At 50.1% G+C, this 57,671-nt stretch carries 56 protein-coding genes and 2 tRNA genes (1 of these 58 only partly in view); 29 read left to right on the top strand and 29 right to left on the bottom strand.

Translation table 11 applies throughout. The features are described 5' to 3' along the window. The 9 genes from ttrS to ydhT all read left to right on the top strand — a co-directional run. Positions 1–760, top strand: the end of a protein-coding gene (gene ttrS / locus OGY08_RS17100) for a tetrathionate respiration histidine kinase TtrS (RefSeq protein ID WP_125363194.1). Its footprint begins 974 nt before the window's first position; the window shows 760 of its 1,734 coding nt (coding positions 975–1,734); its start codon lies off the left edge, out of view; its stop codon occupies positions 758–760. Beyond that, a complete protein-coding gene (gene ttrR / locus OGY08_RS17095; protein WP_008784617.1) occupies positions 735–1,319 on the top strand; it encodes a tetrathionate respiration response regulator TtrR in 585 nt (194 codons plus the stop codon). Before ttrS ends, ttrR begins: the two co-directional genes overlap by 26 nt. A gap of 92 nt (positions 1,320–1,411) precedes the next feature. Beyond that, positions 1,412–1,621, top strand: a complete 210-nt coding sequence (gene fumD / locus OGY08_RS17090; RefSeq protein ID WP_003029345.1) for a fumarate hydratase FumD — start codon at positions 1,412–1,414, stop codon at positions 1,619–1,621. Positions 1,622–2,115: 494 nt separating this feature from the next. After that, the gene (locus tag OGY08_RS17085) at positions 2,116–2,742 is read left to right on the top strand and encodes a ferredoxin-like protein (protein ID WP_125363173.1); all 627 of its coding nucleotides are present in this window, start codon (positions 2,116–2,118) and stop codon (positions 2,740–2,742) included. A 119-nt stretch (positions 2,743–2,861) separates the two neighbouring features. Next, on the top strand, positions 2,862–4,964 hold the full coding sequence (locus tag OGY08_RS17080) for an aldehyde ferredoxin oxidoreductase (RefSeq protein WP_125363195.1): 2,103 nt from the start codon (positions 2,862–2,864) through the stop codon (positions 4,962–4,964). Positions 4,965–4,974: 10 nt separating this feature from the next. Then, the gene (locus OGY08_RS17075) at positions 4,975–5,640 is read left to right on the top strand and encodes a YdhW family putative oxidoreductase system protein (RefSeq protein ID WP_125363174.1); all 666 of its coding nucleotides are present in this window, start codon (positions 4,975–4,977) and stop codon (positions 5,638–5,640) included. Between the two features lie 64 nt (positions 5,641–5,704). Next, on the top strand, positions 5,705–6,373 hold the full coding sequence (locus OGY08_RS17070; protein WP_020996435.1) for a 4Fe-4S dicluster domain-containing protein: 669 nt from the start codon (positions 5,705–5,707) through the stop codon (positions 6,371–6,373). Next, a complete protein-coding gene (gene phsC / locus OGY08_RS17065; protein ID WP_125363175.1) occupies positions 6,370–7,155 on the top strand; it encodes a thiosulfate reductase cytochrome B subunit in 786 nt (261 codons plus the stop codon). Before OGY08_RS17070 ends, phsC begins: the two co-directional genes overlap by 4 nt. Before the next feature lie 3 nt (positions 7,156–7,158). After that, positions 7,159–7,971 (top strand): protein YdhT, encoded by an 813-nt coding sequence (gene ydhT, locus OGY08_RS17060; protein WP_125363176.1) that lies wholly within the window; start codon positions 7,159–7,161, stop codon positions 7,969–7,971. A gap of 9 nt (positions 7,972–7,980) precedes the next feature. Here ydhT and OGY08_RS17055 read toward each other — a convergent pair whose 3' ends face one another. From OGY08_RS17055 to OGY08_RS17040, 4 genes are read right to left on the bottom strand one after another with little or no spacing between them, the layout of a single operon-like run. After that, positions 7,981–8,658 (bottom strand): amino acid ABC transporter permease, encoded by a 678-nt coding sequence (locus OGY08_RS17055; protein ID WP_003832686.1) that lies wholly within the window; start codon positions 8,656–8,658, stop codon positions 7,981–7,983. Continuing rightward, entirely contained in the window at positions 8,648–9,433 is a 786-nt protein-coding gene (locus OGY08_RS17050; RefSeq protein WP_125363177.1) for an amino acid ABC transporter permease, read from the bottom strand. The genes OGY08_RS17055 and OGY08_RS17050 overlap by 11 nt, the downstream gene beginning before the upstream one ends. Further along, positions 9,433–10,251 carry an amino acid ABC transporter ATP-binding protein gene (locus tag OGY08_RS17045; RefSeq protein WP_125363178.1) on the bottom strand — a complete coding sequence of 273 codons (819 nt, stop codon included), beginning with the start codon at positions 10,249–10,251 and terminating at the stop codon, positions 9,433–9,435. Before OGY08_RS17045 ends, OGY08_RS17050 begins: the two co-directional genes overlap by 1 nt. A gap of 1 nt (position 10,252) precedes the next feature. Then, complete coding sequence (locus OGY08_RS17040) at positions 10,253–11,086, bottom strand: ABC transporter substrate-binding protein (RefSeq protein ID WP_020996433.1); 834 nt, start codon at positions 11,084–11,086, stop codon at positions 10,253–10,255. 305 nt (positions 11,087–11,391) lie between these two features. Between OGY08_RS17040 and OGY08_RS17035 the strand changes: the two genes are divergently transcribed. Then, positions 11,392–12,285 carry a LysR family transcriptional regulator gene (locus OGY08_RS17035; protein ID WP_125363179.1) on the top strand — a complete coding sequence of 298 codons (894 nt, stop codon included), beginning with the start codon at positions 11,392–11,394 and terminating at the stop codon, positions 12,283–12,285. Positions 12,286–12,337: 52 nt separating this feature from the next. Here the strand turns inward: OGY08_RS17035 and OGY08_RS17030 are convergent, their stop codons facing one another. Continuing rightward, a complete protein-coding gene (locus OGY08_RS17030; protein ID WP_003832695.1) occupies positions 12,338–12,478 on the bottom strand; it encodes a hypothetical protein in 141 nt (46 codons plus the stop codon). Positions 12,479–12,810: 332 nt separating this feature from the next. Between OGY08_RS17030 and OGY08_RS17025 the strand changes: the two genes are divergently transcribed. Then, positions 12,811–14,292, top strand: coding sequence for an APC family permease (locus tag OGY08_RS17025; RefSeq protein ID WP_125363180.1), 1,482 nt, complete (start codon positions 12,811–12,813; stop codon positions 14,290–14,292). A gap of 21 nt (positions 14,293–14,313) precedes the next feature. Here OGY08_RS17025 and OGY08_RS17020 read toward each other — a convergent pair whose 3' ends face one another. Together OGY08_RS17020 and OGY08_RS17015 are read right to left on the bottom strand one after the other, a co-directional pair. Further along, positions 14,314–15,012, bottom strand: a complete 699-nt coding sequence (locus OGY08_RS17020; RefSeq protein WP_103014626.1) for a cache domain-containing protein — start codon at positions 15,010–15,012, stop codon at positions 14,314–14,316. A 24-nt stretch (positions 15,013–15,036) separates the two neighbouring features. Beyond that, positions 15,037–15,762, bottom strand: a complete 726-nt coding sequence (locus OGY08_RS17015; RefSeq protein WP_008784630.1) for a FadR/GntR family transcriptional regulator — start codon at positions 15,760–15,762, stop codon at positions 15,037–15,039. 315 nt (positions 15,763–16,077) lie between these two features. On the opposite strand from OGY08_RS17015, the gene OGY08_RS17010 reads away from it, so the two are divergent. From OGY08_RS17010 to OGY08_RS16995, 4 genes are all read left to right on the top strand, one after another. Further along, on the top strand, positions 16,078–17,505 hold the full coding sequence (locus OGY08_RS17010; RefSeq protein WP_100272542.1) for a gamma-aminobutyraldehyde dehydrogenase: 1,428 nt from the start codon (positions 16,078–16,080) through the stop codon (positions 17,503–17,505). Positions 17,506–17,516: 11 nt separating this feature from the next. After that, positions 17,517–17,990, top strand: a complete 474-nt coding sequence (locus OGY08_RS17005) for an ester cyclase (RefSeq protein ID WP_125363181.1) — start codon at positions 17,517–17,519, stop codon at positions 17,988–17,990. Between the two features lie 88 nt (positions 17,991–18,078). After that, entirely contained in the window at positions 18,079–19,971 is a 1,893-nt protein-coding gene (locus OGY08_RS17000; RefSeq protein ID WP_286566156.1) for an NAD(P)-binding protein, read from the top strand. 3 nt (positions 19,972–19,974) lie between these two features. After that, entirely contained in the window at positions 19,975–21,183 is a 1,209-nt protein-coding gene (locus OGY08_RS16995; protein ID WP_286566154.1) for a cytochrome c, read from the top strand. A gap of 43 nt (positions 21,184–21,226) precedes the next feature. Here the strand turns inward: OGY08_RS16995 and pdxR are convergent, their stop codons facing one another. Beyond that, on the bottom strand, positions 21,227–22,702 hold the full coding sequence (pdxR, locus tag OGY08_RS16990; protein ID WP_125363184.1) for a MocR-like pyridoxine biosynthesis transcription factor PdxR: 1,476 nt from the start codon (positions 22,700–22,702) through the stop codon (positions 21,227–21,229). 106 nt (positions 22,703–22,808) lie between these two features. Between pdxR and puuE the strand changes: the two genes are divergently transcribed. The 6 genes from puuE to OGY08_RS16960 all read left to right on the top strand — a co-directional run bounded on the left by puuE (position 22,809) and on the right by OGY08_RS16960 (position 30,390). Next, the gene (gene puuE / locus OGY08_RS16985) at positions 22,809–24,071 is read left to right on the top strand and encodes a 4-aminobutyrate transaminase (protein WP_125363185.1); all 1,263 of its coding nucleotides are present in this window, start codon (positions 22,809–22,811) and stop codon (positions 24,069–24,071) included. A 213-nt stretch (positions 24,072–24,284) separates the two neighbouring features. Further along, positions 24,285–26,417: a TonB-dependent receptor gene (locus OGY08_RS16980; protein WP_125363186.1), complete on the top strand. Its 2,133-nt coding sequence runs from the start codon at positions 24,285–24,287 to the stop codon at positions 26,415–26,417. Positions 26,418–26,426: 9 nt separating this feature from the next. Beyond that, entirely contained in the window at positions 26,427–27,437 is a 1,011-nt protein-coding gene (locus tag OGY08_RS16975; RefSeq protein WP_150388293.1) for an ABC transporter substrate-binding protein, read from the top strand. Positions 27,438–27,594: 157 nt separating this feature from the next. Beyond that, a complete protein-coding gene (locus OGY08_RS16970; protein WP_125363188.1) occupies positions 27,595–28,650 on the top strand; it encodes an ABC transporter substrate-binding protein in 1,056 nt (351 codons plus the stop codon). Continuing rightward, entirely contained in the window at positions 28,637–29,641 is a 1,005-nt protein-coding gene (locus tag OGY08_RS16965; protein WP_208744350.1) for a FecCD family ABC transporter permease, read from the top strand. The genes OGY08_RS16970 and OGY08_RS16965 overlap by 14 nt, the downstream gene beginning before the upstream one ends. Then, positions 29,638–30,390 (top strand): ABC transporter ATP-binding protein, encoded by a 753-nt coding sequence (locus OGY08_RS16960; RefSeq protein WP_079933961.1) that lies wholly within the window; start codon positions 29,638–29,640, stop codon positions 30,388–30,390. Before OGY08_RS16965 ends, OGY08_RS16960 begins: the two co-directional genes overlap by 4 nt. Here OGY08_RS16960 and OGY08_RS16955 read toward each other — a convergent pair. From OGY08_RS16955 to OGY08_RS25235, 7 genes are all read right to left on the bottom strand, one after another. Then, positions 30,377–31,099, bottom strand: a complete 723-nt coding sequence (locus tag OGY08_RS16955; RefSeq protein ID WP_111465707.1) for a substrate-binding domain-containing protein — start codon at positions 31,097–31,099, stop codon at positions 30,377–30,379. The two genes, OGY08_RS16960 and OGY08_RS16955, sit on opposite strands and share 14 nt — an antisense overlap. A 186-nt stretch (positions 31,100–31,285) precedes the next feature. Beyond that, positions 31,286–31,362, bottom strand: a tRNA-Val gene (locus OGY08_RS16950). A 4-nt stretch (positions 31,363–31,366) separates the two neighbouring features. Continuing rightward, positions 31,367–31,443: transfer RNA gene (locus tag OGY08_RS16945), tRNA-Val, on the bottom strand. Between the two features lie 199 nt (positions 31,444–31,642). Continuing rightward, positions 31,643–32,125, bottom strand: coding sequence for a glutathione peroxidase (locus OGY08_RS16940; protein ID WP_125363190.1), 483 nt, complete (start codon positions 32,123–32,125; stop codon positions 31,643–31,645). Between the two features lie 168 nt (positions 32,126–32,293). Continuing rightward, on the bottom strand, positions 32,294–32,842 hold the full coding sequence (locus OGY08_RS16935) for a GNAT family N-acetyltransferase (RefSeq protein WP_125363191.1): 549 nt from the start codon (positions 32,840–32,842) through the stop codon (positions 32,294–32,296). A gap of 33 nt (positions 32,843–32,875) precedes the next feature. Then, on the bottom strand, positions 32,876–33,208 hold the full coding sequence (locus OGY08_RS16930; protein WP_063941528.1) for an EmrE family multidrug efflux SMR transporter: 333 nt from the start codon (positions 33,206–33,208) through the stop codon (positions 32,876–32,878). A 161-nt stretch (positions 33,209–33,369) separates the two neighbouring features. Then, positions 33,370–33,531, bottom strand: coding sequence for a GNAT family N-acetyltransferase (locus OGY08_RS25235; protein WP_323848674.1), 162 nt, complete (start codon positions 33,529–33,531; stop codon positions 33,370–33,372). A gap of 234 nt (positions 33,532–33,765) precedes the next feature. On the opposite strand from OGY08_RS25235, the gene OGY08_RS16925 reads away from it, so the two are divergent. Continuing rightward, positions 33,766–34,356, top strand: coding sequence for a GNAT family N-acetyltransferase (locus tag OGY08_RS16925; protein ID WP_032943278.1), 591 nt, complete (start codon positions 33,766–33,768; stop codon positions 34,354–34,356). A 120-nt stretch (positions 34,357–34,476) separates the two neighbouring features. On the opposite strand, the gene OGY08_RS16920 is transcribed toward OGY08_RS16925, so the two are convergent. Beyond that, entirely contained in the window at positions 34,477–34,893 is a 417-nt protein-coding gene (locus tag OGY08_RS16920) for a hypothetical protein (protein WP_241176366.1), read from the bottom strand. 362 nt (positions 34,894–35,255) lie between these two features. Next, positions 35,256–36,170 (bottom strand): LysR family transcriptional regulator, encoded by a 915-nt coding sequence (locus tag OGY08_RS16915; RefSeq protein ID WP_103014934.1) that lies wholly within the window; start codon positions 36,168–36,170, stop codon positions 35,256–35,258. 114 nt (positions 36,171–36,284) lie between these two features. On the opposite strand from OGY08_RS16915, the gene OGY08_RS16910 reads away from it, so the two are divergent. The 4 genes from OGY08_RS16910 (at position 36,285) to OGY08_RS16895 (ending at position 41,858) form a co-directional block, all read left to right on the top strand. Beyond that, complete coding sequence (locus OGY08_RS16910; RefSeq protein WP_111465698.1) at positions 36,285–37,433, top strand: M20 family metallopeptidase; 1,149 nt, start codon at positions 36,285–36,287, stop codon at positions 37,431–37,433. Between the two features lie 108 nt (positions 37,434–37,541). After that, positions 37,542–38,924, top strand: a complete 1,383-nt coding sequence (gene dcuC, locus OGY08_RS16905; protein WP_125363845.1) for a C4-dicarboxylate transporter DcuC — start codon at positions 37,542–37,544, stop codon at positions 38,922–38,924. Positions 38,925–38,964: 40 nt separating this feature from the next. After that, positions 38,965–40,659 (top strand): NAD-dependent malic enzyme, encoded by a 1,695-nt coding sequence (locus tag OGY08_RS16900; RefSeq protein WP_048235449.1) that lies wholly within the window; start codon positions 38,965–38,967, stop codon positions 40,657–40,659. A gap of 155 nt (positions 40,660–40,814) precedes the next feature. Continuing rightward, positions 40,815–41,858 carry a ParB/Srx family N-terminal domain-containing protein gene (locus OGY08_RS16895; protein WP_125363846.1) on the top strand — a complete coding sequence of 348 codons (1,044 nt, stop codon included), beginning with the start codon at positions 40,815–40,817 and terminating at the stop codon, positions 41,856–41,858. Positions 41,859–41,967: 109 nt separating this feature from the next. Here OGY08_RS16895 and trpS read toward each other — a convergent pair whose 3' ends face one another. From trpS to OGY08_RS16875, 4 genes are all read right to left on the bottom strand, one after another. Continuing rightward, on the bottom strand, positions 41,968–42,972 hold the full coding sequence (gene trpS, locus OGY08_RS16890; RefSeq protein ID WP_048214282.1) for a tryptophan--tRNA ligase: 1,005 nt from the start codon (positions 42,970–42,972) through the stop codon (positions 41,968–41,970). 215 nt (positions 42,973–43,187) lie between these two features. Continuing rightward, positions 43,188–44,972, bottom strand: coding sequence for a diguanylate cyclase (locus tag OGY08_RS16885; protein ID WP_125363847.1), 1,785 nt, complete (start codon positions 44,970–44,972; stop codon positions 43,188–43,190). 119 nt (positions 44,973–45,091) lie between these two features. Next, positions 45,092–46,201, bottom strand: coding sequence for an AI-2E family transporter (locus tag OGY08_RS16880; protein WP_003832733.1), 1,110 nt, complete (start codon positions 46,199–46,201; stop codon positions 45,092–45,094). Between the two features lie 299 nt (positions 46,202–46,500). Further along, positions 46,501–46,866, bottom strand: coding sequence for a VOC family protein (locus OGY08_RS16875; RefSeq protein ID WP_008784652.1), 366 nt, complete (start codon positions 46,864–46,866; stop codon positions 46,501–46,503). Between the two features lie 320 nt (positions 46,867–47,186). Here OGY08_RS16875 and OGY08_RS16870 point away from each other — a divergent pair, with 320 nt between their 5' ends. Beyond that, positions 47,187–48,146: a YbgA family protein gene (locus OGY08_RS16870; protein WP_071446509.1), complete on the top strand. Its 960-nt coding sequence runs from the start codon at positions 47,187–47,189 to the stop codon at positions 48,144–48,146. A 12-nt stretch (positions 48,147–48,158) separates the two neighbouring features. Here OGY08_RS16870 and OGY08_RS16865 read toward each other — a convergent pair whose 3' ends face one another. The 7 genes from OGY08_RS16865 to OGY08_RS16835 all read right to left on the bottom strand — a co-directional run bounded on the left by OGY08_RS16865 (position 48,159) and on the right by OGY08_RS16835 (position 54,553). Next, the gene (locus OGY08_RS16865) at positions 48,159–50,087 is read right to left on the bottom strand and encodes a putative bifunctional diguanylate cyclase/phosphodiesterase (RefSeq protein ID WP_241176365.1); all 1,929 of its coding nucleotides are present in this window, start codon (positions 50,085–50,087) and stop codon (positions 48,159–48,161) included. 17 nt (positions 50,088–50,104) lie between these two features. Continuing rightward, on the bottom strand, positions 50,105–50,599 hold the full coding sequence (locus OGY08_RS16860; protein ID WP_003832739.1) for a putative pterin-binding protein: 495 nt from the start codon (positions 50,597–50,599) through the stop codon (positions 50,105–50,107). A 411-nt stretch (positions 50,600–51,010) separates the two neighbouring features. After that, positions 51,011–51,652, bottom strand: coding sequence for a helix-turn-helix transcriptional regulator (locus OGY08_RS16855; RefSeq protein WP_125363538.1), 642 nt, complete (start codon positions 51,650–51,652; stop codon positions 51,011–51,013). A gap of 127 nt (positions 51,653–51,779) precedes the next feature. Further along, entirely contained in the window at positions 51,780–52,748 is a 969-nt protein-coding gene (locus OGY08_RS16850; protein WP_125363537.1) for a threo-3-hydroxy-L-aspartate ammonia-lyase, read from the bottom strand. A 27-nt stretch (positions 52,749–52,775) separates the two neighbouring features. Beyond that, on the bottom strand, positions 52,776–53,171 hold the full coding sequence (locus OGY08_RS16845; RefSeq protein ID WP_003832744.1) for a RidA family protein: 396 nt from the start codon (positions 53,169–53,171) through the stop codon (positions 52,776–52,778). A gap of 245 nt (positions 53,172–53,416) precedes the next feature. Next, positions 53,417–53,725 (bottom strand): monooxygenase, encoded by a 309-nt coding sequence (locus OGY08_RS16840; RefSeq protein WP_048235442.1) that lies wholly within the window; start codon positions 53,723–53,725, stop codon positions 53,417–53,419. A 36-nt stretch (positions 53,726–53,761) separates the two neighbouring features. Then, the gene (locus OGY08_RS16835) at positions 53,762–54,553 is read right to left on the bottom strand and encodes a PhzF family phenazine biosynthesis protein (RefSeq protein ID WP_286566133.1); all 792 of its coding nucleotides are present in this window, start codon (positions 54,551–54,553) and stop codon (positions 53,762–53,764) included. 129 nt (positions 54,554–54,682) lie between these two features. Here OGY08_RS16835 and OGY08_RS16830 point away from each other — a divergent pair, with 129 nt between their 5' ends. Beyond that, the gene (locus OGY08_RS16830) at positions 54,683–55,381 is read left to right on the top strand and encodes an RluA family pseudouridine synthase (protein ID WP_125363535.1); all 699 of its coding nucleotides are present in this window, start codon (positions 54,683–54,685) and stop codon (positions 55,379–55,381) included. A 37-nt stretch (positions 55,382–55,418) separates the two neighbouring features. Here OGY08_RS16830 and mdtK read toward each other — a convergent pair whose 3' ends face one another. Then, a complete protein-coding gene (mdtK, locus tag OGY08_RS16825) occupies positions 55,419–56,792 on the bottom strand; it encodes a multidrug efflux MATE transporter MdtK (RefSeq protein ID WP_008784661.1) in 1,374 nt (457 codons plus the stop codon). Between the two features lie 217 nt (positions 56,793–57,009). Between mdtK and OGY08_RS16820 the strand changes: the two genes are divergently transcribed. Beyond that, positions 57,010–57,657: a riboflavin synthase gene (locus tag OGY08_RS16820; protein WP_003832752.1), complete on the top strand. Its 648-nt coding sequence runs from the start codon at positions 57,010–57,012 to the stop codon at positions 57,655–57,657. Positions 57,658–57,671: the final 14 nt, after the last annotated feature.

Genomic DNA, 57,671 nt, shown 5'->3' with positions numbered 1-57,671 from the left:
GTTGCACAAACAGGAACAGGCGCTGGAGACTGCCCGCCAAATGAGCGTGCTGGGGGAGATGACCTCCGGTTTTGCCCATGAGCTCAATCAGCCGTTGTCGGCTATCCGCCATTATGCCCAAGGCTGTCTGATTCGCCTGCGTGGTCAGGATGAGCAGCATCCGTTGTTGCCCGCGCTTGAGCACATAGACGCCCAGGCACAACGAGGAGCCGATACGCTGCGCAATCTCCGGCAGTGGGTCAGCCAGGCACAGGGCAATCCGGTACTCACCGATGGCTGGCAAGCCATCAACGTTCACGATGCTATCCATCACGTCTGGCAATTACTGCGCATGCCCCAGCAATTCCCGGCGGTAACGCTGCACACGCAGGTTAGCAAGGCGTTAACCTTGATGCTGCCAAGCGTTCTTCTTGAGCAGGTGCTGGCTAATCTGGTACTCAATGCCGCCCAGGCAGGCGCTACGACAGTATGGTTTAGCGCCCTGCACAAGGATTGTGGCGTGCGTATTCAGGTGCAGGATAATGCCGGAGGCATTGACGAGGCTCAGTTGTATCAGGCGTTTCAGCCGTTTATGACCACCCGCAAAGAAGGTATGGGACTAGGACTGGCCATTTGTCAGCGACTGGTACGCTACGCAAACGGAGATATTGAGATCAAAAATCAGCAGGCCCCAGACGGCAAAGCGGGGGCGAGAGTGACATTGTATTTTAAGCCAAATCAGGAAGGAGGCCGTAGTGGCGATAATTCATCTGCTGGATGACGACATTGCTGTTACCCAGGCCTGTGCGTTTTTATTGGAAAGTCTGGGATATGAAGTGTCTTGCTGGGAGCAAGGCGAGAAATTCCTCGCCGAGGCAAATTTGCACCAGGTGGGCGTACTACTGCTGGATATGCGTATGCCGGTACTGGATGGGCACGCTGTGCATGAAATCATGCGTCAGAAAGCAAGTACGCTGGCGGTGGTCTTTCTCACCGGGCACGGCGACGTGCCGATGGCGGTTGAGCAAATGAAACGTGGCGCGGTCGATTTTTTGCAAAAACCCGTGTCAGCCGTGCCGCTTCAGGCAGCATTAGAACATGCCTTGCAGGTCTCAGCAGCGGCGTTCTCGCGACAAGAGATCATCTCATGCTACCAACAACTTACGCCAAAAGAACGGGAACTGGCGCATCTGGTAGCAAAAGGGTTAATGAATCGGGAAATTGCTGATGCCATGAATATTGCCGTGCGTACGGTTGAAGTGCACCGGGCGCGGGTGATGGAAAAAATGCAGGCAGGAAGTCTTGCTGAGCTCGTTAATCGACTTCAGAGAGTTCAGTAGAATGATGACATTTATTTGATTTTCATTGAATTTTGTCTAAATAGTCAGAGTGATATATGCTGTTGGTTTGAGTTAATGACGAGCGGGCAAAAATGGGAAATCAGACGAAAGACGACGAGTTGTACCGTGAAATGTGCAGAGTAGTCGGTAAAGTAGTGCTGGAAATGCGCGATCTGGGACAAGAACCTAAGCATATCGTCATTGCGGGAGTACTGAGAACCACCCTTGCTAACCAGCGCGTGAAGCGCAGTGAGTTAGAAAAACAGGCTATTGAGACTGTAATTAAAGCATTGGCCGGTTAATTCATAAAAAGAGGACCGCAGAAATTTTTTGCCGTCCTCTTATTCTCGATACGTTAATCTATCAATCTATATAATTTATCTCCGTTAATAATTGGTTGTAGAGAACTATAAATCGATATGTATTCATTTATATATCGGTTGTCGTACAGCATTATATTTGGGAGAGGGTTCACAAATATTTGTAATTTAAATGGGCTGCTATTTCACTCTATTTCTTAATGATAATAAATCTCACTCCGCATTAATTATATCCCTTCCGTTTTTTAATTGATGACGATCAAGACTATGCATGCTGAATAACCACATTATTTCTGCGCCTAACCCTAAAGGATTAGATTCATTCAGTTTAACCACCGTCATTTACGCGATCAGGTTAGGGCAAAAATTTACGTGTTGTTGGCAACATTAACCGCCCGATATGGCTTGAGCTGCGCTGGTTTAAATTAGCCTGGAGGTGTTGCTACCACAGCATTTGCGAAGAGGATGCGAAATAAATGAACCAGGTTGATCGTCCATTTTTAGATTGTGGTTTAACGCGACTAGAATTCCTGCGGATATCAGGGAAAGGACTGGCGGGATTAACGATTGCCCCCGCGCTGTTATCCCTATTTGGTTGTAAGCAGGAAGATGTCGATAGTGGGACCGTGGGGCTTATCAATACGCCGAAAGGGGTTCTGGTGACCCAGCGAGCGCGCTGTACGGGCTGTCACCGCTGTGAAATATCCTGTACCAGTTATAACGATGGTGCCGTAGGGACCTTCTTTTCCCGGATAAAAATCCATCGCAATTTCTTCTTTGGCGATGATGGCGTCGGGTCCGGTGGTGGGCTGTATGGCGATTTAAACTATACCGCTGATTCCTGCCGTCAATGCAAAGATCCGCAGTGCATGAAGGTCTGCCCAATTGGTGCAATTACCTGGAAACAGGAAGACGGTTGTATTGCGGTGGACCACAAACGCTGTATTGGCTGTAGCGCGTGTACCACAGCCTGCCCGTGGATGATGGCGACCGTAAATACCGAAACGAAAAAGTCCTCAAAATGTGTGTTATGCGGGGAATGCGCCAATGCTTGTCCGACTGGAGCATTAAAAATTATCGAGTGGAAAGATATTACTGTTTGATAGATAACAGGCATACCTGATTCGCGCCATTAATTGCCAAAAATACTGCAGTTTTGGATAAAAAACTGCCTGAAGAATGGCGGGTATATCTATTAAACCTTCTTGCAAAGGAAAACATGATGGCTAATGGTTGGACAGGTAATATTTTACGGGTCAATCTCACCACGGGTAATATCACCCTTGAAGATTCCAGTAAATTTAAAAAATTTGTCGGTGGGATGGGCTTTGGTTATAAAATTATGTACGACGAAGTCCCGCCAGGCACCATGCCTTTTGATGAAGGGAATAAGCTAGTTTTTGCCACCGGACCATTAACGGGGTCTGGCGCTCCCTGTAGCTCCCGCGTCAATATCACCTCCTTATCGACGTTTACCAAAGGTAACTTAGTCGTAGATGCCCATATGGGCGGTTTCTTTGCTGCACAAATGAAATTCGCCGGTTACGACGCCATTATTATTGAAGGCAAGTCCGTATCACCGGTCTGGATCAACATCAAAGACGATAAAGTCAGCATCGAAAAAGCCGATTTCTTGTGGGGCAAGGGGACTCGCGCCACAACCGAAGAGATTTGCCGGATTACCAGCCCTGAAACCTGCGTTGCCGCTATTGGGCAGGCGGGTGAGAATCTGGTGCCGCTGTCCTGCATGATCAACAGCCGCAACCACAGCGGAGGCGCCGGTACAGGTGCGGTGATGGGTTCGAAAAACCTGAAAGCCATTGCGGTAGAAGGGACTAAAAGCGTCAACATTGCCGATCGTAAAGAGATGAAGCGGCTCAATGACTACATGATGACCGAGCTTATCGGCGCCAACAACAACCACGTTGTGCCAAGCACCCCGCAGGCCTGGGCAGAATACTCTTCGCCAAACTCGCGCTGGACAGCCCGTAAGGGACTTTTCTGGGGCGCGGCAGAAGGGGGGCCAATCGAAACCGGTGAAATCCCGCCGGGCAACCAAAATACAGTGGGTTTCCGTACCTATAAATCGGTGTTCGATCTGGGTCCAGCCGCAGAAAAATACACGGTCAAAATGAGCGGCTGCCATTCATGCCCTATTCGTTGTATGTCGCAGCTCAATGTCCCGCGGGTGAAGGATTTTGGCGTGCCGAGTACCGGCGGCAACACCTGCGTGGCGAACTTTGTTCACACCACCATTTTCCCCAATGGCCCGAAAGATTTTGACGATAAAGACGATGGGCGAGTCGTAGGGAACCTGATCGGACTGAACCTGTTTGACGATTACGGTATCTGGTGTAACTACGGCCAGCTGCACCGTGACTTTACCTACTGTTATTCGAAAGGCGTCTTTAAACGCGTGCTGCCAGCCGAAGAGTACGCGGAGATCCGTTGGGATCAACTGGAGGCGGGCGATCCTAACTTTATCAAAGATTTTTACTATCGACTGGCGCATCGCGTGGGGGAACTCAGTCATCTTGCGGACGGTTCGTATGCCATTGCTGAACGCTGGGATTTGGGCGAAGAGTACTGGGGTTATGCCAAAAATAAACTGTGGTCGCCGTTTGGTTTTCCGGTCCATCATGCAAACGAAGCCTCAGCGCAGGTGGGGGCGATCACCAACTGTATGTTTAACCGTGACTGTATGGCGCACACCCATATCAACTTCATCGGTTCCGGTTTGCCGCTGAAATTACAGCGCGAAGTGGCGGGCGAGTTATTTGGGTCGCAGGACGCCTACGACGAGACCAAAAACTATACCCCAATCAATGCCGCCAAGATCAAATATGCCAAATGGACGCTGCTGAAAGTCTGCCTGCATAACGCGGTTACGCTGTGTAACTGGGTTTGGCCGATGACGGTTTCACCACTCAAGAGCCGCAACTATCGCGGAGATTTGGATCTGGAAGCGAAATTCTTCCAGGCTGTCACCGGTGATGAAACCACGCAGGCGAGTCTGGACCTGGCCGCTGAACGCATCTTTACCCTGCATCGTGCCTATACGGTCAAACTGATGCAAACCAAAGATATGCGTAATGAACACGATCTCATCTGCTCCTGGGTGTTTGATAAAGATCCGAAAATTCCGGTCTTCACCGAAGGCACCGACAAGATGGACAGGGAGGATATGCGCCAGTCACTGACGATGTTCTATCAGGAAATGGGCTGGGATCCCGAGTTGGGTTGCCCAACGCGCGAAACCCTGAACCGACTAGGGCTTGAAGACGTGGCAGCCGATTTGGCTGCGCAGGATCTGTTGCCAGCGTAAGGAACGCGAGATGACTAACGTGAGCAACGTTCAGGCACCCGTTGGGGCGCTTCCTGACGAGGTTGATAGCCAAAAGAGACACTGGTTACAGGCGTTTCACCCGCCGGTCGAGCGGGTGACTGCGCCGCAGGTTCAGGAAGTCGCCAGCCCGGAGTCGATTGTGGCAGATTTTATCCGCCAGCATTCGGCATCGGGGCACCTGGTGGCGCGCAGCGTGTTTCTGCAGCCACCTTATTCGGTCCCTGAAGCCGATCTCTCCGCGCTGCTGGATGTGCTGTGCCAGGACGCGAATAACGCGGATATCACCCGTGTGCAGGGTGCGGAAGATGTCTATTTCTACTCAACGCAAACCATGACGGCAAACTACGCCGGCATGTGCGTGCAGGTGGTGGAAAACGACATCTGCCGTGCGATTGCCGAGGCGGTACGCTTCGACTGTCAAACGTATCCTCGCCCCTATAAGGTCGCCATGTTGACGCAACCGCCGTACAGCTTTGAGTCTCAGCAGATTTCAGCGGCGCTAACGGCCATGGAAACGCACCCTGATTACGCAGATATACGTACTGTGGAATCGTCAAATGCGGAGCCTTATTTGTTCAGCGAACGTTTTATGAGTTATGGCAAAGCGTACGGCCTGTGTGAATGGCTTGAGGTTGAGCAGTATCAGAACCCCTGAATTCTTCAGGTTGATGTCATGGAATGTGTGGACGACCACTGTCACAGCATTAGAGGATAACCCGATGTCCTTCACCCGACGAAAATTTGTCATTGGCATGGGGACGGTGATTTTTTTTACCGGCCCAGGTCAAAATCTGTTAGCGAGTACCAGGAGCCCTAAAGCCGTTCGTTACGTCATGATTCACGACGAATCACTGTGTAACGGATGCAATATTTGCGCTCGTGCATGCCGGAAAACCAACCATGTACCTGACCAGGGCAGCCGTTTGTCGATAGCGCATATTCCGGTAACCGATAACGACAACGAAACGCTGTATCACTACTTCCGTCAGTCCTGCCAGCATTGTGATGATGCACCTTGTATTGAGGTGTGTCCGACCGGTGCCTCCTGGCGAGATGAGAACGGTATTGTGCGAGTAGATACGTCTTGCTGTATTGGTTGCAGTTACTGTATTGGCGCGTGTCCTTATCAGGTGCGCTATCTCAACCCGCAAACCAAAGTGGCGGATAAATGCGACTTCTGCGCTGAATCTCGGCTAGCGAAAGGTTTCCCTCCGATCTGTGTTAACGCTTGCCCGGAACATGCGCTGATTTTCGGTCGTGAAGATAGCCCGGAAATTCAGACCTGGTTGCGAGAAAACAAGTATTACGAATATCAACTTGCAGGCGCCGGGAAGCCCCATCTGTATCGTCGGTTCGGTCAACATTTGATTAAAAAGGAAAATGTATGAACGCGTCGCAGAATGCCGAACAGTTTCACGCCCAGCTTGCACAGTATGTTCCCCTGTTTTCACCGGACTACTGGCCTGTGTGGTTAGTCGTTGCCGGGTTAATGCTGGTGGGAATGTGGCTGGTGCTGGCGCTTCACGCCATGCTGCGCTTTCGGGCGGCGCATAAAGCGTCGGCAGGGCACGGCGAGAAGGTCTATTTATATTCGAAGGCTGTCCGCCTGTGGCACTGGTCGAATGCACTGTTATTTCTGTTGCTTCTTGTCAGTGGCCTGGTCAATCACTTCTCTGCCGTTAGCGCACCGGTAATGAAAAGCCTGCTTACCGTTCATGAGGTCTGCGGCTTTTTGCTACTTGCCTGCTGGATTGGTTTTGTGCTGATCAACCTGATTGGCGGCAACGGACATCACTATATTATTCAACGTCAGGGCTGGATCGCTCGTGTGCAAAGACAAACTCGTTTTTACCTGTTTGGCATTATGCAGGGCGAGTCACACCCATTTCCGGCCTTACCTCGCTCTAAATTTAATCCGTTACAGCAGGCGGCCTATGTTGGCGTGATGTATGGTTTGTTGCCACTGCTACTGATCACTGGATTGTTATCGCTTTACCCGGTAGCTGTCGGCGATCTGTTCCCCGGTGTACGTTACTGGCTGCTTCAGGCGCACTTTGCGCTGGCAATAGTCAGTCTGTTTTTCATTTTTGGGCATCTTTATCTCTGCACTACGGGGCGCACGCCGGGCGAAACCTTTAAGTGTATGGTGGATGGCTACCACCGGCATTAAGCGATGATGATTACGCGAAGTGACTTACGGGCCTGGCGTGTTGGGCCCGTCATGTACCGCTGGTTTCTACGTGCGTTTCCCGCAGGAGGAAGCTATGCCGATGTTCATCGTGCGCTCCAGCGGGAAGGGTATACCGATTGGGCAAATAGCCTGGTGGAATACGGCTGGTCAAAATGGCGGGAAGAGGCGAGTTTTGCTCAGCAGGATATTGACGCAATGGGGAATATTTCCTGTGAGCAAGCCGCGGGGGAAACTAGTCGTCCGTTGGCGAGTGCGGAAGATTATGCCCGATTTAGCAGTGCGTGTGACAACGTTAAAATTGCCAGCGCCGGGTATGCTGCACAGATCGCCTGTGCCGGTTACAGCGCACGGATTGGCTGTGTAGGCTATAACACGCATATCGGCAGTTCAGGCGATCGCGGGCGAATAGCGATTGCGGGAAACTCGGCGCGTATCAGCAGTGTGGGCGACGGAACGCGTATCGCCAGTACCGGCATGCGCGTACGTATCAGTTCGCTCGGCGACCGAAATCGGATTGCCAGTAGCGGTGATTTAACCCAACTGGCCTGTTTTGGCGCAGAGGCGAAAATCGCTAACTGCGCGGACAATATCCACATTATTGCCAGCGGAGAGAACGCCGTTGTTGCCAGTACCGGTGCTGTCGACTCGATAATTCTTGGTCCCGGCGGATGTGCGGCGCTGGCTTATCACGATGGCGAAAGAATGCGTTTTGCGCTTGCCGTTGAAGGGGAAAATAACATTCGGGCGGGCGTGAAATATCGGCTCAACGAAGACCATCAGTTCGTGGAATGTTGAGCCGAGAGGTCATTTTAGTGCGAATCGGCGCTGGGTGATTTTTTCAAGGCTAAAGCACAGTAGGTAATAAACCAGCCCGGTAAAGATAAAAATGGCTGCGGGGTAAATTTGCACCCGGCTGTTAACCTGACCGGCAACCGTCGTGAGTTCCGGCACGTTAACGATAAACGCAAGTGACGTGTCCTTCAGTAGCCCAATAAAAATCCCTGTCAGCGACGGCAGTACGTTACGCAGCACCTGCGGCAGCAAGATAAGCCACAGGGCCTGATCCGGGCGAAAACCCTGAACAACTGCCGCTTCATACTGCCCGCCAGGCAGTGCGCTAATTCCAGCATACACCGAGTGCATCACCGAGGCGGCGGTGAACCATGCCAGCGCCAGCGTCACGGTAACGGCACCGGGCAGATCGCTTCCGGTCAGCATGGGTAGCAAATACCACATCCAGAAAATCACAAAGATGAGCGGAATGCCGCGAATAAATTCCGCCCAGATAAACAATCCGTTGCGAACCGCGCCCGGAAATCGCCAGGCACAACAGGCAAGAACGATCCCGCCAGGCAGCGCCAGCAATGCCGCACCGATAGCCATCAGCAAAGTGAGCAGGACGCCACCGGGTTGCCCCTCAGCTACACGTCCCCACAGGAGATAGTCAAGATTGTCGGTAATGACCGAAACATTAGCGATCATGCAGTATGCTCCTGACGCTGAAGATGCGCATTCTTATCTTTGACGATTTACCCGACGCAGACTGCGGGCCAAGACGGGTAAGCAGCATACCCAGAACGATGCCGGTAAACAGATAGAGTGCAGTGCCAACGGCAAAGGCTTCCAGCGCGTGCGCGTTGTAGCTCTCAATTTGCCGTACCTGGTAGGTGAGCTCAGCAAATCCAATACCGCTGGCAAGCGAGGAAAGCTTCATCAGGTTGAGATATTGCCCAACAATCGGTTGCCAGGCGTTTGCCAGCCCCTGAGGCAGCAGAATGTGACGAAATATCGCCCAGGATGAAAACCCCTGCGTCACGGCAGCCTCGCGTTGTCCGGCAGAAACAGCCTGTAAACCCGAAGCGATCTCTTCAACCAAAAATGCTGAGGTAAATACCCCCAACCCCCATGCTGAACAGATAAATTCCGGCGTTAACCACCAGACATCACCCGGCAAAATTGACCATGGATGATCGGCATTGATAAAGCTAATGACGTTACGGGGTAGCCAGTTCCAGGCGGCAAAATACCAGAACATCAGTTGCACCAGTAAAGGCGTGTTGCGAAACACCGAGACCCACACCCCGACCATCGCTTTAGCGAGACGATTGCCCGTCAGGCGCAGGCCGAGCAGTGAGATGGCAATGAGCGTGGCGAGCACGATACCTGCCAGCGTCACCCAGAGCGTGGTGAGAAAACCGGAAATTATCCATTGCAGGGGTTGCCCGCTCAGCACTCCCTGCCAGTCCATTGCATGCATTATGACGATGACTCCTGGTGTAACGGGTCGAGCACTTTTTTCAGGAAACGCTGGGTTCTCGGGTGCTGTGGTCGGACGAAAAAATCCTCCGGCGCGGCCACTTCCAGAATATCGCCACCATCGATGAAAACCACCCGATCGGCAATTTCGCGGGCAAAATGCATTTCGTGGGTCACGACGATCATGGTGATACCGCTGTGGGCCAAATATTTCATTACCTGTAATACCTCGCCGATCATTTCCGGATCCAGCGCGGAAGTGGGCTCATCAAACAGAATAATTTGTGGCGACGAGGCCAGTGCGCGGGCGATGGCCACGCGCTGCTGCTGCCCACCGGACAACTGCGCGGCATAGGCGTTGGCTTTTTCCGCCAGTCCCACTTTTTCCAGCAACTCAAGTGCCCGACGATCCGCTTCCGTCTTGTTCCAGCCGTGAACATATTCCAACGCCAGTGCGATGTTCTGCAGCGCAGTCAGGTGCGAATAGAGATTGAATTGCTGAAATACGAAACCGATACGGCTACGTAGCTGGCGTAACGCCGCCCCGCGCAACTGGCCAATCGGTTTACCATCAATGAAGATTTCGCCACCGCTGAGCGACTCAAGCTGGTTGATAAGACGAATAAGAGTGGACTTTCCTGAGCCGGAAGGCCCCAGAATAGTCACCACTTCACCGGGTTCAACCGCCAGGCTAACGCCGTTAAGGACGGTGTGAGCGTCATACTGTTTAATCACATTGCGTAGTTCGACGCTCGCCTGGCGCAAATGGGTAAAATCCGCAGCCGAAGCTGCGGATCGAGGAAAAAGGGCTGAGAGCATATTACTTGGCTTCTATTTTAAAGGCGCGGGCTTGCGGATTTTTGGTTTCAGGACCAAACCAGACATCATAAATTTTGGCTGCCTGCCCGGTAGATTCCAGCTTCAAAAGTTCATCGTTGACGGCTTTTAACAACGCTGGCTCACCTTTTTTCACCCCCACGCCGATCTCTTCTTTGCTCAGCAGGTCCGGCAGAATTTTGAAATCAGCTTTATCCGGCGCAGCGCCTAATAACCCGGCCAGAATCGTACTGTCCTGGGTAATGGCCTGAACATTGCCGTTGCGTAGCGCGGTTAACGCCAGCGGGATATCGTCGTAGGCCAACACGCGCGACTGCGGGAAGCGTTGATGCAGTGCCTGTTCACCAGTAGTGCCTTTTACCGCGCCGATGCGTGCTTTGCTGTATTCATCGAGCTTATCCGGAGATTTTGCTGGCACAAGGAACTGCTGGCCGGTAACAAAATAAGGGACGGAGAAATCTATTACCTGTGCCCGTTCAGGTGTAATCGTGATATCCGCGACGATTAAATCAGCTTTACCAGATTGTAATAATGGAATGCGGTTTGCCGGATTGGTCGCTACCAGTTCCAGTTTTACACCAAGGGATTTGGCCAGCGCTTCGGCAAAATCAACGTCGTAGCCGACAATCTTATGGGTTTTGGCATCGACGGAGCCAAACGGAGGATTCGCGTCAAATGTCGCGACTTTTACGACGCCTGCGGCTTTGATATCGGCCAGTTGGTCAGCCTGAACCTGCGAGACGGTAAGTCCTGAGGCCAGCAGCACGCCCAATGCCAGCAGTGTTTTTTTAGCGCGGTTAGTTTTAGTTGCCATCATTGTATGAAATCCCTGTAGTTTTTGGTTTGTGCTTTTTACGCTCCCATAACTTACGGTTGGGACAAAATAAGAAAAAATTCTTATCTATATACAAAATGTTATTAGTGAAGGATGTGTTAATAGCGGGTGAAAATAATGCATGAGTGAAAGGTAAAATCGTGCATAAGCCTGGTAATAATTCGCATTTTGTTTTTGTGTGAGAGCACGCTTGAATAAGATTGAGCTGTGCTAATGTCCAGAAATGCTACTGGAATACCCTCCGGACCTGTACCATATATCACAACAGGTCTGGAGTGGGGATAAGCATGCTGCGTGATAATTTTAACGATCTCTATTATCTCATTATCGTTGCCCGCGAGCGTAGTTTTACCCGGGCAGCGGCAAAACTTGGGGTTTCGCAATCCGCGCTAAGCCATGCGATTCGTGGGCTTGAAGAGCGGCTGGATGTACGGCTTCTGACCCGCACCACGCGCAGCGTTGCGCCGACCGACGCCGGAGAACGGCTTATCAACAGTATCAGCCCGCGTTTTGATGACATTGAAACAGAGCTGCTGGCATTAACCGATGTCCGTCAGCGCGTGGCCGGTAACATCCGCCTGACGCTGGGCGAACATGCATTGCAATCTACCGTCTGGCCCGCGCTGGAGCCATTTTTGCAGGCTTACCCTGATGTTAATGTGGAAATGACCATCGACAATAGTCTGACGGATATTGTGACTGGCCGTTATGACGCGGGTATTCGGCTCGGTGAGCAGGTGGCAAAAGACATGGTCGCCGTCAGAATTGGCCCGGACTGGCGTATGGTAGTGGTGGGGGCACCGGCGTATTTTGCTCGTCATGGCAAACCGAAAACCCCTCACGACCTGCAAAATCATAGCTGTATTAACATGCGCATGCCGACGTTGGGCGGATTATACGCCTGGGAGTTTGCTAAAGACGGGCAAGATTTGCGCGTACGGGTGGAAGGGCAGCTTATTTTTAACAATCTACCCCCGCGAATTAGCGCAGCGATGGCGGGAATGGGGCTGGCTTTTGTGCCGGAAGACACCGTCGAGCAGGCTGTTGCAGAGGGGGCATTGGAAAAAGTGTTGGAGGACTGGTGCGAACCTTTCCCTGGCTATTATTTGTACTATCCCAGCCGAAAACAACATACCGCCGCCTTTGCGCAACTGATTGAGGCCTTACGGTATACGGGCTGAAGTGGGTGGGGTTAACAGGCGATAAAAAACCGGCATTGCGCCGGTTTGGAAATCAGATTTTGCAGGCGTCGCCGCAGTCATTATCAGCAATAATTTCCTGCGCTTTCTTGTCTGCATCTTCCAGACGTTCAGCGTTACGCTCTTGCGCTTCTTCCAGTCCATCAAAGACCAGATTATCGAGATCAATTTCCATCATTCACCTGCTCAGGTTCAGCGTTTAACATCACGTTATTATATTGCAAAAATGTTGCTTAACAGCAGCGATTCTTGCTACTTAGCATCGAACGCAATCCGCTGTGCGTATTTATCCGCCAAAATAGCCTATGGTTCGCAATTGCTAAAGAATCATTGGTTGTAAATACCGCAAAATCCTCGCTCTCTCTACCGTTTTATCTCCACTTTTTCATTAACGTGATGCGCGATCATTTTTAACAAATCTGCGACAAAATCACTATACATATAACTTAATATCTTTTATACATTAATTGTTCAACCCTGCGACTATTCCACAAAAGAGAAAGCAATATGGAACAGATACCTGATAAGAAAAATGATAATTTTCAAAAAGATGGCAAAGAACAGTTCAATCGCTCGATCGGTCTTATTTCAAACTTTGCGTTGGGTTTTACCTACCTGTCGCCGCTTACTGCCGTCTATTCGCTGTTTGCACTGGCCGTAACGCTGGCGGGGCCGCCCGCAGTATGGTGGATTTTAATCGTCGCATGTGGGCAACTTTTGGTGGCATTGGTGTTTGGTGAGGTCGCTTCCCAGTATCCGATAACCGGCGGGCTTTACCCCTGGGCCAGAAGGTTGTGGGGCAAGAAGTATGCGTGGATCGCCGCCTGGATCTACCTGTGGGCGCTGGTGGTCACCATTACGTCGATCGCGGAATATACATCAACGTTTGTTGAATCACTCTTCCACTATGGTCAGACGCCGGCCACGATGTTGGTGACTTCCGTCCTGCTGCTGCTGTTGATGATGGCCGTTAATATGTCCGGGACTAAAAATCTGGCCCGGGTGGCAAAAATTGGCTTCTGGTGTGAAATTGTCAGCGTGATCGCGCTGGGGATTTATCTGCTGATTTTCCACCGTTCACAGCCGTTCTCTGTGATTTTTGACTCGATGGGCGTGCTGGCTCATGACGGCAGCTACTCCACCGCATTTATGTCTGCTGCGCTGATGGGACTGTTTATGTTCTTTGGCTTTGAGGCCTGCGGTAACGTTGCGGAAGAGGTGCAGAATCCGAGTAAAAAGATCCCGGTGGCGATGATTTTAAGCATCGTATTCGGCGCGATTTCCGCCATTATTTCTGTTATGGGTTATTTGCTGGCTTCACCGAATCTGGTCAGTATCGTGAATGGCAAAACGTCCGATCCGATCCCGGCAATCCTTAATGAAGCTCTGGGCGAAACTGGCGCGACTGTCTTTATTGTCGTCGCAATTATCGCTATGTTGTCGTGCATTTTGTCTCTGCAGGCTGCGTTAAGCCGTCTTATCTTTTCTTTCTCCCGCGACAGAATGCTGCCGGGAAGTGAATGGATGGCCAAAATCTCTAAAAATGGTGTTCCGGATAATGCCATGGTCGTCAGTTGCCTGCTGCCAGTGATCATCTGCGTTTGGGTTTATTTCCAGCCAGATAACCTGTCGCGTATCACCGCGTTTGCTGTTATCGGGATTTACATCTCGTTCCAGATGGTTGTGCTGGCCGCGCTGCGTCAGCGTCTGAAAGGCTGGAAACCGGCGGGGGAGTGGACCATTGGCGGTTGGGGCGTAATCGTGAATGTGCTGGCGTTAGCTTACGGATTGTGCGGGATCTGGTTACTGGCGCAACCGGCAGACAGCAGCGACTTCATCGACCGTTGGACGGTCCTGTTCGGCCTGGCGATTGTTGTTGGCTCGGGGCTTATTTATATGTTCCTGACCCGTCCGTTTGGTCGTTCAGCGGCGCCGGAAAACGACGCCATTGCCTACGCCAATAAGCTCAATATGGGGCAGGATAACTAAAAACTAAGGGCCTTCGGGCCCTTAGTTTTGATAGTGATAAAGGATAAAGTAGTCGCTCCGATACACCACGGTACTGTTTGCAGGTGATAGCAATTCACCCACGCGAAAACGTGGCCAACTGGAGAAAATGATCCTGTTTTCCAGATTAGTCAGAATCACATAGTCAGGATGGGCACAGGAAAGCAGTTCGGCTTCTATCTGACTGACCAGCAGATCGACCGCGGCAACACCGAGAAACTGGTTGTTGTAGTAGACCGGGACGGCTGACGTTAGGGTATAGGAGATATTGCAAATATAGTCGACGTAGGGGCCGTGGATATAGGCTTTGCCTGCCGGAGGAGAATGCTTAAACCACTCAAAGGTTCTGAAATCCAGTCGTTGTTGCGTGGCCTGATCCAAATCCAGATGCGCCTGGCTTAAACCATTATCTTTCTTATACCACCACTCCAGCAACCAGTACTCTTTTGTGGTTGCGGTGCTCTCAATATGGCTGGCGAATCCTGCCCCTGAGCAGTAATGGTTGTTATTGAGCGTGCGCTTGATGTGCTGTTGAACGGTGGATCTGACTGAGGGGTCGAGAACGACCTCGGCTGAGGCCTTTTGTACCCCTGAAATCGCCTCATGGATGCTCCTCGCCAGCGCAACGGTAGAATCTACGGTAGAAACAGTAATGTCATCAATTTTACGAATTAATGCGCTTAGGGATGTCGAAGAGCTCATTGTCTGTCCTGCCTTCACTGATTGTCAGTTCGAGTTATATTTCAGCTTTTTTTCAATAAGGTAGTAGGTAAACGTGTCGATGATCTGCGTGGCAAACTGTACTGACTCTGCCTCGTTGTGAGCAGCCAGCGCATCGGCCAGCGCCGAATAAAGCGCGATAATTTCTGCATGAATACTGTCTGTGCGATAAAGTATCGCCACCAGCGATGCCCATTCAGCCTGAACCTGCAGCTCCTGATTGGCCAGTCGCGCTGAATGCGAACTGGCGGCAATCGCCAGCAGACAACGCATATCGGCCTGGGTCATCAGCTCAGGTGAGTTTGCCTTTCTGAGCACCTCGACAAACTCGCGAAATTTGGCGATATCCGCACCGGTCATCCGTCGGGAAGCCAGCCTCGCGCTATGGCTAATAATGGCGCAATGCATTTCACCCAGATCAGACAGATAATCCGTACTGATCGCCTTGAACGGATGCAGGGCGCTATTTTTGCCATCAATATTTTCGCAAACGAAACTCCCGCCATTACGACCACGAACCGTATGGATAAGATTATTAGCCCGAAGCGTGTTTAGCGCTTCCCTGATAGTGATATGTGAGACACCCATCATCTTTGCCAAATCAGTTTCGTTGGGGAGCTGTTCTTTTGGCTCCAGCAACCCCGTGATAATGGCATTTGAAAGGCGTTGGACTATCTGGTCTGAACGACTGACCTGCCCGATAGGCGCAAATATGACCGCGTGAGTAATCATAATCTTTTCTGTACTCAATTCCCTGAAACAACGACCATTTTTAACACATGCCCGTCGGGCAAGGAAGGTAAGAATGGCCGAGTTATTTTACATGCCTGGGCGCAACGTCACTGCACAAGCGGATGTGTGTCCCGATAACCTTATGATGAGCTGGGCGTAACGCGTCAGCTGGCAATAAAAAGCCTCATCCTGCAAATGTGAAAACTAAGTTAAAAATGCGAGGCTTATCATAGTGTCAATGTTGCGCATTTGAAAAAATTTTACAATATATATATTACATAAGATTCTTTATGTATTAATTGGCAGGAGACAAACATGAAAACCCTGAAGCATTTTATTAATGGGCACTATGTAGCAGGCAGTAGCGAAGATAGCTTCGAACTGGTGAGTCCGGTTGACGGTGAAACGTACGCAATATCTCCCAACGCTAACGAGGCGGAGGTAGAGCAGGCTTACTCAGCAGCGGAGGCGGCGTTTAGCATCTGGAGAAAATCGACGCCGGCACAGCGGCAAAAGGCGTTATTGCGGCTGGCCGATGAGATTGAACGTAACGTTGAGCGACTGGTAACCGCGCAGAGTCAGGAAACCGGTCAGCTTCGCCATTTTATTGAGAAAGAGGAGATCGCAGCATCTTGCGATGCCATCCGCTTTTTTGCCGGTGCGGCGCGCTGTCTTGAAGGAAAGGCGGCCGGAGAATATTCCTCAGGATTTACTTCAACCATTCGTCGTGAACCGCTGGGTATTGTTGGGCAAGTGACGCCGTGGAACTACCCGTTCATGATGGCGGTGTGGAAGATTGCACCAGCGCTGGCGGCAGGCAACACGGTGGTGTTAAAACCAAGCGACACCACGCCAGTTAGTACGCTGCTGTTGGCTGAACTGGCCGCACCGTTGTTCCCGAGAGGGGCGTTTAACGTTGTGTTGGGCAAAGCCAGCACTGGTTCGCTGGTGGTTTCAAACCCGAAAGCCTCACTGGTCTCGATTACCGGTTCGGTCCGTGCGGGTTTGCAGGTTGCGGCTTCGGCGGCGGCAAATCTGACCCGAGCACACCTGGAATTGGGCGGGAAAGCGCCCGCAATCGTGTTCGCCGATGCGGATATGGACAAGGCGATTGCGACGATTACCACAGCTGGCTTTTTCAATGCCGGGCAGGATTGCACAGCGGCAACGCGGATCCTGGTAGACCAATCTATCTACGCTGAGTTTCTGGAAAAACTGATCCAGAAAACAAAAAGTATCAAATATGGGCCGCCCGAAGATCAAAATGCACTGTACGGCGCATTGAATAGCCGGAATCAGCTGGAGCAGGTGAAAGGCTTTATTGAGCGTTTACCGGCACATGCAAAAATTGAAACCGGTGGGCGCGCAGGATCTGGTCCAGGCTTCTATTTTGAGCCGACGATCGTCTCCGGTTTGCATCAAAATGATGAAGCTATTCAGCATGAAGTATTTGGCCCGGTAATGACTATTCAGTCGTTTTCTACTGACGAAGAGGTACTACACAAAGCGAATGATGTGGAGTATGGTCTTGCCGCCAGCGTCTGGACCAGTAACCATGGTCGCGCCCAACGCTTCAGCATTGACCTCGATTTTGGCACGGTGTGGATTAACAATCACATTCCTCTGTGTGCCGAGATGCCGCACGGCGGGTTCAAAAAATCGGGGTACGGCAAAGATCTCTCATCTTATTCACTCGAGGAATACACTCGGGTGAAACATATCATGTGCGACATTTCTGAATAGAGAGGATTACGATGAAAACATTAAAAATCGTGGTGCTTTCATTAGTGATGTTCTCGGGCTATAGCCTGGCAGAAAGTACATCGCTGAATACCGTAAAAGAGTATATGGCGGCGTGGAATGCGCATGATGCTTCGCGAGCCGCTCAATTTCTTGCTGATGATGCGGTCTATTATGATGCCGCCGCAGGAGAACCGATAAACGGCAGGGAAAAAGCAGAAAAAGAGGTTATCGGCGCTTTTATTAAGGCGGTTCCAGATCTTAGCTGGAAAATGGTTGGAAAACCCGTCTACGACGAAGATACCGTGGCCTTTCGTTGGGAATTTTCAGGCAAAAATAGTGGTGAATGGGCAGGGAGTCCGCCGACAAATAATCCGATCAAATTTGAAGGCGTCAGCTATATTCATGTTAAAGCAGGAAAAATCACCTGGCAGGGTGATTATTATGATTCTAAAAAACTGGATGAAGAGTTAAAGCCAGTGAAGTAGTCGGTTGTACCCCTTTATAAATAAGAAGGGGTATCTCTCTTATTTGTGTCGTATTAAAGGCAGTGTGTAGCAATAAGGAAAAAAGTTAATGGCAATTACCAGACGTGATTTTCTCAACGGCGTCGCGGTGACTATTGCGGCGGGACTTACCCCGCTGGAGTGGGTCAGGGCGGCAGGAAAGGGAAACGCATTTATAGATGGAAATTATTATCCTCCTGCGCTGACGGGGCTGCGGGGTAATCATCCTGGATCGTTTGAAATGGCGCATGCGCTAGGCCGCGAGCATAAACATTTTGATTTAAACGCTCTGTCCGTTGAGGAAGAGTACGATCTGGTGATTGTGGGTGGCGGGATTAGCGGGTTAGCTGCTGGTTGTTTTTGGCGTCAAGTTGCCGGGCAAAATAGCCGGATCCTGATCCTCGATAACCATGACGACTTTGGTGGACACGCCAAACGTAATGAATTTACCAGCCCGGGTAAGAAATTACTCGGTTATGGTGGCAGCGAAGCATTCCAGTCACCTGCGCATAATTTCAGCCCTGAAGTACAAAAGTTGATGGAAACTGTGGGCGTCAGCGTCACGCGGTTAAAAGAGAGTTTTGACGTAAACTTCTACCCCGACTGGCAGCTCAGTCGCGGCGTTTTCTTCGATAAGAAGAATTTTGGCGAAACAAAAATCGTCAGCGGCGATCCGGGCCACGCGGTATCTGATGATATTCCGCCGGACAGGCTCAATGGGCGTAAAATTGAAGACTTTATCAATGATTTTCCGCTAAGTGAGAACGACAGAAAAGCGCTGATCGACCTGCACGTCCGGCCCGGTGATTACCTGCCGGGGATGACGGTCGATGAGAAAATGGAATGGCTGGATACCCACAGCTACAGTGAATTTTTGGCAACAAAAGTTGGTTTGAGCAAAATGGCGCTGCTCTATTTCCAGCAGCGTTCCAACGACTTCTTTGCTATTGGTATTGAAGGTATTTCCTGTAGCGATGCCCGTGCGTGCGCCTTACCCGGCATGGAAGGGATGGGGTTACCGCCGTTGGACGGAGAGTCGCTGGCCGACCTCGAAGAGCCGTATGTTTACCACTTCCCGGACGGTAACGCCGGGTTAGCCCGCCTGTTAGTCAGATATATGCTGCCGGATGCGCTACCGGGCAACACGATGGAAGACTCTGTCCTCGCCAGACTACATTACGAAAAGCTGGATCTGCCGGAAAACGCCACGCGCCTGCGCCTGAACAGCACGGTGATTAATGCGGCCAACGTGCAGGATGGCGTGGCGGTGACCTATCTGCGTGACGGTAAAATGCACCGTGTGCGCGGTAAGAACACCATCATGGCAGGCTATAACATGATGATCCCGTATCTGGTGCCTGAGATGCCGGAACAGCAGCAGGCGGATCTTAAACTGAACGTGAAGGCACCGCTGGTGTACACCAACGTGGTGGTCAAAAACTGGCAGGCGTTCAAACAGCTTAGCGTACATGAGTTTTATTCTCCGGCGGCACCTTATAGCAGGGTTAAGCTCGACTATCCGGTCAGTATTGGTGGGTATCAACATCCGGCCTCCCCGGACGATCCGATGGTCATTCATATGGTCTATGTGCCGACCTATCCGGGCAGTAACCTGTCGGCCAGAGAGCAGTTCCGTCTGGGACGAGCCTATTTGCTGGGGACCACCTTTGCGGCGCATGAGGAGATGATTCGCTCCCAGTTGCAGGAGATGTTTGGCTCAACCGGATTTGATAATCAACGCGATATTTCCGCCATTACGGTTAACCGCTGGGCGCATGGCTATGCGTACTACGCCAACTCGCTGTTCGATGATATGGATAAGATGCCAGAAATTATCGAACGGGCGCGTAAGCCAGTCGGTCGCATTGCCATCGCTAACTCTGATTCTGACTGGAGTGCTTATGCCCACACGGCAATCGATCAGGCATGGCGTGCGGTTAATGAACTCAAGGATATGGGGTGATCTATGCGTAATGTAACCATTCTCGCCGCCTGTTTATTTACCGCTTCGGTTTCCGCTGCTGAATCTAACGGTGAATACATCGCGCGAATTTCAGACTGCGTCGCCTGTCACACAGCTGAAGGTGGTGCGGCGATGGCGGGGGGCAAAAAATTTCCTACTCCGGTGGGGGATATTTATTCGACCAACATTACCCCGGACAAAACGCAGGGTATTGGAAATTATTCTTACGAGGATTTTGAACAAGGCGTACGGCAGGGGATTGCCAAAGATGGTCATCCGCTCTATCCGGCTATGCCTTATCCCTCCTATGCGAAACTTTCTGACGAGGATGTTAAGGCGCTGTATAGCTATTTTATGCATGACGTCACGCCGTCAGCACAGCCCAATAAAGAGAATGCCATTCCGTGGCTACTCTCCGCCCGCTGGCCGCTGCATATCTGGAACTGGCTGTTTACCGACGCGCCAGTGACGGCTGTAGAGGGCGCGAAAACGGATGATAATGCTGCCCTGGTAAAACGGGGTGCTTATCTGGTGGAAGGCCCCGGACACTGCGGTTCATGCCATACCCCGAGAGGCATGGCGATGAACGAAAAAGCGTATACTAATGCTGATGCCGAATACCTGAGCGGCGCGATGATTGACGGCTGGTATGCACCGTCGCTGCGCGGCACCGGTATGTCTGAGCAGGAGTTAAAATCGCTGTTGCTGACCGGTAAAAGCAAGCATGCCGCGGTTTCAGGTTCGATGGCTGAAGTCGTCACGCAGAGTACACAGTATCTGACCGACGAAGATGCCACGGCGATCGCCCAATATCTGTTGAGCCTGAAAAGTGCGAAGCCTGAAACGGTACGTGCTGCGGCGACTACAGCATCCTGGTCGAATTCACCTGAGGCGGGCAAAGTGACCTATAACCGCTACTGTTCAACTTGTCACGGTCTGGAAGGGAAAGGTACGGATGATAACGCGCCTTCTTTAGTTAACAATCCACTGGTGATGGTTGATGACCCGACACCGCTGTTCAGAGTGATTGCCCACGGCGCAGAAACACCGACAACGCGTGGCAGCGTCTCCTTTAAGATGCCTGCCTACGGTGGCTTGTTAAGCGACAACGAAATGCGCGACGTGATCAACTACGTGCGTAAAAGCTGGGGTGAAGGGAATGGCGAAGTAAGCCAGGAAGACCTGGCTGGCGTTAAAAAAGCGTCACATTAAACAGTTTGCCGGAGAAGGTGCTTGCACCGTTATCCGGCAGTGCTTACACGGTGTTTACCCTGATAATATCCGCGAGTCGGGTAAACGCCGACGTCATTTCATTTTCTTCTATACTGGCAAATCCCAGCAACAGGCCGCTGCGTTTCTCTTCATTCACGTAGTAGCGTGACAGTGGGCGCACCAACAACCCTTGCGCATTCGCCTGTTGGGCAATGACTGCATCATCGCTCCCCGCGGGTAACTGTAAGATCATATGCAGCCCGGCGTTGCTGCTGAAAGAACCAAGAAAATGTTCACCAAGTTGGCGGCTGATAAGCTCTACCAGCATCTGGCGACGACGACTGTATAGCTGACGCATTTTCCGAATGTGTGCCGCGTAATAACCCTCGCGAATAAACTCCGCCAGTGCGGCCTGAATCAACAGATGCCCACCACGATAGAGGTCGTTATGAACCTTTTTCAGCGGAGCGGCTAACGATTTAGGTAGCACGACATACCCGAGTCGCAGTGCGGGATAGAGTGTCTTACTGAATGTCCCGATGTAAATGACCGGTGTCTCTTCTTCCAGCCCCTGCAAAGAGGGAATCGGCTGGCCGGAAAAGCGGAACTCACTGTCGTAATCATCTTCCACTATCCAACTTCGCGTTTCACGTGCGCGAAAGAGAAGTTGCCGGCGGCGGCTCAGACTCATTACCGAGCCGAGTGGGTATTGATGTGACGGTGTCACAAAAATAAGTTTTGGCGGTGTTTCACCTGCATCCGGCGGGACCATGCCTTGTTCATCAACCGGGATAGCCGAAAAATTAACGGCATTGATGCGCAGAATATTTTTGATTCCCCAGTAGCCCGGTTCCTCAATCCAGGCGTGATCGCCCGGGTTGCATAAAGTCCGGGTCACCAGATCCAGGGCCTGGTGAATACCTTCAGTAATCAGAATTTGCTCCGGTGAGCACCGTACGCCGCGAGCGGTGCGCAGATAGTCTGCCAGTGCTTCTTTTAGCTCATTCACGCCGCCTGTGGCATCGTAAGTGAGATACTCCGGGCGCAGTCGTCTTGCCAGCCTGTCCTGAATTTTCTTGAGCACCCGGTGCGGGAAATGCTCTACATCAGGTACGCCTGGAATAAATGCCCCCCACTGACGGGGACTGGCGCTGGCATGACCCAGCAGCTCAAGGCAGCGGTCGGATAAGCGGGTGTGATCTTCCAGAGCGGCAGCAACAGGCTCTTTGTCAGGACGCAGGTCGAGATTGTCCAGCACGCTGTCGGTCACAAATGTGCCGCTGCTGGTGCGCGCGGAAATATACCCTTCAGCTTGCAACTGTTCGTACACCCGCAGGACGGTATTGCGCGATAGCGTCAGCTCTCCTGCCAGGTCACGCGACGGAGGCATTCGGGTAGCCGGTTTCAGGCTACCTTCGAGGATGCAACTACAAATGGCGGCATACAGGCGGCGATGTAGTTTTTCGTCAGTCTGCTGATTAAATGCATGCTTGATCACATCTCCGGCAAGTGAACGCATTTGGATCCTTAAAATAAAACGATTTGGCTCTCGATTAAAGTACCAGACGGCGTCTAAATTTAAAGGGTAATTCAACCGAAATGTATTAATGGACAAGGTGTAGAGAATGAACAATAAAAACCTGCAACAACGTCGTCTGGATGCCACCCCGCGTGGCGTGGGTGTGATGTGTGATTTTTATGCCCAGTCGGCAGAAAACAGCACAATTACCGATATCGAAGGCAATCAGTACATCGATTTTGCCGCCGGGATTGCCGTGCTGAACACCGGACACCGCCATCCTCGCCTGGTGCAGGCAGTCGAAGCGCAACTTCAGGCTTTTACCCATACGGCTTATCAGATTGTCCCGTACGAAAGCTATGTGTCTTTGGCTGAGAAAATCAACGCCGTTGCGCCAATCGACGGCAAGCGTAAAACCACATTCTTCACTACCGGGGCTGAAGCGGTAGAAAACGCGGTGAAAATTGCGCGCGCGCATACCGGCCGTCCTGGCGTTATCGCATTTGGCGGTGGTTTTCATGGGCGTACTTACATGACGATGGCGTTAACCGGCAAGGTGGCACCCTATAAAAAAGGTTTCGGCCCGTTCCCAGGCTCTGTTTACCATGCGCCATATCCTTCTGAATTGCAGGGCATTTCCACGGCGGATTCCCTAAAAGCGATTGAGCGTCTGTTTAAAGCCGATATCGATCCAACCCAGGTTGCGGCGATTATTTTCGAACCCGTCCAGGGCGAAGGAGGCTTCGTGGTGGCACCGCCAGAATTTGTGGCTGCCATCCGCCGTATTTGCGACGAGAATGGCATCGTGATGATCGCTGATGAAGTACAAAGCGGGTTTGCCCGTACGGGTCAGCTGTTTGCGATGGATCATTACGCCGATAAAGCGGACCTGATGACCATGGCGAAAAGCCTTGCGGGCGGCATGCCGCTGTCAGGCGTCGTGGGCAAAGCCGAAATTATGGATGCGCCTGCGCCGGGTGGTCTGGGGGGAACCTACGCCGGAAACCCGCTGTCGATCGCAGCGGCCCATGCGGTGCTGGATATCATTCGTGATGAGCAGCTATGCCAGCGTGCGGCGGCTCTCGGCGAACAGCTGCGCGCCGCTCTGACAGACGCGCAAGCAGGGTGTCCTGAACTGGCCGAAGTGCGAGGTTTAGGCTCTATGATTGCTGCTGAATTCTGTGATGCAGCGACAGGAGAACCCAACGCTGCCGCCGCACAACGCGTGCAGAAGAAAGCCCTTGAGCAAGGATTGCTGCTACTGACCTGCGGTCAGTATGGCAACGTTATTCGTTTCCTTTACCCGCTGACAATTCCGCAGGATCAGTTCGCTAAAGCGCTCGATATTATCAAAGCAGCAACCAAGTAATTCGTTAGTTGTCATTTACCCAAAGCCGACGGTCGTCATCACCGTCGGCTTTTTTGTTGCCGTGGATTTACCAACCACATGCCGTTATATATTTACATATATATCGATTGGATCTATTCTATTCATCATACAAATATAATAACTGTACTCTTCAAGAGAAGGCGCTTGCGTTAGCGGCCTCCAGTCTTTCTATCTAACGAATTGAATTAACGAATGTTAAATAACAAATTTACCCCAGTGGCCTCTGGGTTGTTAACCTTTGCCTGTTTTTCCACCGCCGTCACGGCTCATGCTGAAGATACCGTCATCGTTTCGGCGCCAGCCACGTCACAATCCTCGTTATCGGAACATGAACCTCCGGCGAGCGAAAAAAAAGTCACGTTAGGTAGCCTCGGCGAGCGAGAGTTGATAGACGTTCCCTGGTCGGTGCAGACGTTGTCGAAAAAAGTGCTGGATCAGCAACAAGTCAAAGATGTGAAAGACGCCTATCGCTACCTACCGTCCGTTCAGGGTGACGGCGTCCGCCCACAAACCCGCGGCATGCAGGGGAGCGTGGTACAAAACCATATGATTGATGGCCTGAACGCCGTCTCCACGACGGAATATTCGACCGAACAGTTCCAGAACATTGAGGTGTTGAGCGGCATCGCTGGATCGCTGTATGGCCCTGCTAATCCAGCAGGGATGTTTAATTTGGTGTCTAAACGACCTGTCGATACACCGTTGCATCGCGTCACAGTAGGGCAAGGTACAGGGTCGGGAACGTTGGCATCGATGGATTTCAGCGGCCCAATCGATGCGGGAGACCGGGTGAAATATCGCCTCAACTTGCTGAACGATGAGGGCCATAGCTACACCACCGATAGTCATGTCCGTCGACAGTACGCTGGCTTGGGGCTGGACTTTCAACTGACAGATCAAACGGTGCTGGAGAGTAATTTCAGCTATTACCATTATTACGAAAAAGGCATGCCGGGTAGCTTTGCCCTGGCGAAAGGCGTTCACTTTCCCGCGGCATTTGATCCTACGGACAGTAAATATGGTCAATCTTATGCGGGTCATGATGACGAAACGACTACCGTCGATATGCATATTAAGCATGATTTTGACGGCAACTGGATGCTGGATCTGGGGGCGCTGCACCAGGTTGCAGACCGCGAGTCGACGGCCGTGACCAACACCCTGACGGATAACCGGGGCGATTACACCACTACAACCTCTAATTCGGCGGCCAGTCGGTTTACCATCAACAGTTATTTAGCGAACCTGACCGGTAGCATTGATACCGGCTGGCTGACGCAGGATATTGCTACCGGAATGCGTGGATTTGTGTGGAAAAACTATAATCCAAGAAACGGCGGCACTTTCACTCTGGGGCATTCTTCCCTCGATCAACATCCCGACTATCCACGACCACCGTATCCAGATTTTAACGATCGCTATCATTCAGCGACCACCACTCAACATGCATTTTTGCTCAGCGATACGCTGCATTTTTCCCCGCAGTGGAGTTTGCTGCTTTCCGGCAGTGAGAACCTGTTTACCGTCAGTAACTACAACAAAGCTGGACATGAAAGCAGCCATCAGCAGGACAATGGCATGAGCGGTTCTACCAGCCTGATGTATAAACCGGTGGAGAACGTCACGCTGTATACCACCTGGGCGGACAGTTTGCAGCAGGGCGATACCGCGCCCGCCGGGGCGCGCAATGCCGGGCAGGTGTTAGATCCCTACCGTAGCCATCAACTGGAGGTGGGCGCAAAATATGCGCCAGTAAAAGATCTGCTGCTTACCGCTGCGCTTTTTGAAGCCAAACGCCCCTTTGCCTATACCAACGACAATGGCGATTTTGCTCAGGATGGTACGCAGAAAAACCGTGGGCTGGAACTGATGGCTGATGGGCATATCACCCGTAATTTGCGCGTGTTAGGCGGCGGAGCTTGGCTTGATCCAACGCTTCATAATACCGCGGCCAGCAATGCGGATGGTAAGCAAGTTGTTGGTTTGCCGCGCTTCGCCTCGAATATCCTCGCAATCTACACCATCGAACGGGTTCCGGGACTGGATGTCGATACGAACGTGCATTACGTCGGACGTCGGGCTACCGATAATGCCAACGACAGCTGGGTCGGGAGTTACACCACGGTGGACATCGGTACGCGTTATGCCACCAGACTGTGGAACACACCAACCACTTTCCGGTTTGATATCACCAATCTCACCGACCGTCACTATTGGACCAATATTGTTCCGGGCGCATTGACTGGTTACACGGGCGCAGGGGCTGCCAGCGCTCAACTTGGCGCACCGCGCCAGGCTCAGTTTTCTGTTCAGGTTGATTTTTAGGGGTTGCTTATGAAAACGTGCCACACATGGCTGCTTTGTGTGTGGCTGGCGTTTCCTGCCCTGGCAACACGCCAGGTTGTGGATGATGCTGGTCACACAGTTACCGTTCCCGCGCATGTTGAACGTATCGCGGATGGCTGGTTTGCCCATCATTCGGTGCTGATGACGCTGGGTGCTGGTCGTAACATTGTTGCGACGGTCAACCATGAGGAAAACCAGCCATGGATGTTCAAAATCAATCCTTCTCTGAGACAAGCCTTACAGATACGAGGAACATCATTTAATAGTGAGGATTTGCTGGCCCGGCACGTCGACGTCGTGTTTGTGGCAAAAGGAAAAGGGGATGCTCAAAGCTACAGTCAGGCGGGTATTCCGGCCCTTGAAATGGCATTTACTGACTATGCTTCGATGGAAAAATCGGTCACTACGACCGCAGAGGTTCTGGGTACCGAGCAGGCTCGCGTCCGGGCAACGGCTTACAATCAGTATCTCAACCGTGTACTCGCGGATGTGCAGGTTAAAACTGCGGAGCTGGCGGAAAATCAGCGCCCTCGGGTACTTCATATTCAATCGCTAAATCCGCTTAAAGTCGACGGCAGGAACACGTTGATCGATACCTGGATTACGCTGGCGGGTGGACGGAATGCGGCAGGTGAAGTTGACGGCAACATGAAAGAGGTGTCGCCCGAGAGGGTGCTCTACTGGCAACCGCAGGTCATTATTCTCGGTGCGGGGTGTGGTGATATCGCCAGTTCGCCATACGCAGCATTGTTCAAAGAACTTAACGCAGTGAAACAGGGTAACGTCTGGCGCAATCCGGCGGGCGTGTTCCCCTGGGATCGCTACGGCACTGAAAGCGCGTTGCAGCTACAGTGGGCTGCATCGAAACTGCATCCGGCATTGTTTAGCGGCCTTGATATGGTCAGCGTAACGCGAGATTTTTATCGCCAGTTCTTCGATTATTCGCTCACTCAGGAGCAGGCGATGCGAGTTTTAAACGCGTTACCCCCACAGGAGTAGCGCTCACGTATAAAGACAGGCGTGATTAGGATTGCACGCCATTTTTACCCCTCTGAAATGTGGGGTTTGGTGCGCTCATGATGAAAATGGTTTGCCAGGCCTCTCGTTATATAATTTAATGCATATCGTTTTTACTCCTCTATTCAGATGGTATCCCATGTTAACTTTCCGCTCTTTTGTGCTGGTTTGCGCCAGCATGTTGTTTGCGTTTTCTGCTCAGGCCGACCGAACGATCACCGATCAGCTTGGTCGACAGGTCACGATTCCTGACCACGTGGACAAAGTGGTCGTGCTGCAACACCAGACGTTGAATATTCTGGTCCAGCTCAATGCCCTGCAGGACATTGTTGGTGTGATGTCGAGCTGGAAAAAGCAGCTCGGGCCTGAATTTGCGCGCTTTATGCCGACGATTACTACATTGCCGACGCCAGGCGATCTCACCAGCGTGAACATCGAAAGCCTGTTGGCGATTCATCCGCAGGTGGTTTTTGTCGCCAACTATGCGCCCGCGGAAATGATCCAGCAGATTCAGAACGCCGGTATTCCGGTCGTGGCTATCTCATTACGCAAGGATGCCACCGGGCAACAGAATAAAATGAACCCGACCATGGCCGATGAAGAGCAGGTCTACAACGAAGGGTTGAAGCAGGGTATTCGCCTGATTGCGGAAGTGGTTGGGCGCAAACCGCAGGCCGAAACGTTAATCGACTACGTTTTTGCCGCGCGGGCAAAATTCAATGCGCCGGTTGCAAAAATCCCGGATGCACAAAAAGTCCGTATTTATATGGCTAACCCCGATCTGATGACTTACGGCTCCGGGAAGTACACGGGACTGATGATGCAGCACGCGGGGGGATTAAATGTGGCGGCTGCCAGTGTGAAAGGTGCCCGTCAGGTTGCGCTGGAGCAGGTATTAGCGTGGAACCCGCAGGTGATTTTTGTCCAGGATCGCTATCCGCAGGTGGTAACTGAGATCCAAAACGATCCGAACTGGCAGGGGATTGATGCGGTGAAAAATCATCGCGTCTGGTTGATGCCTGAATATGCCAAAGCCTGGGGCTATCCGATGCCGGAAGCGTTGGCGATCGGTGAACTTTGGATGGCCAAAAAACTGTATCCGGATGCCTATAAAAACGTAGACGTTGATGCGCAGGCCCAGGACTACTATCAACGTTTTTATCGTGTGAACTGGCAGCCTGATGCAGCTAAGTAACCGTATTTTGCCCCAGCAACCGCTCTTAATCGTTGTGGTCCTGTTGCTGGGCGTCAGTTCGCTATGCCTCGGACAGTATCCTCTGTCGTTAAGCGAGGTGTTTTACCACCTGACGCACTATAGCGACGCTGAGGGAATAGGCAGCCAGGTTATCTGGACGGTCAGGCTACCGCGTATTCTGATGGCACTGCTGGCGGGGGGCGCGCTTGGGTTATGCGGCGCGACGCTGCAAGGGGTATTTCATAACCCTCTGGTCGACCCGCATATTATCGGCGTGACGTCGGGGGCGGCCTTTGGTGGAACACTGGCCATCCTGCTCGGTCTTTCGCCCTGGCTGATGATGGGATCAACGTTTTTCTTTGGTCTGACAGCGTTGATCCTGGTGTATGCCATTGCTGCGTTACAGGGGCTGGAGAATACGCTGGTATTGATCCTGTCGGGTATCATTTTGAGCGGTTTTTTTGCCGCGCTGGTGAGCCTGATCCAGTATCAGGCTGATACCGAAGAGACGTTACCTAATATTGTGTTCTGGCTACTGGGCAGCTTCGCGACGGCCAACTGGCATAAAGTGCTGCTGTTGGCGGTCCCGGTCGGTATCGCCGCGACGATTTTGTACCAGCTACGCTGGCGGATAAACCTGTTGTCGCTCAATGACAAAGATGCCAGAGCACTGGGTGTGGCGGTGGTTCCTCTGCGACGCAGCGTTTTGGTGTGCTGCGCATTTTTGGTCGCTGCTCAGGTGGCGGTCAGCGGCAGTATTGCCTGGGTTGGATTAGTGATTCCGCATCTGGCGCGTTTGCTGGTGGGGGTTGATCATCGTCGTTTACTACCGTGCGCCTTCTGGTTGGGGGGCGGATTTATGATTGTGGTGGACGATATTGCTCGCACCCTGATGCACGCGGAGATACCGTTGGGGATTATTACCGCATTGTTCGGTGCGCCGTTGTTTGCTTTCTTACTCATTCGTACCAGTCGTCGGGAGAAATCATGATACCTGCCGCACTGCGTGTAAATCAGCTTACTTATGGGTATCGTACGCCGCTATTTGAGCCGCTAACGTTCTGTTGCCAGAAAGGTGAGATCTGGGCCGTGCTGGGACGCAACGGCCTGGGTAAAAGTACACTGCTCGATACGCTAACCGGCACGCTGCCTGCTTTAGGCGGGAATATTGAAAATAACGGTGGGATAGGGATTGTGGCACAGCATAGCCATCTGCCGTTTCCGTACACGGTCAGCGACGTGGTGCTGATGGGGCGAGCACAGCACGTGAAGTTGTTTGCGCAACCCAGTCCGCAGGATCAAAAAAGAGCAATGCAGGCGTTAGAGCAGTTGAATATCGCGCATCTCGCCTCCAGCTCATTTGGCTCACTTTCCGGCGGGCAGCAACAGTTGGTGATGATTGCCCGGGCTTTGGTGACGGAGTGTCAAACGCTGTTACTGGATGAACCGTGTTCCGCGCTGGATCTCGCCAATCAGCAGGTGGTGCTCCAGCTCATCAGCGATCTGGCCCATCAACAGGGATGCAGTATTCTCTTTTCGACTCACGATCCGCTTCATGCGTTACAGGTTGCTTCCCATACTTTGCTGCTACTCCCTGAAGGAAAATGGCGGGCAGGGCCCACGAACAGCATTGTGACGGAGGAGAATTTATTCCTGGCCTATGGCTTAACGCTGAGAAAACTCAACGTGGAGAACTACCAGACGCCGTTTATCGCACCGTTGTTTTCTATTCGTCGTTAAGCGTTAAGAATCCTGCGGCGCTAAGAAATTCCTGCCCGCCGCGGGAGAGTATGAAATCAACCAGCGCCATGACTTCATTGGATGCATCAAGCACCGCCAGTTGGTATTCGCAGCGAATATTGTGCTCATCGGGAATAGCCACGTAATGTACGTCGGGCATCGCGCGCAGCGCGTGTGCGTAATGCGCGTAACCGATAAACAGATCGGCCAGTCCCTGGCGCAGGATCCAGGCGCTCGCCAGTTCTCCTTGCGGGATTTTTACCGTATCACGACCACCAACCAGCGGGATTGCCCGCGTCCGAAGCTGTTGCCCGAGTCCTGCTTCCAGTACATCCATATTGTCAAAAAATGCCCAGGTATAGTCTCCGGAAGGGTCGCAGCCGGGCGTTGATGTACCTGGTCGCAGCGTTGGGTCGCGGAGTAAATCCAGCCAGACACCGGTTCGGTTGCTGACAAGGCTCAGTTTGTTCCAGCAAAAAGTGTGCGTAGAGACGGCTATATTACGTGCTAACAGGTTTTGCGGATGTTCCCTGTTGGCCGAGGCAAAGAGCGCACACGGTTCTCCCGCCTCAATACGCTCACGCAATAAACCGGCCGGACCATATTCAACCTTAACGTCTATTCCACTCATGCGCGTGAACTGGCTTATCAGTGGCGTAAATGCAGGGCGCAAACTGCCTGCGGCTAACAGGAAGATGGAAGAGGGCATGGTATCCGATCTCTGGCGAATGACATTATGCGAAGAAGATGAATGATACGCGTTGAGCATGGAATTTAGAATGATTTAGCGCAGTGCTATTGAATCATCATGGGAAATGATAAAACTGACGGATACAAACTGAAGATAAAAAGATAGTTTTGAAGTGAAATAGCACCAAATCAAAGGGATATGATTTGGTGCGTCCGAGTGGACTCGAACCACCGACCCCCACCATGTCAAGGTGGTGCTCTAACCAACTGAGCTACGGACGCAAAATGGTGCGTTCAATTGGACTCGAACCAACGACCCCCACCATGTCAAGGTGGTGCTCTAACCAACTGAGCTATGAACGCAACGTTGTAGGTGACAACGGGGACGAATATTAGCGGCACAGACCGAATGAGGCAAGAGGGAAATAGCATTTTTCTTCCTGATCTCACGCGATTGCAGAGTAATTAAGCAAGTTGATTATATTTTGTTGATTTTGCAGCGTGTTTTTTATTCAGACAGCGAACTGGGGCATACCAGGGGCGGTTTGAATTACAGAGGTGCTCAGACTTTAAGCGCTGTAAGGATAGTGGTTTCTATTTTCTCTGGGGTAGTGAAGGGGGCAAATCGCTTGAGCGGCTTGCCGTCACGCCCGATCAGGAACTTAGTAAAATTCCACTTGATCCGCCCACCCAGCACGCCGGGTAATTCGTCTTTCAGGTAACGAAATACCGGGTGCGTAGCGGCACCGTTGACTTCCACTTTCTCAAACATCGGGAAGCTCACACCGTAGTTGATGTGACAGGTTTGCGCGATTTCGTCGGCTCCACCGGGCTCCTGGTTACCGAACTGGTTGCAGGGAAAACCAAGCACCACCAGACCCTGCGCGGCGTACTTCTTGTAGAGCGCTTCGAGGCCTGCATATTGTGGAGTGAAACCACAATGGCTGGCGGTATTAACCACCAGAACCAGTTTGCCAGCGTAGTCAGTCATACAGATGGGCTGGCCATGCAAACTGGTGGCAGTCAGTTGATGAAAGGGGGCCATGCCAGAATCCTCAAATAAGATAGCATTACTCATGTTGCCCGCGAGTGACAGGCTTCGCTGCGTATCTATTTATTATGATCGCAACTGCAGGATTAATAAACTTGCCATTGGTGCAGGGCAAAAATAGAAATTCTCTGCGGTTCGGTTATGGACATTCCATAATTTATATTAACCAACCTGACGAGCGTTCCATTCGTCGCGCGTGATTTCCCAAAGTTCAGAATCCAGCAAACCGCTGACATACTCTTTCTTTTCCGTCTTGATAAGCCGCATGCCGCTTCTGTCTGAAATACGTTTGGAACGGATATTGAGAGAGGCTTTCGGCGCACGCAATACCGTCTTATTTAACGTATTAAACCAGTAATCCGTAGCGACATTACTGGCCTCACGCATAAAACCCTGCCCCTGATATTCTGGAGCTAACCAAAATCCACGGTTATTATCCTCAACGTCATAAAGGCAAATTAAACCTATGAGAGCGTCAGGGGCCTCACGGAGTCTGATAGTCCAGATCCACGCAATCCCTTTATCCATATCAGGCAGGGCAACGTTATTGACGTAATTCTCCGCACCGTTATCAGGATAGGGCCAGGGTACTGAGGAGACCATATAGCGAACTATCTCCCAGCGGGGATAAAGCACCTGAATCTGCGCGGCATCTTCGGCTTCTAATGGTTTTAACAGCAAGCGTTCCGTATGGAGTATTGGTATTTTCATATGCACTTTTCCTACTCGATCAAGATAAGAGGATCAATGTGGGGAGGATTTTGAAAAAATATTAATAACCAGAACCCCAGCACAAATAAGAAGCATACCTGCGATCGCCGGAAAATCTAGCTTTTGCCCACTTACCAACCAGCCCAAAAGACTGATTAATACGATTCCAGCACCTGACCAAATTGCGTACGCAATACCCGTTGGAATGGTCGACAGAGTTTGGGAGAGAAGATAAAAGGCTGTGCAGTAGCACACAATAGTTGCTACAGATGGCCATAGGCGTGTGAATCCGTCAGAGAACTTCATCAGGGTTGTACCTATGACTTCAGCTACGATGGCCCCGGCAAGGAAAATGTATGAATTCAAAATCTGACCCCATATGACAATTTAAAGCAAATATCGTATCACAAAGGGGTGGGTGAGTTTGGACACAGGAGTTATCCGCCCAAGACCTCGAAGCTGCCGTACTGAACTCATAGCGATTAGATTTCCGTTGGTGAGTTCTCCTGCCAAGAGCAAAAGAAAACTCAGGCTGATAATGCGATGGACATATCCATACAACGCAGATCTGTTTGGGCAAGTCTTGATGGGGATATCGTTTCCTTGATAAACATAAAACCATGCTTTTCGTAGAAAGTTTGCGCGTTTGGTGTTGAGGTCAAGGTTAACTGTTTCAGCCCTCTTTTAATCGCCTCATTACATTTATAGATTTATCATGAAACGGTTTCGTTTCAACATCGTTGTTTAACAAAAGAGGGAAGTCCATTACTGGCACGGAGTTGACAAGTTACCATTATGAGCAGTGAGCAGATAATCGACTCTTGATGAGTCGATTATTCAATGCAAACGGGGCATAGTAATTCATTCAGTACAGGATTATGCAGCTTAATCAATCGACACAAAATAATTGTGAGGTCACAAATATGACGCCTACATTGCAAGGATCTCTTGTCACGCTCCGTCCTCTGCTTGAGACAGATGCTCAGCTATTGATTGATGCGGCTGCGGATGGGGAACTCTGGTCCCTGCCATTTACGGTGGTTCCGTCTGCTGACACCGCAGATTCGTACATTCAGAAAGCCCTCAAGGGGCAGATCGAAGGCACAGTCATGCCGTTTGCTGTAACGCTTTCGTCCGATCAACGTGTCATTGGATCAACACGTTTCTGGAAGATTGATAGAGAAAACCGAAAGCTCGAAATTGGTCATACCTGGTATTCACAAAGCTGGCAAAAAACAGCTGCAAATACCGAGAGTAAACTGTTATTGCTGCGGTACGCCTTTGAGCAACTGAAGTGTGTTCGTGTTCAGTTTACGACTGATGTATTGAATGAGCGCTCGCAGGCTGCCATTCTCCGTATTGGTGCGATCCAGGAAAGCATCATCAGAAATGAACGAATTATGCCTGATGGTCGAAAACGTACTTCCATACGGTACAGCATAATTGATGATGAGTGGCCGCAGGTTCGGACCAACCTTGAGCACCGCCTTTCCAGCTACAGGAAAGAGAAATAACTCGAGGTTTTGCGGACAGAAGGTCTGCTGTGAGCGAGGAGCGGAAGTTCGCAACGTAATCGCCACGGTTATAATGGCACTGCCGTGTGTTAATCAACGGGGAACACGTCATCGCATTTCTCAGATGAATTGTTTTTCGTACTTATCTAAATGATGTTTAAAAATTTTTTCATAATCTTCTGCGGCACTAACCAATATGGTGACTGTTATAGCAGGTTCATCTAGCTCTTGTGACAAATCTTCGATAGCGATAAAACCACAGATTATTTCTTCATCAGTTTCGCTAATGAATAGTTTACATCCCGTTGTATCGGCATTTGGAAAGTAAAATTGAGTTGGTATTAAATCTCCATGAACGATTCCCATTGGGGGATCACCAAATTCTAATTTAGAGATACCAATAATTTTGCCTTCTTTTCTAATCTCAAATATCACTTCATTCCCCTTGATCCATTGATGTTTTTGGCGATAACCTCGTTGATAACTAATGTAACAATGCCTCGGAAAATGATAGATTACTTTATCAGCAACTTCCACTCCTGGTTCTGAGCAGTCGTATGAGGAGGTACTGTTTTTCACGTGAAATTTGAATAGTTGAAGGCCATAAGTACGGATGATGAGAGGCTTGAATAACCTGTGTGGTTTTGGAGTGGTTTTACCCCACTTGAGGCGTGATTTTGGGGGCATCTTTAGGAGCAGGGACATAAAAAGGGACACATTAATAGCTGCTATAACCCGCTATTAACTGTCCCAGTAATTGTTTATCGTAATGATTTATATGTTTTTTTTTTGAGTTTTGAAATGATTGTATTTTGTTAATTTTGCAGAATGCTATTTACTCAGGCTGTGCGTCGGGCGAGTCACACCTGATTGTTAAACTGCGTGATGTTTATACATTTCTACGTGCTGGAGTCACTTAAATAATTACACAGCAACTTCCATAAGTAATGAGCAGCCGGTGTAAAACGATGATCGGAGCTACGCAATACATGCCACTGACACTCTCTGGCAATATGATGATCAATCGGTATTGCCGTCAATTCCCCAGGATAAGAATTTGCATTAGCGGTTTGTTCTGTCATAAAAGCAATCCCCAGTCCCGCACGGCACAGGGCTATTGCGCTGGTAAACAAATTACAGCAGTAGGATGGCCTGAACATAATCGCTTCATCGCGAAACATCGCAGTGAGATATCGCTGAAGCCCAAAATTGTCATGCATAGCAATCAGGCGATGCCGGGAAAGTTCCTGAAGCGTTACTTTCTTTAAATCAGAAATAACATGATCCTTCCTGACAATGGCACAAATGGCTCCCCGATTATAGCTATATCGTTTAAGTGCCGGTTGCCCAACGGGACCAAATCCCACGGCCATATCCACTTCACCTCTTGCAATGAGTTCCATCGACGTTTCCATGTTGCCAGAGGTGATATCGACAAACACATTCGGGTAGATTTGGGCAAAATCGCTCACGACGTGGGTAATGATTTCCTGGACCATTCCTTGTCCAACGCGCAGCGTAACGGTCCCTCCACGCATATGGCGCATATCGCTGAGTTGCCGCTCAAGTTCATTGCGTTTTTGTTGAGTAATGGCGTAGTCATCAGCCAGTAATCTTCCCGCCTCGGTGAGGACAACGTTACGTCCTCTTTTCTCCAACAATGGCAGCTGTATTGTTCTTTCCAGAAGAGAGATTTGGCGACTGACAACCGAAGGGTTAAAGCCAAGGATGTCGGCGGCTCTGCGGATCCCACCGTACAATCCGACCATATATAGATAACGGATCGCTTTTTCTGGATAGGTGCTCAATGTCATGTTTTTGCCATTATTGTTGACCTGAAGGCAACAATAATAGCATAGAAGCCTGATTCTTTTTCAACCGGGATTCATTACATACTAATGCTAAATACCTATACGGAGAGTGTGGCAATGAAGAGCGTTGTTAATTACTTACAGAAACATACTGACCTTATCATGGAAGATATCAGCGATTTGGTACTGGCTGAGTCTCCTTCAACGGATAAAGCTGCTGTTGACCACTGTGGTGACGTTTTAAAAGCTATTTTCGAAAAGCGTCTGGGTATACAGGCTGAAACTGAAAAACAGACACATTACGGTAACCAGTTAAAATTTGTTCTGGGAAAAGAGGGCCCGCAAACCACAATTTTGGGGCATTTTGATACGGTCTGGGATAAAGGGGTACTCTCACTTCGCGAAGAAGAGGGGAAATGGTATGGCCCGGGGATCCTCGATATGAAAGCCGGGATGATTCAATCTATCTGGGCAGTTCGTGCGTTAAAAGAGAGCGGGCAGCTCGGCGGTAAGCGCATTGTTTTCCTGTGCAATAGTGATGAAGAACTCGGAAGTCCAAGTTCGAAGGAATGGATTATCCGTAATGCTACAGGATCTGAGCAAGTATTGGTTGTTGAACCGGCGACAACTCATGGTGATTTAAAAATTGCCCGTAAAGGCACTGGCCGCTACCGCATTGCTATCACAGGTCTTGCTGCGCATGCAGGCAATAATCCTGGTGAGGGGGTTAGTGCTATTGAGGAAATGGCTTTTCAGATCCTCAAATTGCGAGAGTTGAATGATCCTGAGCGCGGTACCACCGTTAACGTTGGTATTGTACGGGGTGGCAGTAGGGTCAATGTCGTCGCGGATTATGCCGAATTAGAAATTGATACCAGAGTGGAAAATCAGTCAGAAGCTGCACGGATCCATGATGCTATCACCCGTTTGACACCTCATTTGCAGGGTAGCCAACTCAGGATTGAAGGAGGGCAAACTCGCCCACCGATGGAACGTTCTTCAGCTTCCGAACAGCTATTTGAAAAAGCGCAAAAGATTGCGGAAATACTGGGCATTACGATTACCGCGAAATCGGCTGGAGGTGGTAGTGATGGAAACTTCACCGCGGCGTTAGGTATTCCTACATTAGATGGCCTTGGTGCGACAGGAGCCGGTATCCATGCGCTCCATGAGCATATATTACCCGAAAATATCGTTACCAGAACCGCACTGGTTGCTGGAATGATGCTTAACGATATTAATTCTGATGATGGGGCAAAATTTTAGCTAAATACATCATGCTCACTCAACGACATTATTGTTTGTTATCCTCATGTAACCACTGTGGCTATATGGATTATTAATATCTTGACGAATAAATAACAGGACATATCCATGAGTGCTTTTATTATTGCGATAGTTATTACTGTCGTTGCGGCTTGGTTAATTATCAAGAATTACCAGCCGCAAACTATTTTGCTGTTAGCGGGGCTTTCCTTGTTAACAATTACAGCTATTTTCTACCCTGAAAAAAGTATCTTATATGGAAATGCAAAATCCACAGGGTCTGTCTGGATTGATATATTTGCTTTTGTAAAAGGTTCATTATCAACGCAGGTAGCAGGGATCGGTTTGATTATTATGGCGGCCGGTGGTTTCGCCAGCTATATGGATCATATTAAAGCTTCAAAGGCCATGGTTGACGTCTGCATTAGGCCGCTGGAGGCTTTAAAAGCACCTTACCTGATCCTTGCCATCGGCTACATTTTTGCGCAATTGCTCCATGTTGCCATCTCCAGTGCTGCGGGCCTTGCAATGTTATTGCTGGTGACATTTTTCCCGGTCTTGGTTCGGCTTGGGGTAAGTAAGGCTGCTGCCGCGGCTATGATTGGCATGTGTGCCTTTATGGATCTTGGGCCGGCCGTTGGCACCGCGAACTTAGCTGCTGAATATGCTGGCATGGAAACAGCACTGTATTTTGCTCATTATCAGATGCCGGTAGCTGCGGCGGTGATGGTTGTCGTTTCTATATTAATCTATTTTACGGCGAAATATTTTGACAAAAAAGATGGACATGTTGTTGCGTCACAACGTGCTATGCCTCCCGAGATTGCTGAAAAAGATGACGCGCCAGCACCTAAGTTCTACGGGTTATTGCCCATTTTTCCTGTCGTTCTGGTATTGGTGTTCAGTCCGTTGGTTGTTGATACCATTAAAGTCGATGTCGTGACTGCAATGGTTATCGGAACTATTGTCGCCTTTATTTTTGAGCTATGTGTAAAACGAAACTTTAAAGAGTGCTGCAAGGGAGTACAAGTCTTCTTTAAAGGTATGGGGAGTATGTTTACCAGTATCGTTTCATTACTGGTATGCGCCGAAATTTTTGCACAGGGATTACAAAAAATTGGTGCAGTGGATTATTTACTCGATGCGACACATAACGCTGGCTTTGGTTTCACCAGCATGACGATTGTAATGGCATGTTTGGTCGGGGTAACGGCTGTACTGACAGGATCGGGGGTTGCAGCCTTCTTTTCATTTGCCGGTATGGCGCAGTCTATTGCAACAAAGTTTGGTATGAACGCCGTACATATGCTTCTGCCGATGCAACTGATGGCTGGGATGGGGCGCGCAATGTCGCCTGTAGCCGGTATTATTATTGCCGTCAGTAAATCGGGTGAGTGTTCCCCATTTATGATCGTGCGCAGAACGGTCATTCCGGCACTTGGTGGAATCATAACTATGCTAATCGCTAATACGCTAATTTCCAGTATGTAATAGTAACTGAATACGGAAGATTTTTATCTGGATGAACACTATGTTAAATGAAAATGTAGATAATTTACTCTATATTCCTTACTCAGGTTCTGTCCTACTCGAATCTCCTCTTCTTAATAAAGGAAGTGCTTTTAGCAAAGAGGAACGAGTGATATTCAATCTGGAAGGATTGCTACCCAATGCAGTTGAAACAATTGAGGAGCAATCCCATCGAGCATATCGCCAGTTTAGCGATTTTAAGTCTGCTATCGCACAGCATATCTACCTTAGGAACATTCAGGACACTAACGAAACGCTATTCTATTATCTGGTAAATAAACATTTAGCAGAAATGCTCCCTATTATTTATACACCTGTTGTTGGCCATGCATGTGAACATTTTTCTGATATTTACCGTAGGGCCAGAGGGTTATTTATCGCATGGCCGGATCGCCATAAAATTGATGATATATTGCATAATGCCACGAAACAGCATATTCGTGTCATCGTCGTCACCGATGGTGAACGGATCCTGGGACTTGGGGATCAAGGTATTGGCGGTATGGGGATTCCAATCGGAAAACTGTCTTTGTATACCGTCTGCGGTGGTATAAATCCGGCAAATACATTACCCATTCTGCTGGATGTTGGAACCAATAATTCTCAACTGCTAAATGATCCTCTTTATATGGGATGGCGTCACCCAAGAATTACCGGGGAGGAATATTTTGAGTTTGTGGATATGTTCATAAACGCGGTTAAACGTCGATGGCCTGAGGTCCTACTGCAATTCGAGGATTTTGCTCAGCAAACGGCACTTCCTCTTCTGGAGCGATACAGAGATGAGATGTGCTGTTTTAATGACGACATCCAGGGAACTGCTGCCGTCGCGCTAGGATGTTTAATGGCGGCAAGCTCAGTCTCTGGTCGTTCATTGTGCGAGCAAACAGTTGTATTTCTGGGGGCCGGATCGGCTGGTTGCGGTATTGCGGAGCATATTATTCAGCAGATGATCGCTGAAGGCTTGTCTGAAGTGGAAGCTCGCGCCAGAATTTTTATGGTGGATCGGTTCGGATTGTTGACTGATGACCAGGCAAACCTTCCACCTTTTCAGCGACAACTGTCACAGCCTCGAACGATCGTCGAAAGCTGGGGTGTGGAAAGCGAAAAAATGACGCTGATGGATGTTGTTTGTCACGCACATCCTACGGTGTTGATAGGTGTTACCGGCCAACCAGGCTTGTTTAGCGAAGCTATTATTAGGGAAATGTACAAGTACTGTAAGCTCCCAATAATCATGCCGTTATCCAACCCAACTTCGCGGGTCGAGGCGAGGCCGGAAGATATTATTGAATGGACAGAGGGAAACGCCATTGTTGCAACGGGAAGTCCATTTAATCCCGTAATATACAAAGGAAAGGAGTATCCCATTGCACAATGTAATAATGTTTACATCTTCCCTGGTATTGGTCTAGGGTGTCTGGCAAGCCGCGCCACACGAATTACAGAAAATATGTTAATAACGGCAAGCCGAACGTTAGCCTCTTTTTCGCCAATGAAAAGCAATAAAGATTCTCCATTATTACCGGATATAAATAATATTCAGGAGGTAACAAAGGCCATTGCCTTTAGTGTTGGTATTGCAGCGCAACGCGATGGCGTAGCCATTCGTATACCGGAGGAATCATTACGAGGCAAAATTGACGAGATTTTTTGGCATCCGCAGTATCGTCAATACAGACGGACCTCATACTGACGCTAATCAACCCCCTCTCTGGAGGGGGATTGACGCCACTCATCGATAGGGAGGTTGGATTTTGACACAATGCATCTTATTCTCAACGCAAGACACCCTTGCTGACCGATGGCGAAGCTCATGGGATATTAACCCGTTACTCAGGGAAGGCGGCAATGACAGATTATTGGTGGAAAGACCTGGTTGATCGTAATAACCAGTGGCAAGGGTTGGAACTGATCTTCAAAGAAAATCAAAGAACTGAGCCAGCGATGGAAATGCTCAGTGGCCATTTTGGGCGTATGGCATTGCAGCTCGCCGGAGAGCCGTTATTCTGGGCCTCAATGCTTGAAGATCATTCCGGCGTTTGGCTGGTTTTTAATGCAGATCATCCACGGAGCCAGGAGATATTACCTGCGGTAACTTCTGAAGATATTGAACGGATAAAAGCCAAAGGCGAGCAGGTGCGGATCGGCGAATGGTGCCGGTATTTTGTTCGTCAGTTAATGAATGCGCCAACACCATTACTCTCACCGCAGCGTTGGTTGATAAGACCGATGTTACCGATTCAATGTTCATCGCGCTATTCCAGTCCCCAACCCATTGCGTTAGAAAACTGGCGTTTCTCAGCGCCAGAAAGCACTGAAAATATTAACTGCCAGTGGACGCTGTACGGTGAAGATTTCCCTGATCTGACGCAGCCGGAAAACGTCAGATTGGTTGACTGGTGGTGGGGCGGTTATTTGCTGCGGGGGCGTTATGCCATTCAACCCAATACGGGGAGAGTAAAATGGTGGCGTAAAAAATGCCGAGAGGGGACGTTGCCGCCGATACTGGTCTGGTATATCGCCGGATTAGGATCTTATGTGATCCTTGATGGGCATTATCGATTACAGGCGGCGATCGAAGAGCAGATCCCCCCTTTATTTCTGGTGCTGAGCGAGCTTAATGAAACGGAATATCCTGCCGATGCTGCCCATCAGGCGCGTATCGTTCAGTCGCTGGAAAAGCAGCTGGCTAACAACCCCAATTACAGTGTCAATGCGGTAAATCAGACGCTGATTAGTCTCTATGACAGACGATATCTTTACGCGTCAACGCATAGCCGCGCTATTCTCGGTGAGGGAACCCAATGGGCTACGGAGGTGGAACGTTATCTGCAAAAACATCATCTTGATGCGTATCGGGACAAGATTTTTCAGCGGGTTAAGGGAGATTGATTTTTACCCTACATTTTGTCGATATAACGCGAGCCAGCTTCTGATAACTCCCGGCGGTGGCATTCAGACGGGAGTTATCGTTACTTATCGCTCCTGTTGCAACTCGATATCAGAACACCGGCAAACCCAGTCCTTGCTTCACTTCTCTTAATGTCTGCTGCGTAATCTCGTGCGCCTGCTCGCTTCCTTTTTTGAGCATCGCCATCAGCATGCCTTTATCCTGAATGTAGGTTGCACGCCGCTCGCGCATTGGCGCGATGAGTTCTTGCAAGCACACTTCCAGCTCGTTTTTGCATGTCCGGTCACCAAGTCCACCCCGTTGGTAATGCGTTTTCATTTCCGCCACTTTTGCTTTATCCGGATGAAAAGCATCGAGGTAAGTGAATACCATATTTCCGTCTATTTGCCCTGGGTCGGACACTTTCAGATGATTAGGGTCGGTGTACATTGCGCTAACCGCGCGGTGAATGGTTTCTTCGCTGGCTGACAGGAGCAATGTGTTACCAAGCGATTTTGACATTTTGGCATTTCCGTCGATCCCTGGAAGGCGGCTGGTTTCACTCAGCAGCGCTTTGCAGTGCGATAGGACGGGGGCCGGTAACAGGCTATTCATCTTATGCACTATCTCATTAGTCTGTTCAATCATTGGCAACTGATCGTCGCCGACGGGAACGACTTCGGCTTTGAAGGCCGTAATATCTGCCGCCTGACTGATGGGATAAACCAGAAAACCAACCGGTAACGAGCGGGCGAACCCTTTCTGCGCAATTTCGTTTTTGACCGTAGGATTACGCTCCACGCGAGCCACGGTGACGATGTTCATATAAAGCGCGGTTAACTCTGCGAGAGCAGGCAGTGCCGATTGCAGACAGATGGTGGTAAGTGACGGGTCTATTCCTGCGGCAAGATAGTCGGCAAGTACTTCGGGAATATTGTTGCGGATCTTTTGCGGTGTGCTGCCGTTATCGGTTAACCCTTGTAGGTCAGCCACCAATATAAACTGCTGATAATCGTGTTGCAGCGTGGCGCGCTGGCGCAATGACCCCACATAATGGCCAAGATGCAGCGGGCCGGTGGGACGATCGCCAGTGAGGATGATGGTTTTATTGTTCATGTAAGACTCCTTAGTCATAAAACCGAAAGGGGTCTCTAAATGCAAATAACCGCCTTTCGGCGGTTATTTAAAATGAGGAAAACACATTCTGACCGCCTTTAAGAAGGCAGCCACCACAGGTTGTGATTAAAACCGTTGATATCGTGTTTTGTGTTCATCCAATTAACATACCACCTGGTGTAGAGGTAAAGCAATGCCAGAAGTGCTGGCGCATATCAGCTCGCTTCCAGCATGCCAAAGCTCACAATGCGCGAACGACCTAACTCTTTCGCGCGGTACAGTGCGACATCTGCGGCGCGTAACAGGTTGTCGCTCTGGGCATGCTGCGGGTAACTGGCGACACCTATAGAGACATCCACGTGTCCAATATCGGAAACGCCAAAGCGCAGCGACAGTTCGCGTACGCCGTTGTAGATTTCCGTAGCAAAGCGGTTAGCGGCCTGTTCATCCGTATTGGCCAGCAGTACCAGAAACTCTTCACCGCCGTAGCGGAAGGCCATGCCGCTGTCGTGGACAACGCGCTGAATAGTCGCAGCGATACTTTTGATTACGCTATCGCCTGCCTCATGGCCAAAGCGGTCATTAATACTTTTAAAATGATCGATATCGATCATCAGGCAACTGATCGGTTCTTTGTTACGCACTGCCTGGCTCATCTGGGTACGCAGTGTATCTTCAAGATGATGACGGTTGCGCAGTCCGGTTAGCGGATCGTAGAGCGCTTTCTCCAGCAGGGCGTCACGCAGACGCTGGTTGGCTAATGCGAGGCCGAGTGCTTCTGCCATCAGCTCCAGATATGCACGGGAGGGGGCGGAATCATCGCTAAGGTTCTGGAATGAGAGCAGGCCGATGGCTTCGCCCTGGGCAATCAGCGGAACACACAGGGTATGGTGCTGGCATGACTCTGGCAGATGGTAGCAGGCGATATCGGGTTCACCTTGTACCGGAGGATGACTCTGGCCGCGGCGCACAGCCCAGCATTCGTCCGGGTGGAACGCATCCGCTTTACCCTGCGGAGAAAGCCATTGTGCAACGCAGCGCATTTGCCAGGGTTCCTGGTCCAGTATGTAAAGCCGCCCGGCGATACCTGGAGCAATATTCGGTGCAAACAGCTCTGCCACATTGATGACATCGGCAAAACTCTCGCAGCCTTGCAGACGTTGCGTCATGCGCGCCAGCAGATCGCGGATTGCCCAGTCTGCATCTCGCTCTTTCTCCAGTCTCTGACGCGCCAGACCGTTCTCGCGAAATATCCGGATCGCCTGCGCCATGTCGCCTATTTCATCTATCTGGTTAAAGCTGGGCGTCTCAACGGCATAATCCTGCGATGCGAGACGGTTTACGACATCGCTCAAACGCACGACGGGACGCAGGACGCGACGCTTTAAAATGAAACCGAGAACGAATAAAAACAGCAGCGCTGTCAGACCGACCATCACTTCAGAGGCTGTCCGCAGCATGCGGGATGACTGGGTTGCATATTCAATTGTATTGCGTACGCGGTTATCGAGCAGTTGGCGGAAATGATCTATCCGGTCCTGGGCGCGTTCCAGTTCCTGTTCATAGCTTTTCCCATAGAGCAGGGCAATAGCCTGCGACTCTTCTGCGCGCGCGACGCTGGCAAGCGCCGCAGCTTGCTCGTCCCGCAGGGCATCAACAATCTGTAGCCCTTCGTGCAATAGCGCCAGCTCTTCATCCGTTGCCCCGATGTCTTTTAGCTTCGACAACCGCTGTTCCACCGCTTTTAGCGATGCTTCTTTCTGACGGTAGGCGTCAAGCACCTGAGGATCTTTTGCAATAACATAGTCGCGCGCCAGGTCGGACAGCGACCAGGCATCGAGTTCGACTTCTTCGGTAAGTTGATCGAACTGATAACGCTGTTCTACCACCTGGCGTTCTGTGTTATCGGCGCTGGATGCCATCAGCATGACAACGCCTGAAGCGATGGTCAGGCATACCGTCGCGCTATAGGCCCAGTTGGTGATTGTGGCAATTCGCACTGATTAGTTCCTTCTGCGACGATTAATGAATACGCATGATTGCAATTATAGGAAACGCATGATTTTGCGTGAAAATAAAAAAGGCGGTCCAGAAACCGCCTTCTGTTATCGTCCTGCAATCATAAATCTGGAGGATTTTTTCCTTCTTCCATAAAGGCTTCGTCGATTCCTTCCACGTTACCTTCATGGTCACGCCCGGAAAACAGGTTCCAGCAGGTTATGAATAGTGCAGCAATTAGGGGGCCAATCACAAAGCCGTTAATGCCGTAGATCTCCATGCCGCCGAGAGTGGTAATCAAAATAAGATAGTCCGGCATTTTGGTGTCTTTACCTACCAGCAGCGGGCGCAGGATATTGTCCACCAGCCCAACGATAATCACGAAGAAGCCAACGATAAACAGCCCTTGCCATAGCTGGTGGGTGGCGAACAGGAATATTGCTGCAGGTACCCAGACGATCGCTGAGCCCACGGCAGGCACGAGCGAGAGAAACGCCATCAACGCCCCCCACAGAACGCTGCCGTCGATATCCACAATTGCAAACGCGATGCCGCCAAGAATACCCTGAACCAAAGCGACGACCGCCGTGCCCTTGACGGTTGCCCGCGTCACGCCGACGAATTTGGCAAACAGGTGCTGTTTGGCAAAATCAGAAAGGGGTAATGAGTCCAGAATCTGGCGCACCAGATACGGTCCATCCTTCAGTAAGAAGAACAGCAGATACAGCATGATGCCAAAGCTGATAGCAAAGCCGAATGTGCCTTTCCCGATCAGAAATGCACTGCCAGCGAGATATTGCCCGCCTTGCAGCACGACATCGGACAGTTTTTTCTGGATCTGCGCGACATCATCCAGATTGTGTTCTGCCAGAAATCCTCTGGCCCAGTCAGGAAGGTACGAAAGAATAGAAGTGACGACTTCCGGGAACTGCGTGTCATTCTGTTGCAGTTTGGTGTATACCACGTTCAGTTCAATGGCCAGCGATGACAGGATTACCATCAGCGGGATAAAGACAATCAGACAGATAATGACGATGGTAATCAACGATGCCAGCCCGTTGCGTTCACCAAGCGCGCTACGCAGTCTGTTTTTTACCGGGTTAAAGATAGTCGTTAATATCGCGGCCCACAAAATGGCGGAAAAGTAGGGGGACAATACATCGAAGAACGCCCAGGTCACGAGGGCAAGTATGAAAATGAAGAAGCCTTTAGTCAGTCCGTTAAATCGCATTAGTGAACCCTGTAATGAGAAGCAGTCCCGACTATAGAACCGTTCAGGGGATTTACCAACTTTAGCTGCAGATATTTAGAATAAAGATGTTGCACTAAGGCTACATTCTTATTGTCCTTGCTTCACTGGCGGGAGAGCTATCCTCGCCTCAGTTCAAACTTAATCTTAGACATATACGAATTCCTTCTTTTCAACGATACTCTTATGCTATGAGTTCAAATAAGCAGCGTTATTACAGCTCTTCAGGCAGATTCAAAATCAACATCGAATAATTTTTCGATATCCAAACTGCACCTTAATCAGTCCGGCGCATGGCAGACAGCCTCAATATTATGGCCATCAGGTGCAATGACAAATGCGGCATAGTAGTTTTCGCTATAGGAACGTAAGCCAGGTGCTCCGTTATCCTGGGCTCCCGTGCGCAAAGCTGCATTGTAAAATTCATCAACTTGCTGCCGGGTTTTTGCGACAAACGCCAGATGCAGAGGAGCCGGCTTGTCATTCGTGTGGAACAGACAAAGTGAAACATTCTCGGAGCCCATTTCAACACCGTAGCTTGGTGTGCCTTCATCGATGAGTTCTACGCCAAGCGGCTGAAGCGCGTTGAGAAAGAAAATTTTACTTTTTTCGTAATCACTTACACCGATTTTCACATGATCGAACATTCTTTATTCCTCATGAAGATATGAACAAATAAAGAGTATATAAAGAGATTGAAGTCGAATTCACGTAAGAACCTGTCAATGTGATGAACATCAATTTAGAGATCTATATATCTACAGTACCTGCCTTTGCTGTTTTAATTGGATTCTTTGATTGCCTGGTTTGTATCCCGCCTAAATATTCATTAGGAATGGCACGATTATGGGGGATACTTACACTTGCATCTATCAGTTCAACTCACAGCAGATAACTTACGCTATGATTTAATAGTGAAACCGTCATTTTTTCCCGAAAAGGGTCGTCAATTAACGAGGGGGTTGTTATGAACACTCAGCCTGTCATCGGGATTAGTGGATGTTTAACTGGTTCAGCCGTGCGATTCGACGGTGGGCATAAACGGATGGGGTTTGTAATGGACGAGCTGGCTCAGTGGGTGACTTTCAAACCTGTCTGCCCAGAGATGTCCATCGGTTTGCCTGTACCACGTCCCGCGTTGCGTCTGGTTCAAACCGCCCAAGGGAATGTCCGCATCTGTTTTAGCCATGCGCCTGGTGAGGATGTAACCGATAAAATGTCCGATTTCACCAACTCATATCTTCAGGGACTTGGTGGCCTCTCGGGTTTTATCGTCTGTGCTAAATCACCGAGTTGCGGTATGGAAAGAGTGAGACTGTATGACGAGAAGGGAAATCGTGGGCGAAAAGAAGGGACTGGTCTGTTTACTGGCGCGTTAATGGAAACCTACCCGTGGTTGCCAGTCGAAGAAGATGGCCGCTTGCACGATCCAGTGCTGAGGGAGAACTTTGTCGAACGCGTGTTCGCATTGCATGAGCTTAATAGGCTGCGGGCCAATGGTCTTACTCGCCATGGCTTACTCAACTTTCACAGTCGCTATAAGCTACAGCTTCTGGCTCATCACCAGGCCGGTTACCGGGAAATCGGCCCATTCGTTGCCTCGCTTCACCAGTGGGATGATTTGGACGCTTTTTTCGTTGTCTATCGTGAAAAGCTCATGACGATCCTCAAAAAGCCCGCCTCACGAAAAAATCACACCAACGTACTGATGCATATCCAGGGCTACTTCCGCGAACGGTTGAACTCCCGCCAGCGCGGAGAGTTACGTGACGTTATCCTCAACTATAGCGGTGGGCTGCTGCCAATATTGGCGCCTCTGACGCTACTCAAGCACTATCTGGCTGAATACCCAGACAGCTATCTGCTTACCCAGAACTATTTTGATCCTTATCCGAATGATTTAGCGCTACGGTTGATGATCAAATAGTCTGAGAGCGATTCAACCGTTTCTGATTTTCTCATCGATACAAGGCTGAGGTTTACCAAACAGATATCCTTGGGAGAAATCGCAGCCCAGCGCCTGAAGGCTTTTTAGTTGTTCCTGCGTTTCAACACCTTCAGCAACAGCCTTCATATTGAGGGATTTCGCCATGCCGGTGATCAGTTTGATGATATTAAGCGCATCTTCCTGTGTGGATATTGAATGGACAAACGACTTGTCTATTTTAATTTTATCGAAGGCAAGCCTGCTCAGGCGCGAAAGGGAAGAATATCCGGTGCCAAAATCATCGATGGAGATTTTTACACCCATGGCTCTGAGTTTGTTAAGTGTGTTCATCGGCGTCGTACTCTCAGTGAAGAGAGAGGATTCTGTTACTTCCAGTTCAAGACGATCGGCTGGGAGTCCAGTTTCTTTCAGAATAGACAGTACGATACCGACAAAGGCTTTGCTGCTTAGCTGGACAGGAGAGACATTCACTGAAATTTTAGCCGGAACCGCCCAACAAGCCGCTTCCCGGCAGGCAATTTCAAGCACAGCTTTCCCCATCTCATTAATCATTCCGGTTTTTTCAGCAACAGGAATAAAGTTATCCGGCGACAGGAGGCCCTTTAGAGGATGGAGCCAACGAATTAGGGCTTCATAGCTATAAATTTCCTGGCTGAAGGAGTCAACAATGGGCTGATAATAAACCACGAATTCTTTGTTCACTATTGCCAATGCCATATCATGCTCAAGCGTTCTGCTTTCTTGTAGCTTTTCTAACATTCGTTGTCGGAAGACTTTTATCTTACCAGAGCCTTCACCTTTGGCTTCATAAAGGGCCAGATCGGCAAATTTATAAAGGTAGTCGGAACGTCGTTCAGTGTCTGAGATAACAATGCCAACACAGGTGGTTATGTTGATAATCGTGTTATAAATAGTGTAGGGCTGGCTAATAAATTCACATATTTTCTGGGCGCGCGAAACAGCGTGGCTTTCTGTCAGGCCACTTGAGAGAAACGCAAATTCATCTCCACCCAGGCGATACAGCGTATCCGAAGTAAGGCTCATCGAAACCAGTCGGTCAGATATCTGGCGTAGCAACATATCACCGGCATCATGACCATACGTATCATTTACTTCTTTGAATCGATCTAAATCAAACAACATCACAGTCACAGAATCGTGATTTTTTTCTGCTCTCTCAATTGTTTTATTTAAATCGCTCCAGAATAGCTGACGGTTATTCATCTCGGTAAGAGAGTCATGGTAGACGTCATATTCCAGTTTAGCATTCTGAATTTGCAGTTTTTCTTTAGATTTCTGCAGTTCTTCGGCAAGACTCTTGACCTGCAGGTGCGCCCGCAGAATATTTCTGTTTTGATAGAAAATGAGCACGCCCAGAATCGCACTCAGTATTATCAGCAGCACAGAGGTTGCAGAATAAATATAGTACAGCGTCTGAATTTTTTGGTTGGCGTTATTGATCGAGTTAACATCTTTGTTTAACGCACCAGATGAAAGACGACCCAGTGGCGCATCCAGAGTATGCATTTTTTTCAGATAAGCCTGGAGTGCTGAACGGTTCATTTTCTCTAGATTAACATCCAGAAAACTAAGGGTATTTTCAAGTTTTACCGCCAGTTCACGGTGGGCTATATTGCTTTCGATGTAGCGCCCCAGGTCACCTTCTTTTATCAAATCACTCTGGCTAAGCATAATGTCGAGGCGCATGCGTACATCATCGAGATTCATCGTATCATCGATAGTGTAAAGACCAAGCAACGATTCAAATCGGTAATATTGTGATACCAGCTGAGCAGCAGACCAGGAATCGGTGTAGTGAGTCAGTTTCTGTAACTCTTGTTGCCGTTCATGCACGAGGAAAGAGATATACCCGGTAGATATAAAAAGAAAAAAGATGATGCCAGCCAGTATTCTGTTCATGATGTTCCTCTGAACGCTTACTCAATATCCATACTACTGACCTGCCATGCAGACCTTGAATAATAAATCTGATTATTCAATTCTGGCATGCTGTCATAGGGGTACACAATGAATAACGGGCCTTTGTCACGGATGCGCATATATTTTCCGTTGATTTTTAACGCAAGGATAGCATTGTATTTTTTGAAATCACTAAGAGGGATAACAGTGGTGTAGTCATTGAGTGCAGTGACCTTAACAACAGAGCCGTTCGCCCCGACATAATCCATGAGCTTTTGTAGCGGAATACCCGTAAAGGTAGTGCGCCCATTATACCAGGGGGAGGTGGTCTGGAAACTGACCATGCCCAGCTTCTCAAGGCTGGCGGTATCAAAAACGGCTTTCCCGTCTGCATTTGTATTTTCAATATTACCCGACAGCGTTAAAAGCACTTTACCGGTGGGCCTGGAAAGTTCACCTGCCCATAGCTGGGTGGAGAGTACAAAGCTTACCAACATGACCATTAATCGCATTCTTACCTCACCAATCAGCCGGATGTTAAAGAATTATAATTTAGATATCACGCTATTTATATATATTGCATGGGTATTATTGATGTAATAACTTCAATAGTTTTTTAACTCTTTTAAATCAGTTAGTTAGTTGTTGTCTGTTCTGCTGTGGTGCATTAAGAATGCTGGTGTGTTATTTGAGTAAAGCTAAATTTCACTATGTATGTACAAAAATAAATCATCTATTTACTCAGTGCCAATAAATGCGCACGAAAATAAAGGTTAATTTTTTTCACTGCAGCTGGATTTGGTTGTTTACTGGTGGGTAACTATATCGGGCACGAAGCCGCCTTTAGTGGAGCGGGAGCGCTTCGTGTCGGTAATCAAGGACAGAAATTCTCTACGTGGCAAGTGTGGTCTATCTGAACCCGTTTATTCACCCGCCTGAGCTGACTGGCGGGCATACAGATAGGCGGTGGCCCTCGATACGCCCAGATGCTGTGCAACCGTATCCATAGATTTGCGTACGTTCAGCAAACCGTCCTGGCGTAATTGTTGAATCAGCAGCTTACGGTCTTGAGGTTTAAGGGCTCGGGCCGTCGTCGCGCGTTTAGCGGCAAAGTCATCAATACGCTGGCGGATGACTTCATTACTGCCGGGATCGATATGTTCCTTAATGGGGGAATTTTCAGTTTCAGTAAAACGCGCAAGAGCACTCTGCATACCACGGAACAGCGTCATATCGACATTCAGGCAAAGTGCCGCTACGTATTTGCCGTCTTCGTCCTTGATGCCAATCGATGTACTTTTCACCGGGCGGCCATCGGCAAACTGATTACTGTAGTTCGCAATGATGCTGGGAAAGTCAGGTGATGCGATTCTCGCTAGACCAAGCTCGGTTGCTGGCTGGCCGGGTTGACGTCCGGAAAGATTATTATGGATGGACAAAATGGCATGATCAGGATTTTTGAGGTCATGAACCACCACTTCGCAAAACGGAGAGAAGGTCTCACTCAATCCCCTGGCGATAGTATCAATTTGGCTGAGAAGCGAGTTATTCTCGGTTTTTGGCATGCCAGTCTCCTGCGGTGATGTCTGTTGCCATGATTGCGAGCAGTTTACAGTGACCTGGGAACGTTTTTCCAGACGGGAGTGTACAGACAGTAAAAGTAGGGTATCTACATGGCAGATACCCTGTTTATCATCCGGCCAGAAATTCACTGTAGCGACTGATATCCACGTTTCCGCCGCTGATGATAATGCCGATTTTCTTGCCGCGAAGCTCAGCTTTACGCGCTCTGGCGGCAGCAAAACCCAGACACCCGGTTGGCTCTACGACGATTTTCATGCGTTCAGCGATAAATTTCATTGAGGCAACTAACTCAGTGTCTGAAACAGTCAGAATATCGTTCACATTTTGCTTGATAATCTGAAACGTATAGTTCCCGAGATGTTGAGTCTGAGCACCGTCAGCAATGGTTTTGGGCGTATCGATATGAACTATTTTTCCACTTCGGAACGACTGTTGACCATCGTTACCCGCCTCAGGTTCGACACCATAGATGATGCAGTCAGGAGACAGATGTCTGGCCGCCAGGGCGGATCCTGAGAGCAGGCCGCCACCGCCCAGACACACGAAAAGAGCGTCTAACTGACCCACTTCTTCAATTAGCTCTTTTGTGGCGGTGCCCTGGCCTGCTATCACGTGCGGATGGTCGTAAGGGGGGATTAGCGTTAACCCCTGTTTCTCTGCCAGGTCCCGACCAATTTTTTCACGATCTTCAGTATAGCGATCGTAAGTTACCACTTTTCCGCCATAGCCTTTCGTCGCCGCAACTTTGGCCGCCGGGGCATCATGCGGCATGATAATTGTTGCTGGAATACCCAACAACTTTGCCGACAGGGCAATGGCCTGTGCATGGTTGCCGGAAGAAAACGTCACGACGCCCGCAGCGCGTTGTTGTGGGGTGAACTGGCGTAGCGCATTCATAGCGCCGCGAAATTTGAAGGCGCCCATTCTCTGGAAGTTTTCGCACTTAAAGAAGACTTCCGCGCCAAATTCTTCATTAACCGTTCGGGAGGTCATCACCGGCGTTTTGTTAGCATAATCTGCGATACGCTCTGCCGCAGCGGCAACATCGTTATAATCAGGCAGTGTCATTTCAGTCATTGTTGTTCACCTGTATGTTGTTAAACGTCACGCTTGCGGGGCCAACGCAATAGCTTCAACTTCCAGCGCAAAACCATAATGAAGTTCCGCAACACCTGCTACTGCACGGGATGGACGGAAATCGCCGATCCACTCTCCATAGATTTTGTTAAACGTCGGCCACTGGTTCATATCCGTCACATAGACGCGAACAGACACCAGATGCTGACGTGATGCCCCAGCACCAGCCAGACAAGCATCAATATTCTTGAGTACCAGCCGGGTTTGATCTTCAAAAGAGGCATCCGCTTTTTTCTCGCCGTCGAAAGTGACCGGCAACTGCCCGGAAATGAAGACGAATCCGCCAGCCGTTGTACTGTGCGAGTAATGACCTGCTGGCGGGAAGCTTCCAGCAGATGAGTTCAGTGTAATGTCCGCGGTCATATGAGAATCTCCAGTCGCAGTTTGTGATTCATTTTGTATAAAATAATACTGTTTGTATTATTTTATACTCCTTCATAGTGCGTTCGGCCAGCGATAGTTTTCGCTAACGCTGATTTTGTGAACTACTGCAAACGTGGCCCAGGCTAAATCACTGTCCTGGAGCGGTGACGGGGATATCGCTGTTGAAAGGGGAAAGCAGGGGGAAATGAAGAAACGCCCCGGGAGGGGGCGTCTAAGGCAAAAGTTTAGCTGATATGACCGTGGTTAATTTTACTTAACGGTTCATTGATATCGAAGATTTTGAACGTTACTTCTTCCACACCCAGGTGCTTCAGGCGGGCGGTATGCTTTTTGATATAGGCCTGAGCGGTGTCTGCGTCCTGGAACAGGTAGATGCCTCCCGCTTCGTGATTTGCTTCGTTCTCGGTCCAGATTTTCCAGATGAACCCCGGCTCCTGGTTGATTGATTCGGCCAGTTCAACGAGCTGATTCGACATCTCAGCCCCAAACGGACCATGAAAATCAAAGTGTATCTGCACGAGTTTGTTCGACATAAATCCTCCATGGATTGGTTATTTTGGGTAAGGCTGCTAGCGCAACAGCACTTTACCGGTCAGATAAGTTATCGCCTGCCCACTGATATATACACGCGTTCCTGCTAACTGACAGCGTAAATCCCCGCCGCGTTCAGAGACCTGGCGTGCCAGCATCTGTGTTTTATTCAGTTTTCCAGCCCAGTAAGGGATCAGCATGCTATGTGCCGAGCCTGTGACCGGGTCTTCCGCGACGGCTTCGCCCGGGCAGAAGAAACGGCTGACAAAATCGTATTCCCCGTCACCCGGCGCGGTGATGCATACCATTTTCCCCAGCGGAATCATGGCGTGGATGTTTGGGCGAACAGCCTCAACCTGCTGTTGATTTTCCAGCACCACCATGTAATCGCGTGCCACACGCACCTCTTTGTATTCGGTGATGCCTAATGTTTCCAGCAGTAAAGAGGGCGGCACGGCAGATTTGCTTTGCCAGGCTGGAAAATCAAGCGTCAGCCATTCACCGCAGCGCGTGACCGTCAGCGGTCCCACAAAGCGGGTAGCAAATTGGATTTTGGTATCCGGGAAATCCAGATGTTCAAAGATGACATGCGCGGCGGCAAGCGTGGCATGCCCACACAGATTGATTTCACCCTGAGTGGTAAACCAACGCAGCTCAAAGCCATTCTCATTGGCGACAAAAAAAGCAGTTTCTGACTGGTTATGCTGCTGCGCCATCTTTAATAATGTTTCATCGGGCAACCAGTCCGTGAGCGGACAGACTGCTGCGGCATTACCGCCAAATGTCGTGGTGGTAAAGGCATCCACCATGTAAAAATCGATTTGTTGCACAGAGTAACCCTCTCATCGCACTCAGGATAAATCACACTCTACCATGCCAGCCATTGGGTCAATGCTCAGATTCGCCACTGTGGTGAAAATTCGTTATCATCCGTACCCACACCTCATTCTGGCCGCCTGATGTCTACGATCCTCGATACCTTTATTGCCCCGCCTTGCCATGACGAGATAGAGACCCTCTATCAGGACGAGCATCTGGTGCTCATCAATAAACCCAGCGGGTTGCTTAGCCTGTCGGGCAAAAATCCGCAGAATCTCGATTCGGTACATCACCGGCTGGTACAGATTTACCCTGGCTGCACGCTGGTACATCGGCTTGATTTCGGCACTTCTGGGCTGATGGTGGTCGCTCGTAACAAGGCTATTAACGCCGCGCTTTGCCAGCAGTTCAGCCAGCGGACGGTCACTAAGGTGTACAGTGCGCTGTTATGCGGGCATCTGGATAACAACGAAGGGGTTATCGACGCCGCGATTGCCAAAGACCCGGCGCTGTTTCCATTGATGTCGATTTGTGCTCTCAACGGCAAACCCGCGCGCTCGCGCTATCAGGTTGTCGAGCGTTTTTATCATCGTCAGGAAGAGGGGACGTTGCTCCCCTTGACGCGGGTGCAACTGACCCCTGAAACCGGGCGCACCCATCAACTACGGATCCATTGTCAGCAGTTGGGACATCCTATTTTGGGGTGCGATCTGTACGGTGGGCGTCTGCTGCCGGGTACTGAACAAACGTCACGGCTGATGCTACATGCCAGTGAACTGCATTTCAGGCATCCCATTAGTGAAGCGTGGATGAACGCCAAAAACGCCAGCCCGTTTTGAGGCGAAAAAAAGCCGCCTGGTGGCGGCTTTTATGAGGTTATCGCGCAGCGCGTTGTAAAATAACCGCTGACGGCTGGCGTTGTAGAAACCGCATCCGCAGCATCATCAGTATCGCCGCAGAGGTCAGGCCGATAATAAAGCCCATCCAGAATCCCGCCGGTCCCATCCGGTCAACTACCAGATCGGTAAGCGCCAGAATATAACCGCTCGGCAGGCCCAGCACCCAGTATGCCGTAAAGGTAATAAAGAAAATGGAACGCGTATCTTTATAACCACGCAGGATCCCGCTGCCAATAACCTGGATAGAGTCCGAAATTTGATACACCGCGGCCAGTAACATGAGCTGAGCCGCCAGGGCGACAACTTCCGGGTTATTGTTATAGAGCAGGGCAATATGCTCGCGGAATGTCACGGTGAAAATCGCTGTTACGACCGCCATGCACACACCAACACCCAGACCCGTTCTGGCTGCGGTTTGCGCATCCAGTGTGGAACCCTGGCCCAGACGATAACCGACACGAATGGTGACGGCGGCAGCCAGAGACATTGGCAGGACGAACATTAACGAGCTGAAGTTCAGTGCGATTTGGTGTCCGGCTACGTCGACAATCCCCAATGGAGAAACCAGCAGCGCGACCACCGCAAACAACGTCACTTCGAAAAATAACGCCAGCGCGATAGGTAAACCCAGCTGTACCAGACGCTTCATTACTGCGGTGTCAGGTTTCTGGAAACCACGCTCATTACGGATATCGCGCATTGAACGCGCACGTTTGATGTAAGAGAGCATGGCGATAAACATCACCCAGTAAACCGCTGCTGTTGCCACACCACAACCCACGCCGCCCAGTTCCGGCATGCCTAAATGCCCATAAATGAAAACATAGTTAACCGGAATGTTCACCAGCAGGCCGAGAAAACCCATCACCATCGCCGGTTTAGTCTTGGCTAATCCTTCGCACTGGTTACGGGCTACCTGGAAGAACAGATAACCCGGTGCGCCCCACAGCAGGGCACGCAGGTAACCAACGGCTTTATCCGCCAGCGCCGGGTCGATGTTATGCATGGAGCGAATAATGTACCCCGCATTCCATAGCACAACCATAATCAGCACGGAGACGCTGCCCGCCAGCCAGAATCCCTGACGTATTTGATGGGCGATACGGTCGCGGCGTCCGGAACCATTGAGTTGCGCAATTACCGGCGTCAACGCCAGCAGTAGTCCGTGACCAAACAGAATGGCCGGTAGCCAGATGGACGTACCAATGGCGACTGCCGCCATATCCGTCGCGCTGTATCCGCCCGCCATGACGGTATCAACGAATCCCATTGCGGTTTGAGCGATTTGCGCAAGAATCACCGGAATTGCCAGAGCTAATAACTGACGCGCTTCACTTACATACTTTTGCACGTGTACACCACTATATTGTTGTTATTTGAGAGACTAAAAAAGCCGCCTTATATGGCAGCAAGGAGAAAAAGCAGGGGAAATTTCAGTCTATTGTAGCGAGGAATACGTAATTCTCCAGTGAAAAAACAGGCGCTGGTGGCGCATTGCTGGCAACCTGAATTTCCACCTGCTATTGTGCTGTGCAGAGATGTCTTAATTGAGTTCAGGAGTAGGAAGTATGTTTACGGGTATTGTGCAGGGCACCGCAAAATTGGTGTCCATTGATGAAAAACCAAATTTTCGTACGCATGTTGTGGAGTTGCCTGAATATATGCTGGATGCGCTGGAGACCGGCGCATCGGTTGCCCACAATGGGTGCTGCCTGACGGTCACCGAAATTAACGGTAACCAGATAAGCTTCGACCTGATGAAAGAAACGCTGCGTATCACCAACCTGGGCGATCTGAAGGTTGGAGATTTGGTTAACGTTGAACGTGCGGCAAAATTCAGTGATGAGATTGGCGGACATTTAATGTCGGGCCATATTATGACCACTGCCGAAGTGTCGAAAATTCTGACCTCGGAGAATAACCGTCAGGTGTGGTTTAAAGTCCAGGATCCGTCGCTGATGAAATATATCCTGTACAAAGGATTTATTGGTATTGACGGTATCAGTCTGACGGTCGGTGAAGTGACGCCGACGCGTTTCTGTGTACATTTGATCCCGGAAACGCTGGAGCGTACGACGCTTGGCAAGAAAAAGCTGGGCGCACGGGTTAATATCGAAATCGATCCCCAAACGCAGGCGGTGGTTGATACCGTTGAGCGTGTCCTGGCGGCGCGTGAAAGCGCCATCAGCAACATAACGGGCGAAGCGGGAGCCTAAGCCTGAGAGTAAAG

The sequence above is a fragment of the Citrobacter sp. Cpo069 genome, from assembly GCF_030332785.1.
In the GTDB taxonomy this organism is placed as follows: Bacteria; Pseudomonadota; Gammaproteobacteria; order Enterobacterales; family Enterobacteriaceae; genus Citrobacter; species Citrobacter portucalensis.
This window is presented reverse-complemented; position numbering and strand designations above follow the sequence as displayed.

What these genes read in the sequence shown, in the direction of transcription:
- fumD (WP_003029345.1), top strand. Translation starts at nt 1,412, where the DNA reads ATGGGAAATCAGACGAAAGACGACGAGTTGTACCGTGAAATGTGCAGA.
- OGY08_RS17085 (WP_125363173.1), top strand. Translation starts at nt 2,116, where the DNA reads ATGAACCAGGTTGATCGTCCATTTTTAGATTGTGGTTTAACGCGACTA.
- OGY08_RS17080 (WP_125363195.1), top strand. Translation starts at nt 2,862, where the DNA reads ATGGCTAATGGTTGGACAGGTAATATTTTACGGGTCAATCTCACCACG.
- OGY08_RS17075 (WP_125363174.1), top strand. Translation starts at nt 4,975, where the DNA reads ATGACTAACGTGAGCAACGTTCAGGCACCCGTTGGGGCGCTTCCTGAC.
- OGY08_RS17070 (WP_020996435.1), top strand. Translation starts at nt 5,705, where the DNA reads ATGTCCTTCACCCGACGAAAATTTGTCATTGGCATGGGGACGGTGATT.
- phsC (WP_125363175.1), top strand. Translation starts at nt 6,370, where the DNA reads ATGAACGCGTCGCAGAATGCCGAACAGTTTCACGCCCAGCTTGCACAG.
- ydhT (WP_125363176.1), top strand. Translation starts at nt 7,159, where the DNA reads ATGATGATTACGCGAAGTGACTTACGGGCCTGGCGTGTTGGGCCCGTC.
- OGY08_RS17055 (WP_003832686.1), bottom strand. Translation starts at nt 8,658, where the DNA reads ATGATCGCTAATGTTTCGGTCATTACCGACAATCTTGACTATCTCCTG.
- OGY08_RS17050 (WP_125363177.1), bottom strand. Translation starts at nt 9,433, where the DNA reads ATGCATGCAATGGACTGGCAGGGAGTGCTGAGCGGGCAACCCCTGCAA.
- OGY08_RS17045 (WP_125363178.1), bottom strand. Translation starts at nt 10,251, where the DNA reads ATGCTCTCAGCCCTTTTTCCTCGATCCGCAGCTTCGGCTGCGGATTTT.
- OGY08_RS17040 (WP_020996433.1), bottom strand. Translation starts at nt 11,086, where the DNA reads ATGATGGCAACTAAAACTAACCGCGCTAAAAAAACACTGCTGGCATTG.
- OGY08_RS17035 (WP_125363179.1), top strand. Translation starts at nt 11,392, where the DNA reads ATGCTGCGTGATAATTTTAACGATCTCTATTATCTCATTATCGTTGCC.
- OGY08_RS17030 (WP_003832695.1), bottom strand. Translation starts at nt 12,478, where the DNA reads ATGGAAATTGATCTCGATAATCTGGTCTTTGATGGACTGGAAGAAGCG.
- OGY08_RS17025 (WP_125363180.1), top strand. Translation starts at nt 12,811, where the DNA reads ATGGAACAGATACCTGATAAGAAAAATGATAATTTTCAAAAAGATGGC.
- OGY08_RS17020 (WP_103014626.1), bottom strand. Translation starts at nt 15,012, where the DNA reads ATGAGCTCTTCGACATCCCTAAGCGCATTAATTCGTAAAATTGATGAC.
- OGY08_RS17015 (WP_008784630.1), bottom strand. Translation starts at nt 15,762, where the DNA reads ATGATTACTCACGCGGTCATATTTGCGCCTATCGGGCAGGTCAGTCGT.
- OGY08_RS17010 (WP_100272542.1), top strand. Translation starts at nt 16,078, where the DNA reads ATGAAAACCCTGAAGCATTTTATTAATGGGCACTATGTAGCAGGCAGT.
- OGY08_RS17005 (WP_125363181.1), top strand. Translation starts at nt 17,517, where the DNA reads ATGAAAACATTAAAAATCGTGGTGCTTTCATTAGTGATGTTCTCGGGC.
- OGY08_RS17000 (WP_286566156.1), top strand. Translation starts at nt 18,079, where the DNA reads ATGGCAATTACCAGACGTGATTTTCTCAACGGCGTCGCGGTGACTATT.
- OGY08_RS16995 (WP_286566154.1), top strand. Translation starts at nt 19,975, where the DNA reads ATGCGTAATGTAACCATTCTCGCCGCCTGTTTATTTACCGCTTCGGTT.
- pdxR (WP_125363184.1), bottom strand. Translation starts at nt 22,702, where the DNA reads ATGCGTTCACTTGCCGGAGATGTGATCAAGCATGCATTTAATCAGCAG.
- puuE (WP_125363185.1), top strand. Translation starts at nt 22,809, where the DNA reads ATGAACAATAAAAACCTGCAACAACGTCGTCTGGATGCCACCCCGCGT.
- OGY08_RS16980 (WP_125363186.1), top strand. Translation starts at nt 24,285, where the DNA reads ATGTTAAATAACAAATTTACCCCAGTGGCCTCTGGGTTGTTAACCTTT.
- OGY08_RS16975 (WP_150388293.1), top strand. Translation starts at nt 26,427, where the DNA reads ATGAAAACGTGCCACACATGGCTGCTTTGTGTGTGGCTGGCGTTTCCT.
- OGY08_RS16970 (WP_125363188.1), top strand. Translation starts at nt 27,595, where the DNA reads ATGTTAACTTTCCGCTCTTTTGTGCTGGTTTGCGCCAGCATGTTGTTT.
- OGY08_RS16965 (WP_208744350.1), top strand. Translation starts at nt 28,637, where the DNA reads ATGCAGCTAAGTAACCGTATTTTGCCCCAGCAACCGCTCTTAATCGTT.
- OGY08_RS16960 (WP_079933961.1), top strand. Translation starts at nt 29,638, where the DNA reads ATGATACCTGCCGCACTGCGTGTAAATCAGCTTACTTATGGGTATCGT.
- OGY08_RS16955 (WP_111465707.1), bottom strand. Translation starts at nt 31,099, where the DNA reads ATGCCCTCTTCCATCTTCCTGTTAGCCGCAGGCAGTTTGCGCCCTGCA.
- OGY08_RS16940 (WP_125363190.1), bottom strand. Translation starts at nt 32,125, where the DNA reads ATGGCCCCCTTTCATCAACTGACTGCCACCAGTTTGCATGGCCAGCCC.
- OGY08_RS16935 (WP_125363191.1), bottom strand. Translation starts at nt 32,842, where the DNA reads ATGAAAATACCAATACTCCATACGGAACGCTTGCTGTTAAAACCATTA.
- OGY08_RS16925 (WP_032943278.1), top strand. Translation starts at nt 33,766, where the DNA reads ATGACGCCTACATTGCAAGGATCTCTTGTCACGCTCCGTCCTCTGCTT.
- OGY08_RS16915 (WP_103014934.1), bottom strand. Translation starts at nt 36,170, where the DNA reads ATGACATTGAGCACCTATCCAGAAAAAGCGATCCGTTATCTATATATG.
- OGY08_RS16910 (WP_111465698.1), top strand. Translation starts at nt 36,285, where the DNA reads ATGAAGAGCGTTGTTAATTACTTACAGAAACATACTGACCTTATCATG.
- dcuC (WP_125363845.1), top strand. Translation starts at nt 37,542, where the DNA reads ATGAGTGCTTTTATTATTGCGATAGTTATTACTGTCGTTGCGGCTTGG.
- OGY08_RS16900 (WP_048235449.1), top strand. Translation starts at nt 38,965, where the DNA reads ATGTTAAATGAAAATGTAGATAATTTACTCTATATTCCTTACTCAGGT.
- OGY08_RS16895 (WP_125363846.1), top strand. Translation starts at nt 40,815, where the DNA reads ATGACAGATTATTGGTGGAAAGACCTGGTTGATCGTAATAACCAGTGG.
- trpS (WP_048214282.1), bottom strand. Translation starts at nt 42,972, where the DNA reads ATGAACAATAAAACCATCATCCTCACTGGCGATCGTCCCACCGGCCCG.
- OGY08_RS16880 (WP_003832733.1), bottom strand. Translation starts at nt 46,201, where the DNA reads ATGCGATTTAACGGACTGACTAAAGGCTTCTTCATTTTCATACTTGCC.
- OGY08_RS16875 (WP_008784652.1), bottom strand. Translation starts at nt 46,866, where the DNA reads ATGTTCGATCATGTGAAAATCGGTGTAAGTGATTACGAAAAAAGTAAA.
- OGY08_RS16870 (WP_071446509.1), top strand. Translation starts at nt 47,187, where the DNA reads ATGAACACTCAGCCTGTCATCGGGATTAGTGGATGTTTAACTGGTTCA.
- OGY08_RS16865 (WP_241176365.1), bottom strand. Translation starts at nt 50,087, where the DNA reads ATGAACAGAATACTGGCTGGCATCATCTTTTTTCTTTTTATATCTACC.
- OGY08_RS16860 (WP_003832739.1), bottom strand. Translation starts at nt 50,599, where the DNA reads ATGCGATTAATGGTCATGTTGGTAAGCTTTGTACTCTCCACCCAGCTA.
- OGY08_RS16855 (WP_125363538.1), bottom strand. Translation starts at nt 51,652, where the DNA reads ATGCCAAAAACCGAGAATAACTCGCTTCTCAGCCAAATTGATACTATC.
- OGY08_RS16850 (WP_125363537.1), bottom strand. Translation starts at nt 52,748, where the DNA reads ATGACTGAAATGACACTGCCTGATTATAACGATGTTGCCGCTGCGGCA.
- OGY08_RS16845 (WP_003832744.1), bottom strand. Translation starts at nt 53,171, where the DNA reads ATGACCGCGGACATTACACTGAACTCATCTGCTGGAAGCTTCCCGCCA.
- OGY08_RS16840 (WP_048235442.1), bottom strand. Translation starts at nt 53,725, where the DNA reads ATGTCGAACAAACTCGTGCAGATACACTTTGATTTTCATGGTCCGTTT.
- OGY08_RS16830 (WP_125363535.1), top strand. Translation starts at nt 54,683, where the DNA reads ATGTCTACGATCCTCGATACCTTTATTGCCCCGCCTTGCCATGACGAG.
- OGY08_RS16820 (WP_003832752.1), top strand. Translation starts at nt 57,010, where the DNA reads ATGTTTACGGGTATTGTGCAGGGCACCGCAAAATTGGTGTCCATTGAT.